We start from the raw sequence: 56890 nt of genomic DNA on the forward strand, positions 1-56890 counted from the left end.
GTCAGCGTCGTGGTGGGGTCGATCCGGTATTCGCCCACCACGGAGGACAGATCCCCGGGATCCACGCGCACGATGGGGAGCCGCAGCGCCAGATCGGGTTCGACGCCCAGATCGGACAGGCGCTCAAGAAGGCGGGGCATGCCGGGGTTGTACGTCAGCGCGTCCCGGATGTGGGCGGATGCCGCTTCCAGGGCCCCGACTTCCTCGTGAAGTTCGGACAGCGCGAAGCGGACGCGAGGGGTCTCGGGCGTTCCGGCCGCGTAGGCCTCGAGGATCGCAATGGCCGTATCAGGGTCGTCCTCCCGGAAATGGCCCGCGAGCCGCAGGATCTGACCGGAGGAGTAGTCGTATTCCTCCGGTCGCGTCCGCCGCCAGTTGTCGTACCTCGACATCGCCGCCTCGACCCCGCCCGCCTGGACGATCGGCAGCAGCCGCTCCGCGATCGACGGTTTCGGCCGCACGGCTTCGGCGCCCCACAGCACATTCGTCAGACCCTGCACGAGCGGTCCCAGGTCGGAGGACGTGTTGTCCAGCAGCACGATGAGGCGTCCGTGGTCCGGGAAGACGCGCAGGTAGGAGGAGAAGCCGAAGATCCCTCCCGAGTGTTCGATCGCGCGCACGCCGAGATCGCGCTCGATATCCCGCCTCCGCACGCCCACGCCGTACCCGTACGACCCGGATTCGAGGCCCGGGGTCGTCATCCGCGCCAGCGTCTCCGTATCCCGGAACAGACTCCCTTCAACGAAGAGGCCCGTGGCCCAGCGAGCGAGGTCGCCGACGGTGGAGTACAGCATGCCGGCGGCGTAGGGCACGGACGGGTCGATGAGACGCGCCGGCCGATAGCCGACGAGATCGCGGGTGTGTCCGCGGGCGTGGCCCTCCGGCGGCCAAAGCCCGTGATCGTATCCGGTATCGCGCAGTTCCAGCGGGTCGAGCACGTACGTGCGGAGCGCTTCGTCGTAGCTCAAGCCCGTGACCCGTTCCGCGATCCAGCCGAGGAGCACATAGCCCGAGTTCGAATACTCGAAGTCGGTCCCCGGTTCGAACGAAAGCGGATCTTCCCATGTGAGGGCGATGATCTCGTCCGGCGAGAACGGGGTCGCGGCCTCCCACTCCATGAACCCCGGCATGTTCGTGTAGCTCGGCAGCCCCGATGTGTGGGTGAGCAGGTGGTGGAGCGTGATCCGTTCCGCGTTTTCCGGCGGATATTCCTCGATGTACCGGCCCACGGGATCCTCGACCCGCAGCAGTTGCTCCTCCTCGAGTCTGAGGATCAGCGCGGCCGTGAACTGCTTCGTCAGCGAAGCGATGCGGAACCGCGTGCCCGGCGCGTTCGCCCCGCCGCCCGCGAAATCGGACCGGCCGAACGCCCCCTCGAACAGGACCTCGCCGTCGTCGACGATCAGGGCCGCGCCGTTGAAGAGTCTCAGATCATGGAAGGATCGGAGGTAGCCTTCCGCACGGCCGGCACGCGACTGCGCCTCGACGGCGGACGCGAGCCCCAGGGCGAGCACCGCGGCAACGCCGTACTTCCAGGCGGATTTTCTGTGCCGATACAAGCGGGATCCTCCCGTAGAGCGGCAAGGAGCCGGAAAGGAGCCGGAAAGCTCGCGTCCCCCGAACGAAAGAGATAGGATCGCATCATGCGCTCGAACTCAAGTCGGCAGCGGTCCCGGATCCTGGAACTGGAGGAGGCTGCGCGGCCGCTCGACCCCGACGCGGGCGAGCGCGATCGCCTCATGGCCGAAGTACACGCCTACGCGCAGGGGTTCCTGAGCGGGCTTCCCGAACGACCCGCCTACCAGCACGACAAGTCGGCCGTCGCGAAGATCCGGGAACTCGGCGTCGGGAGCGACGCGCGGTCCGTCGAGCGGTCCCTCGAGCGGCTCATCGACCGGATCGATGAATCCGTCGTGGGGGCGGGGCTCGTGCCCTCCCACGCCGGGCACCTCGGGTACATCCCCGGCGGCGGCATCTACGCCTCTTCGCTCGCCGACTACCTCGCGGCCGTCACGAACGAATACGCCGGCGTGCGCTTTACGGGCCCCGGCGCCGTCGAGATGGAGAATGTCGTGCTCGGCTGGATGGCGCGTTTCACGGGGTATCCGGCCACATGCGCGGGGAACCTTGCCTCGGGAGGCTCGATCGCGAGCCTGATCGCCGTCGTCACCGCCCGCGAGGCGGCCGGACTTCGCGCCCGCGACTACGAGCGGGCGGTCGTCTATTCCTCGTCCCACCTGCACCACTGCCTGCACAAGGCGCTCAGAATGGCCGGCGTGGGAGAGGCGGTGCGGCGCGATGTCCCGCTGGACGGGGACTTTCGGATGCGGGCGAACGCGCTCGCCGAACTCGTGGCGGAGGACCGCGCGCGCGGACTCCGCCCCTGGCTCGTATTCGCATCGGCCGGCACGGTGGACATCGGCGCCATCGACCCGCTCGCCGCGATCGCGGACGTTGCCGAGCGCGAGGATCTCTGGTTCCACGTGGACGGCGCCTACGGCGGCTTCTTCGGCCTGCTCGAGGAGATCAGGCCCGCGCTGGCGGGGCTGGAACGCTCGGATTCCCTCGTCCTCGATCCGCACAAGGGCATGTTCCTCCCCTACGGAACGGGCGCCGTGCTGGTGCGCGACGGAAAGGCCCTGGCCGAGGCGCACGCGTCGGGCGCCAGCTATCTGCAGGACACGGTCGAGGCCGAGCGCCGGGGACCCTCTCCCGCCGCCGTGTCGCCCGAGCTCACGAAGCACTTTCGCGGACTGCGGGTCTGGCTGCCCCTTCTTCTTCACGGGGAGGGGCCGTTCAGGGCCTGCCTCCGGGAGAAGCTCGAGCTCGCGCGGTACTTCCACGGCAGGATCGAGGCGCTCCGGTTCGAGGTGGGGCCGGAGCCGCAACTCTCCGTGGTGACCTATCGCTGGGTGCCGGAGTTCGGCGACGCGAACGCATTCAACCGGGCCCTCGTGGAAGAGACGCACCGCGATGGCCGGATCTTCCTCTCCTCGACGACGATCGATGGGACGGTCTGGCTGCGGATGGCGGCGCTCGCCTTCCGCACGCACCTCCATACCATCGACCTGGCGCTCGAAGTCCTTGCGGAGGCCGTGGAGCGGCTCGCGGCCCACCCCGAGCGCTGGCGCTCCGCGGCACGCGCCGAAGCTCTCGCCGGAGGAAGCGGCGGCTGATGGCGGACTCCAGCCCCGCGCTCGCCCGCCAGGACGTGCGCTTCGAGCCGGACGAGCGCCCCCCGCTGCCCATCGCCGCCGGACTCGGCCTCCAGTACGCCCTCATCTGCCTCGCCAGCATCGTGCTCACGCCGACGGTGATGATCACGGTTGCGGGCGGCAGCGACGCCTACCTGTCGTGGGCGGTGTTCGCGGCCCTCCTCATCAGCGGGCTCACGACGGCGATCCAGGCGCGCAGCGTGGGGCGGATCGGCGCGGGCTACATCCTCGTCATGGGGAGCACGAGCGCCTTTCTCGCGGTGAGCGTATCCGCCCTCGAGCAGGGAGGGCCGGGGATGCTCGCGCTCCTGATCATCGCGTCCTCGCTGATTCAGTTCGTTCTCGCCTCCAGGATGGCGTTGTTGCGGCGGATCTTCACGCCCACCGTGGCGGGCACCGTCCTCATGCTCATCCCGGTGACGCTCGCCCCGATGATCCTGCAGAAGCTGGGTGAGGTGCCGATGGGGGCATCGCCGGCCGCCGGGCCGGTCACGGCAATCGTGACGTTGGCGGTCATGGTGCTGGTCCCGCTCAGGTTTTCCGGCGCGCTCCGGCTCTGGGCGCCGGCCCTGGGGATCGTCGCCGGGTGTCTCGTCGCCGGCCTCGGGTTCGGGATCTACGACCTGTCCACCGTCTCCGCGGCCCGCTGGATCGGCCTGCCGGACCTGGCATATCCCGGGCTCGACCTGAGTTTCCGGCCCGAGTTCTGGGCCCTGCTGCCGTCCTTCGTGATGGTGACGCTCGTGGGCGCCATGGACACGCTCGGGGACGCGATCGCGATTCAGAGGGTCTCATGGCGTCGGCCGCGCGCGATCGACTTCCGCTCCATCCAGGGCGCGATCTCCGCCGACGGCGTGGGAAATCTCCTCTCGGGTCTCGCGGGAACCGTGCCGAATACGACCTACGGCATGAGCATCGCCGTCGCCGAACTCACCGGCGTCGCCTCCCGAGCCATCGGGATCTGCGTCGGCATCGTCTTCATGGCGTTCGCCTTTCTGCCGAAACTCCTCTCCCTCATCATCGCGATCCCGGGCCCGGTCGTGGCGGCCTACTTCGTCGTGATCGTGGCGCTGATCTTCGTCTTCGGGATGAAGATCCTGCTCCAGGAGGGGCTGGATTATCGCAACGGCCTCGTGGTCGGCGTCGCGTTCTGGATGGGGATCGCCTTCCAGTTCGACTGGATCTACCCCGAATACTTCCAGGGGGCATGGGCGGAACTCCTCGGCAACGGCATGACCGTCGGCGGTTTCACGGTGATCCTCCTCACGATCGTCGGGACCGGCGGCCGTCGGGCGCGATTGAAGACGGGGCTGTCGGACGATACCTGGTCGGAGGTCGACGCCTTCCTGGTGAAGTTCGCCGCGCGCAACGGCTGGGACGAGGACATGGAAACGCGTCTGCGCGCGGTGGGCGAAGAGACGGTGCATATCCTCGCCCGCGAGAAGGCGCAGGATGCGCGCGATGCGCCGGAAGTGACGCGCAATCTGTTGGTCATCGCGCGCGGCGATGGTCCCTCGGCGGATATCGAGTTCATTGCGACGTCGGACGAGAAGAACGTCGAGGATCAGTTGGCGATGCTCAGCGAGGCGGCCGTGGGCGTCCCCGTCGAGGCGGAGACGCCGCTGCGGCTGCTGAGGCACTACGCTTCCTCGATCCGCCACCAGCAGTACCACGACATCGATATCCTCACGGTCCGCGTCGAGTCCGCCCGCCAGGTGGCCAGGGATTTCTAGCCCGGAACGATAATCGCCTTCGTGACGGCGAGCCGCTCGACATCGGCGAGCGCCTGAGCGGTGTCCTCGAGGTCGTATTCTCCCCCGATCACGCGGGCGAAGGGGAGGCGGTGTCGGGCGAGCAGGTCCAGCGCGCGTGAGACATGCGGCAGTTCGGTTCCCCAGCGTCCCTTAACGGTCGCGTGCTTCCGGTTGATGTCGAGGTGCGGGTTGATGGAGACGGGTCCGACGTCCGTGTAGTGGCCCGCCACGACGTAGGTGCCTCCGTCGCGGAGGAGGGCGAAGCCCTCCGGGATCGCGGCCGGGTTGCCGCTCGCCTCGATGACGACGTCGGCACCCCGGCCCTCCGTGAGGTCGGCCACGCTTGCCGACCGGTCGGGGCCCGACGTTCGGCTCAGGGAGAGGGTGACGTCGGCGCCCATCGCGGTGGCGAGGTCGAGGCGATCGTCGGGGTCGCCGATGACCGCGAGGAGGCCGCAGCCCCGGACCCGGGCGAAGGCGGCTGCCGCGAGGCCGACGGGGCCGGAGCCCTGGACGACGACCGTGTCGCCCGGCCGCAGGTCCGATCGCTCGACAGCTCCGAAACCGGTGAAGAGCCCGCAGCCGCCTCCGATGACGTCCGCTGTCGCGAGTCCCTCGGGCAGCTTGAAGATGGACGTGTCGGCGGTGAGCCGCATGGAGGTCGCCCACCCTCCGAGCAGTCCGTCGCGGGCGCTGAACGTGATGCCGTAGACGCGGCGGTGCGGGCACAGGTTCGGCTGCCGCGCGGCGGAACAGTAGAAACAGCGGTGGCATGTGCCCACCACGTCGAAGAAGGTGACGGTGTCCCCTTCCGCCAGCGGCCGCCCGGCGGCGTCGACGCCCGGTCCGCGGGTCTCCCTCACGCGTCCGACGCTCACGTGCCCGGGGATGATGGGCCAGGGCACCCCCGCGAGACGCCCGTGGAAGAGGTGGACATCGGTTCCGCACACCTCGCTCGCCTCGATCTCCAGCCACGTCTCGCCCGGTCCGAGGTCGGGGTCATCGAAGTCCCGAATCTCGAGCGGCTGTCCCGGTCCCGTCATCACCGATGCGCGTTGTGGCACTTCGCCTCCTGTCCGCGGAGTTCTCAGGTCGGCTTCCGTCGCGTATCATACGGCCTCACGCGCGGGAGATGAGAATGTTCGGAGGCCACATGCGAAACCGTAAGCGAGCCCGTCCCGGCCGGCGGATCCGTTCCGTCGCCGTCGCCGCAGTCCTGTGCGGGTGCGCCGGCGAGGCGGAACGCCAGATGTCGCTGCAGTCGGGAGATGTCGAGTTCGAGCGGCCGTCTCCGAGCGGCGAGCCGTCCCTGGCCCTGGGGGCGGAGGGGCGTACGATCCTCACATGGATCGAGCCGGAGGACGGCGTGCCCGCGCTGCGTCTGGCGATTCGCGATGGAGGCGGCTGGTCTGCCCCGCGTACCGTGTGGGCGTCGGAGGCGATGTTCGTGAACTGGGCCGACTTCCCCTCGTCGGTCGAGATGCCCGACGGCACGCTCGCGGTACACTGGCTGGAGAAGGTCGCCGACGCGCCGTACGCGTACCACGTCATGCTGGCGCTTTCTTCGGATGACGGGATGACGTGGACGGAGCCGTTCCGCGCCCACGACGACGAGTCTCCGACCGAGCACGGCTTCGTGTCGATGGTCCCGTGGCGGGACGGCGCGGGGCTCACGTGGCTCGATGCCCGCGCGATGGCGGGCGAGTCCGGCGGGGGCGAGCACGTGGGGGGCGAGGGCGGAGTGGAGCGTGGAGCCATGTCCGTCCGCTTCCGGACGCTCGCGCCGGACGGCCGGTTGGGCCCCGAAGTGCTGCTCGACGACCGGACGTGCGAGTGCTGCCAGACCGCCCTGGCCCGGGTCGGGGACGGGTTGGTCGCCGCCTACCGAGACCGGAGCGAGTCCGAAGTCCGCGACATCGCCGTGGTGCGCGGGGCAGGGGAGCGCTGGACGGAGCCCGCTCCGCTGTCGACCGACGGCTGGGTCATCCCCGGCTGCCCCGTGAACGGGCCGCAGTTGAGCGGCGACGAAAGGGCGCTCGTCTCGGCCTGGTACACGGGCGTCGGCGGCACGCCGCAGGTGTACGTCACCTTCTCCGGAGACGGCGGTGCGACCTTCGGCGCCCGCATCCGAATCGACGAGGGGCTGCCGCTGGGCCGCGTGGACATCGAGAGCCTCCACGACGGTTCGGCGGTCGTCGTGTGGCTCGAAGCCTCGAGCGACACGCCGCGCGTCCTCGCCCGTCGCGTCCATCCCGATGGGTCGCTGGAGGCCCCGCTCCTGATTTCGGAGACCGCCGGCGAACGCTCGAGCGGGTTCCCGCGCATGGTGCGGACGCCGAACGAACTCCTGTTCGCGTGGACGATTCCCGGCGAGGGAGGCGGCGTCCGCGTCCGCGCCGTGGGACTCTCCGACTGAATCGCGCCGGGGTCGATGCAGGCCGCGGTCACCCGCGGCGGCGCTCGAGGATCGTGCGGAAGGAGCGGGTCTCGAGTTCCGCCCTCGTGAGACCGGAGCGCGCCGCTTCCTCCGCCGTCAGGGCGCCGCTCGCGAGCCCGCGCAGGAAGAAGTTCAGGAGGCCCTGGCCCGAGGCTTCGTCGTCGAACACGGATCCCGTGAGGACGGCCTGTCCGGCGGCGGACACGAAGCGGTTGAGGCGGCTCGCGGCCGCGTCCAGGCCCTCGAGGAAGAAGGAGAAGACGGCCGCGTAGCGGGAGACGAGTTGTGCGGGGTGCAGGTCCCAGCTCTGATAGAAGCCCTGGCTCAGAGACCGCCGAACATCGGAGTAGTGCAGGCGCCATGCGTCGTGGACGACCGCCGCGTTCTCCGCCCGCTCGGCCGGCGAGGTCGCGGCCGTTCCTCGATGCGGTTCGACGGGCAGCACATTCGTCGCCCCGTCCGAAAGCTCTATGCCGGTCCCGCCGAGAGAGAGCTGAAGGATCTGCCTCGCCATGTCGCACAACGGGTGCCCCAGCGTCTGCGCTTCCGCCGCCACCGCCACGGCGCCCGTGAGGTCGTACGCTCCGAGATGTACGGTGCGGCACCGCCCCCCCGCCGCCGCGACAAGCTCGGGCACGGCGATCCGTCCATCCGGCGCCACGAGCGACTGCGGCGTCTCGATCATGAGGTCGATGGCCACCCGCCTCTCCGGCAGGTCGAGCGCCGCCTCGAGCCGATCCAGAGTCTCGGAGAGGCGTTCCACCTGCCGTGCCGCGGCGATCTTGGGAAGAAGCACGGCGAAACCGTCCGGCAGGTCGCGCCGGGTCCGGGCGAACGCGGTGAGGAAGAGTTCCAGCGTGCGGAGCGCCCGCCCGCCCGTGACTTCGGACAGGGATTTGATGCGGATTCCGAGCGAGGGCGGGAGACTGTCGGCCGCGACCGCCGCCGCGACCTCCGCCGCCGCCGTCGCCGCCGCCTCGTCTTCTTCCGGCTCGGACCGAGCGCCGAAGCCGTCCTCGAAGTCGATGAGGAAGCTCTCGACGGGCTCGCGCTGGAGCTTGGCGCGCACGCGCGCGTGCACCGTCTCCGCGATCCCGGAAGGAAGGCGATTACCGAGCGCCTCCGCGAGAGCGGCGGGGTCCGTCGCGTACCGGTCGAGATAGCGCCCCGCGATCCGTCCGAGCTTCGCCGCCGTATCTCGCCGGAAGAGGTGAGCCCCGCCGGCCACCGTGTGCACGGGCTGTCTCATCATGGGCTCAACTTCCGCGGCGCCGGGCGCCGCAGCAACGATCCGCTCGCCATCGCCCGACGATCCGGCCGCAGCCACCCGAAAAACTGGCGACAAGCCGGTTCGTCCCCTACGATTGCGGGCGGTTGTTTCACCACGCGACTCACGGGCCGGGGAACGCAGTGCCTGTCGGGCGGGGTAAGCCCGAGGAGAAACGGTGGAGCCAACAAACGTCGGGAATCCCGACTACTACCATAAGGTCGTGGATTGTCAGTGGGCCTGCCCGGCCCACACGAACGTACCGGGTTACATCCGCCTCATCGCGCAGGAACGGTACGACGACGCCTACATGCTCAACTGGGAGTCGAACGTTTTCCCGGGCATCCTCGGCCGGACGTGCGACCGCCCCTGCGAACCCGCCTGCCGGCGCGTAAGGGTCGAGGAGAAGCCGGTCGCGATCTGCCGCCTCAAGCGCGTCGCCGCCGATCTCCGGGGCGACATCACCCCCCGCTTCCCGGATATCCCGAAGAAGAAGAACGGAAAAAGGATTGCATGCGTGGGCTCGGGTCCCGCGTCGCTGACCGTCGCCCGCGACCTCATGCCGCTCGGCTACGAGGTCACGATCTTCGAGAAGAACGACCGGCCGGGCGGCCTCATGTGGACGAACATCCCGCAGTTCCGCCTGCCCCCCGAAGTGCTGTGGGAGGAGATCGACTACATCCTCGACATGGGCGTGGACATCCGCTACAACGCGCCCGTCGAAAGCATGAAGTGGCTCCTGGAGCAGGATTTCGACGCCGTTTTCGTCGGCTCCGGCGCCCCGCGCGGCAAGGAGCTGCGCCTGCCGGGCCGGTACGATACGGACCACATCTATATCGGCATCGACTGGCTGGAATCCGTCGCCTTCGGGCACACGAACTCCATCGAGGAGAACGTGCTCGTCATCGGGGTCGGGAACACGGCCATGGACTGCTGCCGCACCTCGAAGCGGATCGGCGGCACGAACGTCAAGGTGATGGCCCGCAAGTCGAAGCCGTACTTCAAGGCTTCCCCCTGGGAACTGGAGGACGCCGAGGAAGAGCGGGTGGACATCGTCGAGAACCACTCGCCCACCGAGTTCGTCGTCGAGGACGGCGTCCTCAGGGGGATGAACTTCGACATCGTGGAGTGGCACGAGAACGACCAGGGCCGGCTCGTCTCCACGAAACTCGACGAGGCCTTCTTCCCCGCGGAAGCCGTGATTCTCGCCATCGGGCAGGAGACGGCCTTCCCCTGGATCGAGGACGACGCGGGAATCGAGTTCAACAAGTGGCGCGAGGCTGTCGTCGACCGCGCGACGTTCATGTCGACGCGCGACGGCGTCTTCTTCGGCGGCGACGCGGCGTGGGGCCCGGAGAACATCATCTGGGCGGCCGAGCACGGGCACCAGGCGGCGATCTCCATCCACGCCTACTGCAACGGCGAAGATCTCCGGAAGCGTCCACCGGAGCGCATGAACCTCGTGAGCGCCAAGATGGGCCTTCACGAGTGGAGCTACTCGAACGACTACGAGTACGCCGCACGGCGGAAGATGCGGCACGTCCGCCTGGAGGAGCGTCTCAAGAGCATCGAGACGGAAGTGGAGGAGGGGTTCGACCTCGAGCAGACGCTGACGGAGGTCGAGCGCTGCCTGAACTGCGACATCCAGACGCACTTCACGGGGAGTCTGTGCATCGAATGCGACGCCTGCATCGACATCTGTCCGCTCAGCTGTCTCACGATCACGCACAACGGGGAAGAAGCGGAACTCCGCACGCGGCTCACCGCGCCCGCCGCGAACGCGGACCAGGACATCTACGTTTCGGAGTCGCTGCCGCAGACGGCCCGCGTCATGGTGAAGGACGAGGACCTCTGCATTCACTGCGGGCTGTGCGCGGAGCGCTGTCCGACGGCGGCCTGGGACATGCGGACCTTCGATCTGCTCAAGCCGTACGCGGGGCAGGACGCGGAGCACCCCTACTCCGGGATGGGAATCGAGGAGATGTCGCCGGGCGGCTCCGTTTCAGTGACTCCCTGACGGAATGGCCGACATGAAGACGGTCCGCGTGAACGACTTCGCGCTCAAGATCGGCACCGTGAACGGCACGGGCTCCGCGAGCGCCAACGGCCTCATCATGCAGTCGATTTTCCGAATGGGGGTCCCCGTGTCGGGGAAGAACGTCTTCCCCTCGAACATCCAGGGCCTCCCCACCTGGTACGAGATCCGCGTGAACCGGTCGGGCCACGTGGCGCGCACGCCGGACTTCGACCTCATCGTGGCGATGAACCCGGAGACCTACGCCCGGGACATCGAGGAACTCGTTCCCGGCGGCTGGCTGCTGTACGACTCGAGTTGGCCCATGGCGGATACGCTGCGGCGTGAGGACGTGAACTTCCTCGGCATCCCGCTGGCAGAGATGTGCGTGAGGACTTTCGACGGCGGCCGCACGCGCATCCTGATGAAGAACATCGCCTATACCGGCGCCCTCGCCGCCCTCCTCGACATGGACATGGCGGTGATCCGCGGACTGCTCGAGGAGACCTTCGGCGAAAGGAAGCGGCACCTGCTCGACGCGAACTTCGAGGCGATCCGACTCGGCTACGACCACGCGGCCGAGAATTTCGAGTGCCCCCTGCCGATCCGGCTCGAGGAGATGGATGCCACGCGCGACTCGATTCTGATCGACGGCAACACGGCGGCGGCCCTGGGCTGCGTGTACGCGGGCGCGACGGTCGCGGCCTGGTATCCGATCACGCCCTCGACCTCGCTCGTCGACGCCTTCACGGCCTATTGCCGGCGTCTGCGCGTCGAGAAGGAAACCGGACGGAGCGCGGCGGCGATCCTGCAGGCGGAGGACGAACTCGCGGCGGCCGGCATCACGATCGGCGCTGGGTGGGCCGGAGCCCGGGCCTTCACGGCGACGAGCGGGGCCGGGATCTCGCTCATGACGGAGTTTATCGGACTCGCCTACTACGCCGAAGTCCCGTGCGTCTTCTTCGACATCGAGCGGGTCGGCCCATCGACCGGGATGCCGACGCGCACGCAGCAGGGCGACATCCTCCTCTGCGCCTACGCCTCGCACGGGGACACGAAGCACGTGTGCCTCTACCCGAGGGACCCGGCGGAGTGTTTCGAGTTCAGCGTGCAGGCGTTCGATCTTGCGGAGCGCTTCCAGACGCCCGTCTTCGTGCTCTCCGACCTCGACATCGGGATGAACGACTGGGTCGTGCCCCGCTTCCAGTGGGATGACGAGTACACGCCGGATCGCGGGAAGGTGCTCGACGCGGAGGCGCTCGCGGAGATCGAGACCTTCTATCGCTACCTGGACGTGGACGGCGACGGGATTCCGTATCGCACGATCCCGGGCGAGGATCCGAAGGGGGCCTACTTCACGCGCGGCTCCGGCCACACGAAGTACGGCAAGTACACGGAGGATCCGGACGAATACCAGGAGGTCATCGACCGCATCGCCGTGAAGATCGACAGCGCGGCGGAGGCGGTGCCTCCCCCGGAGATCCGCTCGCGGCCGGATGCGCGATACGGACTCATCACGGTGGGCGCCTGCGACGGCGCGGTGCGCGAGGCCATCGAGCGCATGGAGGCGGAGGACGGGCTCCGGCTCGACTACATGCGCATCCGCGGGTTTCCCTTCGCGCCCGAGGTCGCGCGCTTCATCGAGGCCCACGATCTCAACATCGTCATCGAACAGAACCGGGATGCGCAGTTGAAGTCGCTGCTCACGCTGGAGACGCCGGCCTCGAAGGAACGGCTGGCCTCGGTCCTCCGTTACGGAGGGCTTCCGCTGAGCGCGCGCCACGTCATCGCGGGCGTGAAGGATCGCCTCGGTCTCGCGGCGGAGACCGCGGAAGGAGTGGGAGCATGACGTACATCGCCAAGCCGCGGGTCTTCCACCCGAGTCTGGAGAAGAACGAACTGGGACTCACGCGCCGCGACTACGAGGGCGTGATGTCGACGCTCTGCGCGGGCTGCGGCCACGATTCCGTCACGGCGGCGCTGATCGAGGCGGCGTGGGAACTCGCGATCCCCACGCACCGGGCCGCCAAGATGAGCGGGATCGGCTGCTCGTCGAAGACGACCGCGTACTTCATGTCCGAATCGCACGGCTTCAACAGCGTGCACGGGCGGATGCCGTCGGTGGCGAGCGGAGCGAACGCGGCGAACCGCGACCTCGTGTACATCGGCGTCTCCGGGGACGGGGACTCGCTCTCGATCGGGCTCGGACAGTTGTGCCACGCGGTGCGGCGCAATCTCAACCTCCTCTACATCATCGAGAACAACGGGGTCTACGGCCTGACGAAGGGCCAGTTCTCGGCCTCGGCCGACATGGGCTCGAAGTCGAAGCGGGGCGTGCCGAACGAACAGCCCCCCATCGATCCCGCCCTGCTCGGGCTCTCGATCGGCGCCACCTTCGTGGCCCGGGGCTTTTCCGGCGACAAGGACCAGCTCGTCCCCATCATCAAGGCGGGGATCCGGCACCCGGGTCTGGCTCTGGTCGATGTCATCTCTCCGTGCGTGACCTTCAACGACCACGTGGGTTCGACCAAGAGCTACGCCTACACGCGCGAGCACTTCCGCGAGGCGGTCGAGGCCGCGTTCGTGGCCCCGAAGGACTTCGTCCCCCCGGCGGACGAGATCACGGCCGACATCGGATCCGCCGATGTGCGCGATGTCCGCATGCACGACGGCAGCGTGATCCGCTTCCGCCAGGTGGAGGGCGACTACGACGCGACCGACAGGGACACCGTGTACGGCTACCTGCGCGAGCGGCAGAACGCGGGCGAGGTGCCGACCGGGCTCCTCTACGTGGACCCCGAGTCAAGGGATCTGCACGACGTGCTGGGGACGGTCGATCGGCCGCTGTGGAACCTCCCCTTCGAGGAGTTGTGCCCGGGAGCGGACGCGCTGGACGCCCTGATGGAGAATTACCGATAGCGGCCGAGGAGCGGGCGGCCCGCCTCGAGGCGGTACAGCCCGTGCTTCCGTCGCGGGATGTCGCTGCCGCGATCGGCTTCTACGTCGGACGGCTCGGCTTCGAACTCGCCTTCGCCGATTCCACCCGCGATCCGGGGTACGCCGGCGTGAGGCGGGACGGGATCGAGTTGCACATCCAGTGGCACGACGCGGAGGAGTGGTCCCGCGTCGAGCGGCCCATGCTTCGCTTCGTCGTGCCCGCGGTCGAGGATCTGTTCGAGGAATACCGGAACCAGGGGGTCTTCCACGAGCGCACGGCTTTGCGGCGGACACCCTGGGGAACGCGCGAGTTCGCCTTCTACGACCTCGACATGAACGGACTCACCTTCTATCGCGACCTCGCGGCAGGGGAGGCGCCGGACGAAGACGCGCCGTCGTGATCGACGTCATCCTGCGGCGGTTCGAGGAGCCGGACGAGGTCCGCGAACTCGAACTCGGCCGCTTCGAGGTCGTCCGGATCGGAGGCCTCACGATCGGGCGCGCGACGTACCAGCCAGGCTGGAAATGGTCCGAGCACGTGCCGTCGGAGGAACCGCTCTGTCCGGTCGAGCATGTGGGTCTCGTGCTCCAGGGAACGGCCACCGCGGCGTTCCCGGACGGCCGCGTCGTCGAGCTCCGGGCCGGCCACCTGTTCCATATCCCGCCCGAACCGCACGACTCCTGGGTCGTCGGCGACGAGCCCTACGTCTCGCTGCACTTCATGGGTGCCGACCGCTACGCGACGGACGTCTAGTCAGCCCTGGTCGCCCGGGTCGCACACGTAGCGGGACAGGTGCGCGCCGATCAGGGCGCCGACGACCGGTCCCCAGACGTAGGCCAGCGAGAAGGATCCGATCCCGAGGGCGACCGCGGGGTTGAGCACGCCGTTCGATCCGTGCGCCGCCCATGAAATCGACACGACCAGGGCCACCCCGATGACGGCGCCGGTCAGCCGGGCGGGGACGCGCCCCATGAAGACGGCCGCGATCGTGAAGGCGAGGAGCGCGGCGCCCAGCATCTCGGCGATGCCGGTGCCGGCGGAAGCGTCTACAGGAAGCGGGACCGGATCGGGGAACAGGAGGCCTCCGATGGAGAGGGCCAGTCCGGCGCCGGCAAACTGCGCCACGATGAACGAGCCGGCGTCCCTGGCAGCGAGCTTGCCGACGGACCAGATGGCGATCGTCACCGCCGGGTTGAGCAGGCAGCCGGACACCGGCCCGAGCAGGTGGACCAGGACCCCCAGGGTGAGCGCCGCCATCGCCGGCGTCGGGATCGGAAAACCGACATGGTTGATGGAAATCAGCGTGGAGAACGCCAGCGCGAACGTGCCCACGAGTTCGGCGGCAAAAGCCCTCGGCCTCATGCTTTCTCCTCGAGCAGGGGATCGTCGCGGGGGCGAACGGCCGCCGGAGCGGATCTCGGCGACATGGCGTAGAATCACAGGCGCCAGCATACGACGATTTCGCTGCCGCCGGCCACCGTCCCACCGAGGAGTCACATGACCTGGACAGCTCCCGAGCACTGGCTTCGCATCGAGACGATCGATGCCCACACGGAGGGAGAGCCGCTACGCGTCATCGTGGCGGGCTTCCCGGAGTTGGAGGGGGATAGCGTCCTCGCGCGGCGTCGCGTCGCGCGAGCGGACCATGACGAACTCCGCCGCGCCCTCATGTGGGAACCGCGCGGGCACGCGGACATGTACGGCTGCCTCGTGATGCCCCCGGTGCGGCCCGGATCGGACTTCTCCGTCCTCTTCATGCACAACGAGGGCTACTCGACGATGTGCGGCCACGGGATCATCGGCGTCGCGAAGATCGCCGTCGAAGCCGGCTGGATCGACGGCTCAGGCGACGAGAGGCCGGTAACGATCGACACGCCCGCGGGCCTCGTACGGGCCACCGCAATCCTGGACGGCGAACGGGTCCGCGAGGTCCGGTTCCTCAACGTGCCTTCCTTCGCTGCCACTCTCGACCGGGTCGTGGAGGTCGAAGGCCTTGGAACGGTTCCCTACGATCTGGCGTTCGGAGGCGCCTTCTATGCATACGTCGACGCGGACGCGCTGGGGTTGCCGCTCACGCCCGCCGGCGCCACCGGCCTGATCGATGCGGGGCGTCGCATCACGCACGCGGTGTCCTCATCCGCGGGGGCCGACGTCTCGCATCCGGACGACGCCGATCTCGGATTCCTTTACGGCACCGTGTTCACTGGCAAGGCTGCGGATCCCGCGCACCACTCGCGGCACGTCTGCATCTTCGCGGAGGGGGAACTCGACCGGAGCCCCACGGGGACCGCCGTCAGCGGGCGCCTCGCCATCCTTCGCGCCCGCCGGGAGCTCTCCGGGGATGCGGAAATCATCGTCGAGAGCATCATCGGCGGCCGGTTCGGCGGGCGGATCGTCGACACGACGACCGTCGGCGGACATCCGGCGGTCGTGCCGGAGGTCGGGGGCCGAGCCTGGGTGACGGGCCGGCACGAGTTCCTCGTCGATCCGGAAGACCCGTGGCGGGACGGTTTCCTCGTACGCTGAGGAGCCGGTAGGGCCGATGAGTCCATGCACGCCCCCGATCCGTTGCCGACAGGAGGCGAAATGCCGCATATCGAGACGGTAGCTCCCGACGAAGCGAAGGGGCTCGTCGCCCGCGAGTACGAGAAGGCCGTCCGCCGCGCGGGGCGTGTCTTCAACGTGATCGGAATCCAGAGCCTGAACCCGCCCGTCATGCGGGCCTCGATTCAGCTCTACGAGGCGTTGATGCTGGCGCCCGGACCGCTGGGGCGCGACGTGCGGGAGATGCTCGCGACCGTGACCTCGCGCGAACTCGAGTGCTTCTACTGAACGGAGGCGCACGGAGAGGATCTCCGTCAGGCCACCGGAGACGACGATCTGGCCCGCGCGATCCGCACCGACTACCGAACGGCGGAGCTCGACGAGAAGACGCGCCGGCTGATGGACTATGCCGTGGCGATCACGCGCGAGCCGAGCTCCACCGCTCGGCGCGACATCGACGAGCTCCGCGAGGTCGGCTGGACCGACGCGCAGATCCTGACCGCAACCGAGGTCATCGGCTTCTTCAACTACTACGTGCGCATGGTCGAGGCGCTCGGCGTCGAACCGGAGCCCGAGATGGAGCGGGATGCGGAGGTGTGGCCGAACCCCTGACTCCGACGGTGGCTTAGCCTCGGGACCGGCCCCGTGCCCGCGCAACGCCTGTCGACCGCGTGCCACCGCCGCGGCGGACCGCGCCCCCGGACCTGGAGGTTCCGCCGGACCGTCTGACGCTGCCGCTCGACCTTGACGGTCCGGGAGGCCGCACGGCCGGGCGCGGCGACCGCGGGGCGGACTGCCGGGCCTCGGGTCGCCTCGAGGACGCTGGACGGCGAAGGACGGGCCGGGACGGCCACGCTGTCGTGGGCCGCACCGCCGGCCGCGACGGCGTGGACCGCGCCGTCGGCCTCGCCGGATTCGACCGTGCCGTAGCGCCCCCCGTCCGTCGAATGGCCGGCCACTCCCGCGCCGTGCGTGGACGGATGATCCGGCGACCGCTTTTGTCACTTGTCCGCGGAGACGCGCGCTGCACGCCGCCGGAGCCCGACCGTGTCGTGGGCCGCACGACCGGACGTCTCGCGGCTCCCGCAACGTCCCGCGCGGCAGGCCGCCGGATCGCCGGGCGAGCGCCGTTCCCGGACGCCGCCGGCGACGCTCGCTGCACACCTGGTCGCTCCAGCCGCGGCGTGCGGCCCTCCGTCGACCGCGTGGTGACGCGGACGGGTGGCGCGCCCGCCGTCCGCGAGGGGTCGCTCCGCGCTCCGACCCTCGCGTCGCGCGGGCGGGCCGACCGGCCATCGCGGCTCCGCAGCACGACGCGCTCGACTTCCCGCGGCAGGCTCGTGCCGCGATCGATGAACCCGTTCGCATCGATCGCCGTTCTTCCGTCACGCGAGACCGCGCGCCGCAGGCTCGCCAGCGTCTGCGCGGGTCGCCGCCGTGCCTCGCGCCCTAGCAGGCGGGAGTCCGTCAGCAGCACGCCGCGCTCGACCGCCTTCCGTCCGCGACCGAAGTCCGAACCGCTCACCGAGTAGAAGTGCTGCCGCCGGTGTCCCAGCCGTCCGTGCGGCAGGAACGTCCAGTGCCGATACCGCCCGAAGCTCCCCCCGATGTGTCCGTAGACCCCGAAATGGAAGTCCCAGCGGCTTCCGTAATAGTTCCTGTAGTGGCGCCAGTAGTATCCCGATGGAATCCAGCCCGCGTAGCTCGGGCCCCAGTACCAGTAGACGTGTGCCGCCGCGAAACGCTGGCCCGGGAACCAGATCCACCCCCAGTCGGGGTCGAGGTCCCAATACCCATAGTGGTAGGGCACCCAGCCCCACGGTTCGTACGAGACCCAGAACATCCCGCTGGGCGTGTGGCGCCAGCGCCCGTGGCGGTACGGGGCCCAGCCCGTGGACACCCGCGGACGCCACGCGGCCCCCGCTCCAACCTGCACCCACGAACCGTGCCCCCTGAGCGAAGACGCGGCGTAGCGGAGGTCCGGGTCCACATGAGCCGCGTACTCGCCGTCCGCGTAGTCGCCGATCCCCTGACCCCACGCCTCCAGACGGTCGAGGCTTGGGGCCGCCGCGAAGCGGAGCCGGTCACCCTGCGCCCCCTCGACGAAGAGACTCTCGCCCGGGCGAACCTCGGCGAGTTCCGACGGTGTCGTGACTTCCGCCACCCCTTCGCGCACGACGACCTCGCTGCGGCGCTCGTCGTCGACGACGACCAGAAAGGAACCCGCGCCCCGTGGCCGAATCGTCGCGTTCGGCGTGATGACGGAGGGCCACTCGGGGCCAGGCGGGTTCGCGGCCACCACGAGTTGCAGCGATCCGCGCACGAGTTCGAGGATGGAGGCGGGGTCGCTCGTGTCCGCCGAGTTGGCCAGCGCGCGGAAGAGAAGTTCCGCCCGATTCCCGATCCGAACGAGGGTTCCGTCGGCAAGCGAAATCTCGATACGCGATTCATCGGACGCGAAGATCCGATCCCCGACGAGGACGGGTTCGTTCACCGCGAGCTGGACGCGCTCCCGGGTGTCGCCCTGAATGAGCGTCGCGGACCCGTCCAGCGCGCGCAGGTACCCGTAGCTGCCCTCGATCCCGCTCTGCGCGATGGCGGCGTCATAGTCGATCGGAGGCCCCGCCTCCTGAGCGGAGACCGGGGGCGCGACGAACGAGACGCCCCACGCCATCCCAACCACCCACCCCCGCCGCCGGCCCCGCAACCGCCCGGGGGCTCCAGATTTTCCTGTCGCCTTTGCGAACCCCATCCCAAGCTCCCGTGTTCTCCGGTCCCCGCCCCGGGCGGCCGGCTCGCCGCCGGGGCTGTCTTCAGAGGCTAGACGGCCCGCGGGGGAAGTCGGTCACTCGCGCGGCCGTCCGTGGCAGGACCCCGCGTCAGCGCCGGGAGCTAGGAGCCTGCGCCGCAGGAGCGCGGCGGAAGCGATCGGATGCCGCCCGCGGGGTCCCGCGAGCCGAAGTATCGGTCGTTTTCCGGGCGGGAACGCGTTGTTGGCGGGGAGACGGCCCGGCGGGCGGCGTTCGGGCGGGGTCGCGGACCCCTTCTTGTGCCCCGGGGAACGCCCGACACGGGTTTCCGGCCCCTCACGCGGCCCGAAGGATGTGGAGGCGCCGCACGTTGAGCGCCAGACACACGAGATCCCACTCGCCGCGCACGTTCTCCAGGCCCCTCATGCTGAACCGCCGGAACCCCATCGCCTCCTTGATCCACCCGATGGGAGCCTCCGCGATCCACTTGCGCTTCGCGTACACCGCCCGGCCCTCCGGAGTCTTCAGCCTCTTCGCCATGCGCGCCCTCGCCGGGCACGTCTCCGGGTCGGGCTCCGCGGCCGCCCCGCCCTCCCGGCCCAGCGCCACGTAGCCGTCGATCCCCCGCGCATCCAGAGCCGCCAGGTCCTCCTCGTTCGAGTAGCCCGCGTCGGCCAGCACCTCGCCCGGCGTCTCCCCCAACCGCCCGGACACCTCGTCAACCCGTTCCACCAACTGCCCCTGGTCGCTCGCGTTGTCGGTCACCTCCGCCCCCAACACCAGCTGGCTCTCGCCGTCGACCACCGCCTGCGCGTTGTAGCACTGCTGGTAGCCCTCCGTGCTCGTCCGCATGATCCGGCTCTCCGGATCCGTGAAGTTCGTCTGCGAGTCCGCCTCCGGCTCCCCGTAGTCCAGCTTGTACGGACTCCCCCCCTTCGGGTTGCGATCCCACTCCGGCTCCCGGCCCCGCGCGTCGTCGCGCTCGCGGGCCTCCGCCTCCAGACGAGCCTGCGCCGCCCGGATCGCCGCCAGCCGGTCCTCCCGCCGCTTCAACTCCTTCGGCAGCTCGTCGCCCCGAACGTCCTCCCCGTGCCGCTCGTCCTCCTCCGCGTCGGCCGCCTCCGCACGCGCCAGCAACTCCGCGATCTCCGCCTCCAGGCGCGCCTCCTCCGGACCCATCCGCCCGTAGCTCATCGCCTTCCGCTTGCTCGCGTTCGCCCGAACCTTCGTCCCGTCCACCGCCACCCGGCCCAACCCCGCCAGACCCAGTTCCCGCGCCAGAAGCACCACCTCCGCGAACAACGCACCGAACGCCTTCAGGTTCCTCTTCCGGAACTCGCACAGCGTCCGGTGCGCCGGAAAGTTCCCCGCCGCCAGCATCCTGAGCGGCACGTCCTCCTCCAGCTTCCGCGCCAGCTTCCGAGACGAAAACACCCCCGTCGCGTACCCGTACACCAGCACCTTCACCATCATCCGCGGATCGTACGGACTCCGCCGCCGCCCGTCCCCCTCGTAACGCGCGTAGAAAGCCGACAGGTCCGCCGCGTCCACCAGATCGCTCACATGATGCGCCAAGTGCCCCGCCGGCACCCACTCACGAAGATCCTGAGGCAGCAGCAACTGCTGGTCCGGATCGTACGGACGGAACCTCGTCCTCATCCTCTCCGGATCGTACGGTAGAGACCTCGCACTCATCGCCAACTCCCCGCGCCGAACGTGAACCCGTCACAGCACGGCATCACCATAGCCAGCCGAACCGCGCCGCACCATCGGCTTCTACGGCGCAAGCTCCTAGGGCAGCTCGTCGATCCACTCGGCGATGAAGAGGTTCGTGTTGCCCTCGTGCGAGCCGTGCCGGTTCGATCCGAACACGAGATAACGGCCGTCCGCGGTGAACATGGGGAAGCTCTCGAACTCCTCGCTGAACGTCACCTGCTCGAGCCCCGTCCCGTCCAGGTTTATCAGGAAGAGATCGAAATTGCGGCTGCTCGGGTCGTTCAGGTTCGAGGCGAAGATCACCTTCTCGCCGCTCGGGTGGAAGAAGGGGGCGAAGTTCGCGGCCTCGTTGTTTGTGAGACGCACCCGGTTCGACCCGTCCGCGTCCATCACGTAGATGTCGAGCACGCCGGGCCGAACGAGACCCTCCGCCAGCAGCGCCTGGTAGTCCGCGAGTTCTTCCTCGCTCTCGGGGTATCTGGCCCGGTAGACGATCTTCGACCCGTCGGGAGAGAAGAAGGGACCGCCATCGTACCCCGGCTCATTCGTGAGTTGCCGGACGTCGGAGCCATCGGGATTCATCGAGTAGATGTCCAGATCTCCGTCGCGCGTGGAGGTGAACACGATCCGCGAGCCGTCGGGCGCGATGGTCGCCTCCGCGTCGTAGCCGGGGCTTGAGAAGATGGACTGGACGTCGGAGCCGTCGGGGTTGGCCGTGTAGATGTCGAAGTCGTAGAGCGCCCACACGTATCCGCGGCGCATGTCCGGCGGCGGTGGACACTCGGGGGCCGCGTGATGCGTGGAACTGTAGACGATCCGCGAGTCGTCCGGGAAGAAGTACGCGCATGTGGTCCGGCCGAGTCCCGTCGAAACGAGCTGCGGATCGCCGCCCTCGACGCCGATGGTGAAGATCTGATCGCACTCGTATTCGCCCTCGTGCCGGCGCTGGAAGATCAGCCGCTGCCCGTCCGACGAGTAGTAGGCCTCGGCGTTCTCTCCCTCGAAGGTGAGTTGGGCCAGCCTGGCGAAGCGCCGCTCTTCCGGCAGTGGAGCGCGGGTCACGGCGCCGCTCGCGGCATCGTTCTGGCCGGTCACGGCGCCGTTCTGTTCTCCGGTGTCGCCGGTGCAGGCTGCCGCAACGAAGGCGGCCGCGAGCGCCAACGCGACGCGAGTCGGCGCGGGTGCGGGATATGCTGAATTCAAGAGAGCCTCGGTTGTCCCGGTTGGATGTCCGGCGACGCGCTGGCCGCCGCTGTACGCTTCAAGCCTCCGGTGGGGGCTGCGGGCCCACACGGTACGGTTCACGCGCTCGCGAGGCCAGTTCCCGGCGTGGCCCGTTTCACGGATTCCGAAACGATACGTTCCAGGGGGTGAGAACGAAGGAGAATGTGAATGGAGGGGTGGAGCCGAGGCGGATGACCACAGCGGCGGAGCCGGAACGGCGGTTGACCGACTGGTCCGAACGTTACGGCCGGGAATTGCAGCGTCACGTGGCCGCGATGCTGGGAAACGCGGAAGAGGCGCGCGATATCGTGCAGGACCTGTGGGTGACGGCGCTCCGCAGGCGGCCGGAGGCGGGCGAGGCCGTGAACATCCGCGCATGGCTGTACCGGGTCGCGACCCGCCGGGCGCTCGACCGCCTCTCGATGCGCCGCCGACGCTCGGAGTTGCTCGCGGCCCACTCCGGGGAACTGGAATCCGCCTCTCTTCCGGCGGTCGACGCGGCGTTGAACCGGCTCTCCGAAGCCGCCGCGGCGCGCGTCCGGGAGGGCGTGGCCGGACTCCCGCCCGCACAGCGGAACGCCGTCTGGCTCCGCTGGATCGAAGAGTTGGACTATGCGGCGATCGCCCGCCGGCTGGGCTCCTCTCCCGACGCCGCGAGAGCCAATGTCTACCAGGGGATGAAAAAGCTGCGCCGCGATCTCGCCGACGTGTGGCGCGAGGAGGGACCGATATGACTCGAAGCTGCGCGATCTATCAGGAGGAAGACCTGCTCGCCTGGATCCTGGGCGACCCGGATCCCGTCGCCGGTCAGGCGCTGACCGAGCACATGGCGGTGTGCTCCGCCTGTCGGGAGCGGGCGGCGGAATACCGGATCCTGCATCGTTCCGCGAAGGGCCTCCGGGGCGGTCCGGTCGTCCGCTGGCGTCGCTTCGACTCGCCGTTCGGCGTCATGCGCGTCGCCGCGAGCGGCGCGGGCCTGGTCGCGCTTTCGTGGCAGGACGAGAGCGACGATGCGTTCGTGGCCGGCCTCGAGCGCCGGTACCCGTCGACACCCGTGGTTTGCGATACCGACCGGCTCGCTTCCGCGGAAGAGCAACTGACGGAGTACTTCGGCCGCCGCCGCCCGCGCTTCGACCTGTTCGTCGACCTCGCGGCACTGGGCGACTTCCAGCGCGCCGTGCTGGGCGCCGCCTCCGGACTCGATTTCGGCGAAACGGTGACGTACACGGAGATCGCCCGGCGAATCGGCCGCCCGAAGGCCTCGCGCGCGGTGGGCAACGCGCTCGGGCGGAACCCGGTGCCGATCATCGTGCCGTGCCACCGGGTGGTCCGGACCGACCGGACGCTGGGCGGATACACCGGCGGACTCCGTTACAAGCGTGCGCTCCTGGACATCGAGGGCCGGACCGATCTTCTCCGCTCTCCGGGCTAGCCGGACTCCTCGACGAGTTGGATCAGGCGGCGCAGGCCGAGACCTTCGGGACCGCCCACGCGGACCCGGAGCGTCCGGCGTTCGCATCGGCCGAGAGCCTCGACATCCCCCAGCCCCTGGGCCCGGATCAGTCGGCGGAAGGTGAAGTCCGTCTCGGGGACGTGTACGTGCTCGCCGGCGTCGTCGACGAGTTGCAGGAAGACGCCGTTGTCCGCCCCCCCCTTGTGCAGTTGTCCGGTCGAATGCAGGAAGCGCGGGCCATAGCCCAGCGTGGTCGTCGCCCCCGTGGCTCCGGCGAGGGCCGCGCGCAGCGTCCCGAGCAGCCCTTCCTCCTCCTCGCCACCCCCGAGGAACGCCTGTACGGCGATGTAGTCCGTCGGGGCCACCGCGGCCAGGAAACCCTCCAGCCGCTCGCGGATTCCGTCCACGTCCGGCGGCACGGGCGTACGGGGCGGGGCGTGTCCGAACCGCGGCAACTCCCAGACGAGGTCGATCTCATCTGCCTCCGGCGCGCCTTCGCCCGCCATCGCCCGGCGCGCGAGACGCTTTGCGAGCTGGACGTCCGGCTGGTTGAAGGGGTGGATGCCGAGGGCGGCTCCGGCCATCGCAACGCCCACCTCCCAGACGAAGAAGAGAGAGCCGAGTTCCTCGGGCTGTTCGAGCCGGATGCGCAGCGTAGGGTGACCGGCCGCCTCGAGCGCGTTGAGGAGGTCCGGCGTGTCGTCGGCGTCTCCCCACTGCTCCGCTTCGCGCGCCGCGTCCCCGCCGAGGAGGAGGCCGACGAAGACCCGGTCCTCGCCGTATTCGTCCGGCGCTCGCGGGGGCTCGCCGATGACCGGGACGATGCCTCGACCCTCCTTGCCGGTGCTCTCGGCCAGGAGTTGCTCCGCCCAGTCCGGGAAAGCGTCCCAGTCGGAGGCCGCGACGAAGGTAACCCTGTCGCGCCCCGCGAGCGCGAGTTCTGCCAGAGCCGCCCCGAGGAGGAAGCCCGGGTTGTGGTGGGCCTCGTCCTTGCAGGCGTCCGCGGCCTCGGCCGCCTCCGCGAGAAGGGCCGGGACATCGGCGCCCCCGAGCGCCGCCGGCACCAGACCGAAGGGGCTCAGCGCCGAGAAGCGGCCTCCCACCTCGGACGGCGCCTCGAACACGGCACGGAATCCCCGCTCGCGGCCGAGTTCGGCGAGGGGAGATCCGGGGTCCGTGATCGCGATGAAGTGCGCCCCGGGGTCCTCCACCACTTCCGCGGTCCGCGACCAGAAGTGCCGGAAGAGCGAGAGCGTCTCGACGGTCGAGCCGGACTTGCTGGAGACGACGAAGATCGCGTTCGCCGGACGCAGCCACTCGAGGTCGCGGAGCGCCCCGGGGTGCGTGGTGTCCACGAGCGTGAGCGGCAGTCCCTCGCCCGCCATCGTGCGCGCGATGACCTCGGGCGCGAGGCTGGAGCCTCCCATGCCGAGCAGCACGAGATCGGTGAACCAGAAGGGCACGTCCGCGCGCAACGCCTCGATCGGGCCGAGCGCGGCGGGAGACGTCTCCGGCAGGTCGAGCCACCCGAGCCGGTCGGCCAGTTCCGGCGTGTCCGGATCCGCGCTCCAGAGCGTCGGATCCCGCCGCCAGAGCCGCGCCACGGCGTCCTCGGCGGCCCATTCCCGTAGCCGGCGCTCCACGCCCTCCATGTGGGGGCCGGCGGAAAGATCGATCTCGATCATCGTCTCAAACGTCTCATGCGGTTCAGAAGAGCCCGACCACGCTTCCGTCCTCGACGATCCGGATCCCCTCCGCGGCGGGCACGCGCGGGAGTCCCGGCATCGTCATGACGGTGCCGGCCCGGGCCACGACAAAGCCCGCCCCCGCCGAGGGACGCACGTCCTGGACCGTGATGCGGAAGCCGGTCGGCCGTCCCAGACGCGCAGGATCGTCGCTCAGGCTGTTCGGCGTCTTCGCGATGCACACCGGCGTATTGCCGAGCCCCGCCGCCTCGAGTTGTCCGATGTCCTTCGTGGCGCGCGCCGTGTAGTCGACCCCGTCCGCGCCGTACACCTTGCGCGCGATGGCCTCGATCTTGTCCCGGATCGAAGCCTCCGCATCGTATTTGGGCTTGAAGGCGGCCCCTCCTTCGTCGAGCGCCGCCAGGACCGCGCGGGCCAGGTCCTCGCAACCGGCGCCGCCCTGCGCGTGGCCGTCGGAGCGGGCCCAGGGCACACCCAGTTCCTCGCACGCCTCCGCCACGGCCTCGATCTCTTCGTCCGAGTCCGTGCCGAACACGTTGATCGCCACCACCGGCTCGATGCCGAAGCCCCGGATGTTTTCGACGTGCGCGCCGAGGTTCGCGAGTCCTCCTCGGACGGCGTCGGGATCCGGCGTCGAGAGCGCCGTGCGGTCGCCCCCGCCGTGCAGCTTGAGGGCGCGGATCGTGGCCACGAGCACGGTGGCCTCCGGGTTCAGGCCTCCGATGCGGCATTTGATGTCGAAGAACTTCTCGGCCCCGAGGTCCGAGCCGAACCCGGCCTCCGTGATCACGACGTCGCCGAAGGCCAACCCGGCCCGCGTCGCCATGAGCGAATTGCAGCCGTGGGCGATGTTCGCGAAGGGGCCCCCGTGCACGAAAGCCGGCGTCCCCTCGAGCGTCTGAACGAGGTTCGGCCCGATCGCCTCACGCAGGAGGAGTGTCATGGCGCCCGCCACCTTCAGTTCGCGCGCCCGCACCGGCTCCCCGCCGTAGTCGTAGCCCAAGATGATGCTGCTCAGCCGCTCCTCGAGGTCCTCGAGGCTGGCGGCGAGGCAAAAGATGGCCATCACCTCGGAAGCGGCCGTGATCATGAAGCCGTCCTCGCGCGGCACCCCGTTGATCCGGCCCCCGAGCCCGACGACGATGTTCCGCAGTGCCCGGTCGTTCATGTCCACGGCGCGCCGCCAGGTGATCTGGCGCGGGTCGATCCCGAGCCCGTTCCCCTGTTGCAGGTGGTTGTCCAGCGCCGCTGAGAGGAGCGCGTGCGCCGAGGTGATCGCGTGCAGGTCTCCCGTGAAGTGCAGGTTGATGTCCGCCATCGGGATCACCTGCGAGTATCCTCCGCCGGCGGCGCCGCCCTTGACCCCGAACACCGGGCCGAGACTCGGCTCGCGAATGCAGAGCACCGAGTTCGCTCCCACGCGGCGCAGGCCGTCGGCGAGGCCCACGGAGACGGTCGTCTTGCCCTCGCCCGCGGCCGTCGGAGTGATGCCCGTGACGAGGACGAGGCGGCCCGATCCGGGCTCGCGCCCGAAGATGGACTCCGGGCTGACCTTGGCCTTGTAGTGGCCGTAGGGCACGAGTTCCTCGATGCCCAGCCCGATCTTCTCGCCGATCTCCTTTATTGGCCGGGGCGTCGCGGCCTCGGCGATCTGTACGTCCGTGAGCATACGTATCATCCCGATGAGGTTGCTGGGAGCCGCCCCCCTTGAGGGACCAGGGGATTGCGCGCGGCGTTTTTCCGAGCGGAGACTCTACCGCCCGCGCCGGCGGAGTGCGAGGCCGACCAGGAGAACGGCGACGGTCCCGACGACGTTGTACCACAGCCACGCGATCTCCGTGAACCGCGACACGGCGAGCACCGCGAGCATCGAAAAGATGAGCCCGTAGAAGGCGCCCGCGGCCGTCGCCCGCTTCACGAGAAAGGCGAGGAGGAAGACGCCCAGCAGCGCGCCGTAGAAGATCGAACCCACTTCATTGACCGCTTCCACGAGCGACCCCAGTTGGCCCGCGTAGAGGGCGAAGAGAACGGCGAAGCCGCCCCAGCCCAGCGTGGCGAGCCGGGAGACGAGCAGATAGTGGGCGTCCGTCCCCTCCGGTTTCACGTGCCTCCGGTAGAAGTCGATCACGGTGGCGCTTGACAGGGCCGTGAGTTCGGAGTCCAGCGAGGACATCGCGGCTGCGAAGATGACGGCGATCAGCAGTCCGAGGATACCCGCGGGCACATAGGAAACGAGATAGGACGGGAAGACATAGTTCACATCGTTCGACGATGACCCTCGCACCTCGGCAACGAGCGACTTCGACGCCTCCCTCAACCGCTCAAGTTCGTCATCGTACTCGGCGATCCGGCCCTGCAGCACCGCGGGAGATCCACCGGACCGGCGAGCCTCCAGCAGCGCAAGGGTGCTCTCGCGGCGCAATTCGTGCGCTCGTTCCTGCTCGGCCTCCAGCGCCGCGAAGTCGCCTGCGCGGGGACTCTCCCGGACCATGGCCGCCTCGGCCGAATTGAAGACGAGGGGCGGGCGCTCGAAGTGATAGAAAACGTAGAGGAGAACACCGATGGCGAGGATGAAGATCTGCATCGGGACTTTGACGAAGGCGTTGAAGATGAGGGAGAGGCGGCTCTGGCGGAGCGAACTCGCCGTGAGATAACGCTGGACCTGGCTCTGGTCGGTCCCGAAGTAGCCCAGAGCGAGAAAGAGACCTCCAATGAGTCCGGACCAGAGGGTATAACGATTCGTCGGGTCCCAGGAGAGGTCGATGCTGCGCCACATCTCATGGATTCCGCCGATATACGCCACGTCGCCGACGCCCACTCCCTCCGGCAGCGTCGCGAACAGTACCGCGATGGCGATCCCGATGCCGGCGAACATGACGATCATCTGCAGTACGTCCGTCCAGATAACCGCCGTGATGCCCCCCATGATCGTGTAGGCCACGGTGATCAGTCCCATGACGAGAATCGTCACGCGCTCGTCCCAGCCCATGATGACGGAGAGCACGATGGCCGGGGCGTAGAGGACGATCCCCGCCGAGAGGCCGCGGGACACGAGAAAGAGGAAACTCGTCAGCGACCGGGTTCTGGAGTCGAAGCGGCGTTCCAGATACTCGTAGGCGGTGAAAACCTTCGAGCGATAGAAGAAGGGGATGAACACGACGCAGAGGATGACCATGGCGATCGGCTGGCCCAGGTAGAACTGGACGAACTCCATGCCGTCGTCGAAGGCCTGTCCGGTGGTGCCGATATAGGTGATCGCGCTCGCCTGCGTCGCCATGACGGAAAGGCCGATGGCGCCCCAGCCCAGCTGGCGGTTGGCGAGAAAGAAGCCCTCGACGCCTCGGTTCCCGCGACTCTGGCGCCAGGCGAAGGCGACGACGGCGCCGAAATAGACGGCGAAGACGAGCCAGTCGAGGCCGCTCACGGCACTCCGAAGTCGAGCAGGCGCGTGGCGAGATAGAGGAGGAAGATGAGTCCCACCGTATACACGATCACCGACACATAGAGCGCGCGCCAGCTACGGAAGGGCCCGATCCGGTCCTCGGTCTCGTCCCGGTGTTGCGTCACGGGGCGGTGATCTCGCGCCAGCGGCCGCCGTCGAGAGAGAGCAGGTTCGCCCACAGACGAAAGGCGCCGGGCACGCCCGCGCGCAGTTGCCGGAAGAAGGAGAGCGAGGTGTGGATGTAGAGTCCGCGACCCACCGGGGCTGCGAGCAGGCTGCCGCGGCGCGGCGGCTCTCCCGTGTCGGCCATCTCCAGCGGCGCCCGGTATCGCTCGTCCCACTCATCGGGGAAGTAGAGGCCGCGCTCCTGAACCCAGCCCTCGAAGTCGGTCGGGCCGAGACGGTTGGGCTCCGCGAGAACGGGCGCCTGCGGGTCGACGAGCGTGACGGGGGCGTCCTCCTCCGTGACGCGGGGCGCGGGGCGGCCGATGGCGATCGGGTACGGTGCGTAGACCCCCTCGTTGAACTCGTAGCGGTTGTACTGGACGACGACCGTACCTCCGCGCTCCGCCCACGCGAGCAGTTCCCCGTTTGCCGCGATGATGTCCTCGCGCACCTCGTAGGCCCGGATCCCGAGCACGATCGTGTCGAACCGGTCGAGCCTCTCCGCGTCCCAGTCTGCCGGTTCGATGAGTTCGACATCGAGTCCGAGCTGCCGAATGGCTTCGGGTCCGTCGTCACCGGAACCCATCACGTAGCCGATGTGCTTGTCCGCGACTCGCACGGGGAAACGGACGATCCGTACCGCCGCATCGTCCGCCATGAGGTGCGGCTCGATGTGCGGATAGTCGATGATCGTCGCGCGCGTGGCGGGGACTGCGGCCCCGGCGATCCGGATCCACGGCCGTACGTAGAACTCCCCCTCCGCTTCTCCCGCCGGGGGCTCGACCGTGAAGCCGACCGTCCGAACCGCTCCCTCTCCCGCAAGTTCGAACGCCGTCGCCTCGGGCGTCGCGCGCCATCCGGGCGGCAGGTCGAGCCCGATCTCTCCGTCCGTCGCGTCCCGGGCGAAACTCGAGATGCGGAAGGTGATGACACGCGAATCCGGGCGGCCGGCCGGCCAGATCATCGCAGGCGCCGCCGCCGCGACGGATATGCGCGGCGCCACGTGCAGGGGTCGCCAGCTCTCTCCCGTCGCGCCATCGACGGCCCGATAACGCACCGGATCCCCGACCTCGATGTCGAGCCGCTCGCCTGCCGCCGACACCACCGCGGCCACGCGTCCGTGAAGGGTGGGAGGACGGAACGGGAGCGCCCGAAGCTCGGGCGCATCGGGCCATTGGTACACATCGCCGTCGCGAGGGAGTTCCAGGAACCAGGGGGAGGTAGGCGGCGCGTCCACGGGCACTGTGACGGCATAACGCCACAGCGCGAGTTCGCCCGGCGCGATGCGCGCCCGGGCCGACGGGTGGAAGACCGTGTCCTCCTGACGGAAAAAGCGGGCGAACGACCCGAGATCGTCGGGCTCCATCTCGACGTCCGGCCCGATGCCCGCCACCGCCCACCCCGGAGGGGTCTCGATGGTCGGCGGGTCGAGTTCGAGCGTGGCGTCGCCGCCGCTCCAGACGCGCGCCTCGACGAGTACGGTCTGTCCGGGCACCAGGACATCGTCCCGCGCCCGCAGTTCGACGCGCACTCCGGCCACCGCGAGGATGGCCCGCGTGAGCAGGCGCGCGCGACGGTCGAGTTCGCGTCGCAGTTCGCTCTCCGGTCCGGTGAGTGCGGCGGCGCGGAGCCGCTCCAATGACCGCGACGCCTTGCCGAGGAAGGGCAGGGCGGTCTCCGGCCTCGTCGCGTTCAGCGCGCCGCCGGCGCGCGCGATGGCTTCGCGGTAGGCGCGAACGTCCGCCTGTGCGGTCTCTCCGAGGTCGATAGCCAGACTTGCCAGGGTCGTGTCGACCCCCGCAAACAGCGGTTCCGTCGAAGATCCGCCGACTCGCGAGGACACGAGCGAAAGGCGCGTGACGCGCGGGCCGGGCGGCCGCGCGGTGCCGAAGTCCTGCGAGCGGTGCTGGCTGCGGCTGTCCATCGCGACCTGGTGGTGGGTGAGGCCGAGCAGAGGGTCGAGGGCGCCCGTCTCGATGTCGATTGCGGTGGCTCCCAGCTCGAAGAGGGGGCGGCGGTACAGCTTCGGCGGCGCCCATGGCTCCGCTCCCGCCGCCACCTGCTCCGGGAAGCGAGTCGGGTCTCCCGCGGCGTCGAAAGCCTCTTGCGTGAGAAGGCCGGATACCTGGTGGTGCCCGTGACCGTCCCGCTCCGTTCCGCTCCACATCGTGATGAGCACATGGGGACGGAAGCGCCGGATCGTCCACACCAGGTCGGACAGGACGCGCTCGCGCGGCCACTTCGCGAAGGTTTCCTCCGCCGTCTTCGAGTAGCCGAAGTCGAAGGCGCGGCCGAAGAACTGCTGCGCGCCGTCGATCGTCCGAGCGGCCAGCAGTTCGCCCGAGCGGATGATGCCGAGTCCCTCGCCGAGTTCCGTGCCGATGAGGTTCTGGCCTCCCTCGCCTCGCGTGAACGAGAAGTAGGCCGCTTCCACACCCCATCCGCGCGCGAGCGTGGTCAGCAGAGCGGTATCTTCGTCGTCCGGGTGCGCCGCCACGACGAGTACCCTCTTCACTCCATCGAGCTGCCGGAGGATGAGTCCCGCTTCGATCGCGCCGGGAAGGCGCGACCCCTGTGCGTGTACGAGCGCCGGGAGCAGGCTCCACGCCGCGATGGCGATCAGGGTGGACGTCATTCGAGGTTGCATGGGCGGGAAGCTACGTCCGCGCGGTGGCCCCAGAAAGCGAGACGTGCGCAACGCATGCCTCGGTCGCGGACGCATGCCCCCCGCCTCCTTTCGGGACAGGGTCGTACATCTATTACATGCCCTACAGTTGACTCGCGGTGCATCGGGTTGGATCATGGTGCATTCCACACCGCAAGCACGCGCCATCGGCATCTATCGTCGAGCGCACAGGTCCGCACGAGGAGGCACAATGAACGAACACGTGATGAGATTCATAGAGAAGGAATTGGCAAGGGATCCCGGGGTCTCGAACGCGACGCTCTTTGAGGGGGCGAAACTCATAGACAAGGCCATCGCGGATCTGAACCCGAGGCAGTTCCACGCCAAGTATCCGCTGCAGGTCAAGCGACGTCTGGGCGGCGCGGGCTCCGGGAGGGCGGCTCCGGCGCGTGCGAGGGCCAAGCCGGCGCGGCGGCCGCGCGTCTCGACGGGTGATGCGGGCGCGGCAGTTCTGGCCTATGTGACGCGCGTCCTCAAGAGGAATCCCGAGGTCAAGAACGCGGAGTTGTTCAAGGGCGCCTGTGAGATCGACGCATCGGTTGCCGATCTGTCGGCCCGACAATTCCACGCGAAGTACCCGCTTCAGGTGAAGCGGCGCCTGGCCGCCACGGAGGCTCCGAAGCCCGCCGCACCGGCTCCGAAGCCCGCCGCACCGGCCGTGGCGGAGCCCCCGCCGCCCCCGGCCCCCGAGGTGCCATCGATCGGGGATGGGGACGCGGCCGCCGTCCGCGGGCTGCTTTTCAGTCTGGCGAGAGAGCTGGCCAACGCCGGGACGCAGGCCGAGACGATCGAGGTCATGGTGCGGCTGGATGGCTACGTGGACGACATCATGCAGGCGGCTCGAAACTGAGTCGCGCCGGCCGGCCGGCTCCCGGCCGGCGGTCCGCTTCGCCGCAGTTTCCGAGAGCCCGGCGTACATGCGCCGGGCTCTCGTTGTTTCTTGCCGCGGCGCTCGGCGTCGCCCTCGCCGGGCCGGCGGCGGCGCAACTGAAGCGGGACGCGCTCGTGCAGCCCGTGGGTGTGGGAGACGGCGAAGCCATCATGGGTGTCGGTTTCACCCGCACGACGAACGGCGCCTTCCCGCTGGCCGGACTCAGAGGAGATCTGAACGCCTTCCCGGTGCTCCACGCCGCCTGGGCGATCGGGCCGCACGCTGTGCTCGAACTGAAGGGGGCGGCGCGGAAGATCCTCGAGATCGAAGCGAGAGATCCGGCTGCCGCCATCGAGCTTGATCCCTCCGTTCGAGACGGAACGACGCGCGACGTGGGCGATTTCGAACTCGCCATCTCCCTCGCGCCTCTCGGAGGACCCAGGGGCTTCTCGGCCGGGGGACACGTGGGAGTCAAGCTGCCGAACTCCGACGAAACGAGGGGAATCGGCACGAACACGACGGATGTCACGATCGCGGCCCTGTTTTCCTGGGCCTCCGCCCGCTGGCGCGTGACCGGCTGGTTCGGTGTCGGCATCCTGGAAGTGCCGGCGGAGCCCTTCGAGCAGAACGATGCGTTCGCCTACGCGTTCGAAGCTCTGTGGGACGTGGCCGCGACCTGGCGGCTATCCGTCGGGACCCGAGGGCGGTCCAGTACAAGAAGGGTGTCGCCGCCCGGGACCGGCGACACCGGCGAACTCCGGGCCACGGTGGAGTGGAGACGGGGACCGGTGGCCATCGACGGGGCGGTCGGGCACGGAACCACCGAAATGAGCGGAGATTGGAATATGCGCGCGGGCGTCGCCTGGACGCTTGCCGGGAATCGGTAGGCGGCTCATCGTCCGCCGACCGGATCCGGAATACACGAATCAGGGAGGAACGTCATGAGCGAAGCGAAGCCCCGGCATTTCCGCTGGGAGGAGTTGCCGTGGGAGCGCGTAACCGAGCAGTTGGGCCGGCGCATGGTGACGGGAGACCGGGCCATGATCGCCCAGGTCCTGCTCGAGGAGGGCGCGGTCGTTCCCACACACTCGCACGAGAATGAGCAGTTCACATACATCCTCGAGGGCGCGCTGCACTTCTGGCTCGGCGCAGACGGGAGCGAGGAGGTCGTCGTGCGGGCAGGCGAGATCCTTCACATTCCTTCTCACGTCCCCCACAAGGCCATAGCGCTCGAGAAGACGCTGGACCTCGACATCTTCTGTCCTCCCCGCACGGACTGGCTCGATGGGACGGACTCCTACTTTCACGACACGGACGCCTGATGGATATGGGGATTGCGGGCCGTGTCGCCCTGGTCGCCGCCTCCTCGAAGGGCCTCGGCCGGGCGGTGGCGGAGGAACTGGCGGCGGAAGGGGCTCACCTGGTGATGTGCGCGCGCGGGCAGGCGGCGCTCGCGGAAGCCGTGGCCTCCGCGGATGCACGCGGGCCGGGCGATGTCGTCGGTATCGCGGCCGATCTGTCGGATCCCGCGGACGTGACCGGCCTCGTCGAAGCGGCGATGAGCCGTTTCGGACGCGTGGATATCCTCGTGAACAACGCGGGCGGGCCGCCGGCCGGGAAGTTCGAGGACCACGACCGGGGGGCGTGGAAGGCGGTCGTGCGCCTCAACCTCGAGAGCGCCCTCGACCTGACGCGCGCGGTGCTGCCCGGCATGAAGGAGCGCGGATGGGGACGGATCCTGAACATCACGTCGGTCGCGGTGAAGGAACCGGTGGATGGCCTGATCCTCTCCAACAGCGTGCGCGCCGCCGTGACCGGCTTCGCGAAGACCCTCTCGAACGAGGTCGCGTCGTTCGGCATCACCGTGAACAACGTGCTTCCGGGCTTCACGCGCACCGCGAGGCTGGAGGAACTGGCCGCCGTGCACGCCGAAGCCGGTGGGATCTCGATGGAAGAGGTGGAGGCGGGATGGAACGCCGCGATTCCCGCGAGCCGGCTCGGTGAGCCGCGCGAGTTCGCCGCGGTCGTGGCATTCCTCGCCTCCGAGCGCGCCAGCTACGTGACGGGCGTGTCCATCGCCGTCGACGGGGGCCGCACCAGGGCCCTGCAATGACCCTCGCGGCCCGGCGCTCGGCCGGGAGGCGGGGCGCCAGCCCGGCCGCCGCCGCGCTGGGCGCCGTCGGGGTGCTGGGCGGGGGACTCTGGCTGTGGATGGGCGCGGCGCCCCCGGGGATGCCGCCCGGGCAGGAAGCGCCTCCATGCACGCCGGGCGCGGCGCAGGGGGCCGCGGCGAGCCCCGACCTGTACTGCATGGCCCTGTTTCCGACGCCCCGCGTGCCCGGCGCGGCCGGCACGGTCGAACTGCGCCGCCCGCCGGGACCGTTCTCCATGGGAGTGACGCCGGACGGGCGGCTCCTGTACGACGCGGTGATCTCGACGGACCTTCCGCCGCCCTCCACGCTCGGGCCGTACGACCGTTATGTCGCCTGGGCCTCGACACAGGTGCTGTCGCCCATCGAACGGCTCGGGGAGGTCCCGGCCCGCGGACGCGTCGACGTGGGGCAGGTCGGGTTCAACAAGTTCCTCATCCTGATTACGGCGGAATCCGGCACCGCGCCCGGAGCCGAAGCTGGAGCGGAACCCGGAGCCGAGCCTGGGGCGGCCGAGGGGGCGGGCGCGGAGCCGGCGGGTCCGTACGTGCTGCGGGCCCAGTCGCCTTCCAGTCGCATGCAGCCCGCCGACTTCCTCGAGTTTGCGCTCGGCGCTTCCCGGATGGATCCCGGCGAGATGGCGATGGACGACGCGTGGAGCGGGGTGCCGATGCCTGACGGGGTCATGATGCTTCCGGCGCTCATGGAGCTTCGGCCGGACGTACAGCCTTGGCTGCCGGGCGACGGCTGGGAGGGCGAAATCGTCGACGCCCGCCCCCGCGAATTGATCGAACTGGCCGATGGCGACTCGCTCGCGCTCGACGCGGTCTACGTGCGCCGTCGCATCGGGAGCCGCGAACTCCTCGGCTACGGCTTCAACGGACAGATCCCGGGGCCCCTCCTCTGGGTCCCCGAGGACGCGACCGTCACGATCGATTTCACGAACCGCATCGACTGGCCGACCGCGATCCACTGGCACGGCCTCCGTCTCGACAACCGCTTCGACGGCGTCCCCGGCGTGACGCAGGATCCTGTCGCCCCCGGCGAGAGCTTCCGTTACACGGTGCATTTCCCCGACCCCGGCCTCTACTGGTACCACCCCCACCACCGCGAGGACATCCAGCAGGATCTGGGACTGGCGGGCAACCTCATGGTCCGCTCCGGGGACCCCGACTACTACGGTCCGGTCCACCGCGAGGAGGTCGTCATGCTCGACGACCTGCTCGTGGGCGAGCACGGGATCGTCCCCTTCGGACTGGAGCGCGCCACGCATGCGCTGATGGGCCGGTTCGGCAACACCATGCTCGTGAACGGGGAGCCCGACTACGCGCTGGACGTGGAGCGCGGGTCCGTCGTCCGTTTCTACTTCACGAACGCGTCGAACACGCGGACGTTCAACCTCTCCTTCGGCGGAGCGCCGATGAAGCTCGTGGGCGCCGATGTGGGCAACTTCGAGCGGGAGGCGTGGGTCGAGAGCGTGATCATCGCGCCGGCGGAGCGCTACATCGTGCATGTCGCCTTCCCCGAGAGCGGGAGCTACGCCCTCCTGAACCGGGTCCAGGGGATCGACCACATCGGCGGCAGTTTCTTCCCCGAACAGGACACGCTGGGCGTCGTCCGGGTCGGCGCCGGGGCGGCGATGCCGGATCTGCACGCGGCCTTCGAGACGCTGCGGGAGAACGGACGCGCAAGCGAGGAGATCGCACCCTACCGCCCGCTGTTCGACCGCCCGGTCGACCTCACGCTGGAACTCGACATGACGACCCGCGGCCTCCCGCTCGTCGTCGAGCGTCTCATGCAGGTGGATTCGTCGTACTTCCACCCGATCGAGTGGTCGGGAACGATGCCAATGATGAACTTGATGTCGACGCCGGAGAACGTGTCGTGGACGCTGCGCGAACCCTCGACGGGGCTCGAGAACGAGGCGATCCAATGGACGTTTCGCGTGGGCGACGTCGTCAGACTGAGGCTCCGGAGCCGCCGCGAGACGCTGCACCAGATGCAGCACCCGATCCACATCCACGGCCAGCGCTTTCTCGTCCTCGCCACGAACGGCGTCGCGCACGACAACCTCGCCTGGAAGGACACCGCCGTCGTTCCCGTGGGCGGTGCGCTCGACATTCTGCTCGAACTCTCGAACCCGGGCCGCTGGATGCTCCACTGCCACATCGCCGAACACCTGGAGGCGGGCATGAAGATGGTGTTCACGGTGGAGCCGTGACGCGGTAGGTTTTCGGGCCCCTGAACGGCTCAAGTCACAGGAGTTTCCCATGAGGAAGTTCATCGCGGCCCCCGTCGCGCTCGCGGCCCTGCTCGCCCCGGCCCACCTGCCCGCGCAGTCGGCGGCGGAACTGAGCGCCGAGACCTCCGAGTTCGTGTCCGTCGCCGGCCCGACCGTCGCTCTCACCGGCGTCAAGGTCATCGACGGGACCGGCGCCGGCGCCCGGACGAACCAGACCGTCGTGATCGAAGGGAACCGGATCGCCGCTGTCGGCCCGGCGGGCACGGTCGAGATCCCGTCCGGCGCCGAGGTCCGTGAACTGCCGGGACACACCGTGATCCCGGGAATGATCGGGCTCCACAACCACATGTTCTTCATGGGGGCCGGGGGCCGGATGGCCCAGGGCAACATCTCCTCCCCGCGCCTCTATCTCGCGGCGGGGGTCACGACGATCCGCACGACGGGCAGCGTCTCGCCCTACGCCGATCTCAACGTCAAGTCGAACATCGAGCGCGGACTGGCGCCGGGACCCCGCATGCACGTGACGGCGCCGTACGTGACCGGACCCAACCCGGCCCTCGGGGACATGGCTCAGGTGAACTCGCCCGAGGAAGCGCGCCGCTTCGTTCGCTACTGGGCCGGGGAGGGCGCGTCCTGGATCAAGGCGTACACGACGATCCGCCGCGCGGAACTCGCCGCCGTCGTCGAAGAGGCGCACGCGCACGGCCTCCGGGTCACGGGGCATATCTGCTCGATCACCTTCCAGGAAGCCGTCGACCTGGGGATGGACAACATCGAGCACGGCTTCGGGACCGCGACGGACTTCGATCCGCGCAAGCGGCCCGACGAGTGTCCGCCCAATTCCATGATCCGGGTCGGAGAACAGGGCGATCCGACGGGGGAGACGGCCCGGGCGCTGATCCTCTCCATGGTCGAGAACGACGTGGGGATGACGTCGACGATGGCCGTGATCGAGCCCATGACGAAGGGGCGGGCCGTGCTGGACGAGCGGACGCTCGAGGCGATGGCTCCCGAGGTGCGGGAGGACTACCTCGAGATGGTGGACAGGATCGAGGCGGATCCCGACTGGTCCATGACGGAGACGCACCTCCAGAAGCACATGGCGTTCGAGCGCGGCTTCGTCGAGGCCGGGGGCGTGCTGGCGGCCGGCGTGGACCCGACCGGGATCGGGGGGGCGATCGCCGGCTTCGGGGACCAGCGCAACTACGAGCTTCTCATCGAGGCGGGGTTCGACGCCTCGACGGTGGTCCGGATCGTGAGCGCGAACGGCGCCCGCATCATGGGCGTGGACGACGAGGTCGGGACGATCGAGCCCGGGAAGCTCGCGGATCTGGTCGTGCTCGAGGGCGATCTCGAGTCGGACTCCGCGATCATCAGGAATGTGACGGTCGTGTTCAAGGACGGCGTCGGTTACGACTCGGAGAAGCTCATCGACTCCGTAAAGGGGATGGTCGGGATTCGGTAACGGAGGGCCCCGCCGAGAATGGACCGGGCAGGGACCCGTCGAGAGAGGTCGAGAGAGGTCGAGAGAGGAATGAAGATGGTCAGCCAGTATCATCGCGCCGGAAGCAGGATCTCCGCGGCTCGCGCCGCGCCCGCAGTGCTCGCCACCCTCGCGGTCACGGCGGCCGCGTTCGCCGATGCGCTGGCCGCGCAGAGCTATGATCGGCTGTCCGAGGAAACCCGCGCCTACGTTGCCGTGCGGGGGCCGACCGTGGCGCTCGAACACGTCCGCGTGATCGACGGCACCGGCGGCCCGGCGCTCGAGGATCAGACGGTGCTGCTCCGCGACGGGCGGATCGCCGCCGTGGGCCCCGCCTCGTCCGTCTCGGTACCGGAGGACGCGGATCGTCACGACCTGGGCGGCCACACGGTGATCCCCGGGATGGTCGGCATGCACGACCATCTGTTCTACACCTCCGTCGGGGGACGGCGCGTGCAGCTCGGCTACAGCGCGCCGCGGCTCTACCTGGGTTCCGGCGTCACGACGATCCGCACGACCGGGAGCTTCACGCCCTATGCGGATGTCCACCTGAAGGACGCGGTCGACCGCGGCGACTCGCCGGGCCCCCGCATCCACATCACGGCGCCGTACATCACCGGCTCGACGGGCTCGCCCCACCAGGCCCGCATGGGCTCCCCCGAACAGGCGCGGCGCTTCGTCGAATACTGGGCGGAGGAGGGGGCCACGTGGGTGAAGGCGTACACGTCGATCGGGAGCGCCGAACTCGGGGCGGCGATCGAGGAGGCGCACCGTCTGGGCCTCCGCGTCACCGGACACCTGTGTTCGGTGAGCTTCCAGGAGGCCGTTGCGCTCGGAATCGACAACCTCGAGCACGGCATGCTCACGGCGTCCGATTTTGTGCCGGAGAAGGAGCCCGACCGCTGTCCCGGCAACATCATGCAGCGGGCCGGGGGCTCGGATCCCACGGGACCCATCGCGCGGGAGACGATCGAGGCGATGGTGGAGGCCGGCGTCGGGCTCACCGCCACGCTCGCGGTCTACGAGGCTTTCTTCCCCGACCGCGACGTCGTGGATGAGCGAACACTCGAGCTGATGGCTCCGGACCTTCGGGAAGCGTACCTCGACGAGCGCGGGCGCATCCAGGAAATCGGGCCGGATCCTGAGAATTTCCGGAACGAGCTGCGCTTCGAGAAAGCGTTCGTGGACGCGGGCGGGCTGCTCGCCGCGGGCGTCGATCCCACGGGCAACGGCGGCGCGCTCCCGGGCTTCGGCAATCAGCGGAACTTCGAGCTTCTGCTGGAGGCCGGACTCTCGGCGGTGCAGGCGGTACAGGTGGTGAGCGCCAACGGCGCGAAGATCCTCGGCATGGACAACGAACTCGGCACCGTGGAGGCCGGGAAGGTGGCCGATCTCGTCGTCCTGAACGGCGATCCCGGGAGCGACCCGAGTGCGATTCGCGCGGTCCGCTGGGTGTTCAAGGGCGGCGTCGGATACGATTCCCGCGCGCTGATTCAGGCGACACGGGGCCTCGTCGGGATCCGATGACGGAGGGCGGTGCGTATCGTCCGGTGCCGCTGGCGACGTTCACGCGGCTCGAGGATGAGGAGATGGTGTGTCGCGCGCGGGCCTTCCGCGATGAGATGCGACGTCGCCGGACGGTCCGCGAGTATTCCGGCGAACCCGTCGCCGCGGAGGTCATCGACGCCTGCATCGAAGCGGCGGGAACGGCCCCCAACGGCGCGAACCGACAACCGTGGCACTTCGTCGTCGTGCGCGACCCCGAGGTGAAGCGCCGGATCCGGGTGGAAGCGGAGAAGGAAGAGCGGGATTTCTACGAACATCGTGCGCCGGCGGCGTGGCTGGAGGCGCTCTCCCACCTCGGCACGGACGAACGGAAGCCGTTCCTGGAGACGGCGCCCGTCCTCATCGCGATTTTCGCGGAGAGTTACGAAGTGCGCGGCGAGGAGAAACTCAAGAACTACTACGTGACGGAATCCGTCGGCATCGCCACGGGAATTCTCATCACGGCGCTACACCACGCGGGGCTTGCCACGCTCACCCACACGCCGAGCCCGATGGGCTTCCTGAACAAGGTCCTCGACCGCCCCGCCAACGAGCGGCCCTTCTTGCTGCTCGTCGTGGGCTATCCGGCGGACGACGCGCTCGTCCCCGACATCACGAAGAAGCCGCTGGACCGCATCGCCTCCCGCCGTTAGTTGCCACGGCCCGCTAACCGGCGCCGTGGGATGGTCCGCCGGGAGCGCCGCCATGGGGGCCGCCATGGGCGCCGCCATGGGCGCCGAGGAACCGTCGAGCTCTCCGGCGGGCTGCGTGAAGCGGCGATTCTCCGGCGGTGGCCGCCTCCTCGAACATCTCTCGCAGTGACGACCCGATCGCGTCGACGCGGGCTTGGAGCCGCTTCTCGTCCCGCTCGCCCTGATGGATGGCGGTGAAGGCGACCGCCCCGCCCGCGTTGATCACGTAGTCGGGGGCGTAGAGGACGCCGCGCTCGTGCAGCCTCTCCGCGTCGGCCTCCGAGAGGAGCTGGTTGTTCGCGGAACCGGCGACGATCCGACAGCGCAGACGCGGGATCGTGTCGGGGTTCAGGGTCGCCCCCACCGCACACGGCGCGTACACGTCGACGTTCAGGTCCCACATGTCATCGAGGGGGACGACCTTCCCCCCGAATCGTGCCCGGGCGTGCCGCGCGGCGGCCTCGCGGAGATCCGTCAGGTAGAGCGTCGCCCCGGCCTCGGCCAGCAGCCCGGCGAGCGGGAGACCGACGCCGCCAAGCCCCTCGATGAGCACGGAACGCTCGTTGAAGTTTGCGTCGCCGAGCCGGTGTTCGAGCGCAGCTCGCATTCCGGCGAACACGCCGCGCGCGGTATGCGGCCCCGGATCGCCGGGTTCTCCGTCGATGAGGCCGACGGCGTACCCCGAGATGGCTCCGACTCGGGCCATGTCGTCGGGTGTCGTGCCGAGATCCACGCCGGTCTGGAAGGCGCCGCGTAGCGAGACGAGATGCGCCGCGTAGCGGTCGACCAGGCCTGCGCGGGCTTCGTCGCCCAGGTCGTCCGGGACGGCGATGACCGCCTTGCCGCCGCCGAAGCGGATGCCGACGCTCGCCCACTTCCATGTCATGCCCTCGGCAAGGCGCATGGCGTCGACCAGGCCGTCGACCGGCTCCGGATAGGCGGCCATTCGGGTGCCTCCGGCAGCCGGGCCCAGCCGCGTATCGTGCAGGGCGACGAATATCCAGGCCCCCGTGGCGGAGTCGAACGCGGTGACGACGGACTCGCCGTCCCACGCCTCCGTGACGTCGAGAAAGCTGCGGGTCATGCATTCTCCGGTTTCGATTCGTACGCCAGCGGGTGCACCGGCGGGTGCGCGAGCGCGGTCAGACTATCGCGCGCCGCCCGCCCGGGCGACATTGGAACATGTGGGGCGCGATCGCGTATCGGTGCTCGGGAGGAAAGACGGCGACGACCGACCGGGAGATGATGGGATGACGACACTGTTCTTCGGAGATATGCTGCCCCCGTCGCCTGCAGCCGAGAGTCGCCGCGAACACGTCCTCGTCGGTACCGCCACTCCCCTCAAACTCGATGTCCGGCCGATCAAGCACCACCTGACGCCCCGAGGCAGTATCTGCATCGGGACCTTTCACGAGGAGAAGCCGATCGGGCGCTGCGCCATCCCCGGCGACAGCGTGAAGGACTTCCTCGAGATGGATCTCTTCGACAGGCCGGTCGCGCTTGCGCTGAACGTCCGCAAGGGCGGGCCGGGCGTGGAAGGCAGCATCCTCGCGCTTGTGCCGATGGACCGGGCGTCGCCGGGGGGGTCGGAGCGGGATGAGCCGTGGAGGGCCAGCGTCCCCGGGGCAGCGTACGACGACGTGATCAAGGCGGGCGGCGGCGACTCCGGGTCCACTCAGCTGGTCGGGATCTTCCTCGGCGAGGTCGTGCGGTTCGAGGGCGACCGGCGCGAGCCGGCGTCGATGCTCCGCGAAGCCGCCGACATGCTGGCGTGCGTCATCCGCGGGCAGGTGGACAGCGTCGGCGGCCGTGTGATCGAAGACCTGACGGCGCGCCCCGAGGGTTGAACGAATGACCGGCGGCCGGCCGCGCTGCGGCTGGGCGGGGTCCGAAGCGGGGATGGTCGCGTATCACGACACGGAGTGGGGCGTGCCGGTCTTCGATGACCGGCGCCACTTCGAATTCCTCGTCCTCGATGGGTTCCAGGCCGGTCTCTCATGGGCGGTGATCCTGCGCAAGCGGGAAGCGTTTCGCGCCGCGTTCAGCGATTTCGATCCAGTTGCCGTGTCGTCATTTGCGGAAGATGACATAAGGCGGCTTCAAGCCGATGCCTCGATCGTCCGAAACCGCCTCAAGATCGAGGCCACGATCGCGAATGCGGCTCGCCTGCTCGACGTCCAGAAGGCATTCGGCACCTTCGACGCCTTCATCTGGTCGTTCACCGGGGGGCGTACGATCCGGAACCGCTGGTCGTCGATGGCTGAAGTTCCCGCGCGCACCCGAGAGTCGGAGCGCATGTCGAAAGAGTTGCGCAGGCGGGGTTTTCGCTTCGTGGGACCGACGATCTGCTACGCGTACATGCAGGCGGCCGGGATGGTCAACGACCACACGACGTCGTGCTTCCGGCACGCGGAAGTCAGGACAATGGCTCGCCGCTGAAGCAGACCGCCGTCCCGGGGCGACACCGGCACGAGGTCCGCCGAGGCAGGGCCGGGAAGTCGATACCGAGCGCCGCCAACGCCAGGTCGGCCAGCACCTCGGCGAACGCTTCATCGTCGTGCGGCACGGCGACGCGGCGAAACTCGAGGCCGAGTGCGGCGGCGCGCCCGGCGAGATCCACGTCCAGTTCCATCAACGTCTCGGACTGTTCGTGCATGAAGCTGACCGGGTCGACGAGGACCCTTGCGACGCCCGGGAGGTCCTCCAGCGCCGTCTCGATGTCCGGCGGGGTCCATTCGATCCCTCGGTTCGTGTGGTTCTGGTAGCCGAGGGTCCACGTGTCCACGCCCAGGGCGTGGGCCTGCGTCGCGCACCACTCCTCGACGTATTCGACGTAGCGGCTGCCTTCCGCGATGTACCGCAGCGGGGTGCCATGCGCGCTGAACACGACGCGGAGGCCCGGGTCGGTCAGGCTCCAGCCCGCTTCCGCGGCGGCGCGGCGGATCGCGTCGGCTCGAAGGCGGGTGTAGCCGGGATGGCGATGCCACCCGGTCACGCCGCGCACCTCGGGCCGCCATCCGATTCGCTCAAGGGCATCCTCCACCTCGGCCAGCGCCGCTACGGTGGTCGAAGGACCGCAGAGCGGGTACACGGGCAGGGGGACGAGCGCGGGGGCGCCAGTCGCGCGCAGGCGGCGCAGCGCCTCCTCGATCGACGGTTCGGTGAACTGCATCCCCACGACCACGCGCATCGGGCGGCCTCGGGCCTGCAGCGCCCGGTCGAGCGCCTTCGCCTGCGCCTTCGCCTGCGCGTCGAGCGGTGAGCCGCCAATCCGTTCGTAGACCTCGAGCAGGCCGGGCGTCCGCCGCCGCGCGAGTTCGCGGCTTCGCGCACGGGCCGCCGCCCGGTCCGCGTGCGGCTCCAGTCGCGCGTTGGCGAGGAAGATCCGCTCCAGGAAGCGGGTGACGGCGCTCGGATCCGCTCCTCCCGGCTCACCGAAGTTCAGGAGGAGGACGGCGGGTGGGGGGGTGGAGTTCGGCATCGCTCGAACCTATCGCGGCGGTCCCCGGCTTGCCCGTGCCGGAAGGGTTCGGAACGTTGCCGCCTCGTGGCGGGAGCCCGGAAGGGGGGAGGCATGCGGGTCGGAATCATCGGCGGAGGGATCACCGGGCTGGCGCTCACGCACGCGCTGGCGCGGCGCGGCGTCGACTCGATCCTGTTCGAGGCGTCCGATGACGTCGGAGGGGTGATCCGCACCGCGGTTCACGACGGCCGGATCGTCGAACTCGGCCCGCAGCGGACGCGACTTGCGCCCACAGTGCGCCGGCTCGTCGACGAACTGGAGCTTCACGAGGAGGTCCTGGAGGCGCGGCCCGGGGCGCGGCTGTTCATCTGGGCCCGCGGCCGCCTGCGGACCGTGCCGCACCGACCGCGCGGCCTCCTGACGGGCGATCTGCTCTCGCCGGCGGGGCGCGCCCGGGCCGCGCTCGAGCCCTTCACCCGCCGGCTTCGGCCTCGGGAGTCCGTGGCCCGCTACTTCCGCCGCAAGGCCGGCCGCGAGGCGTACGAGCGGCTCTTCGGCCCCCTCGTTTCCGCGACCTTCGGGTCGGATCCGGAGACGATGCCGGCTGGACGGGTCCTTCCGATGCTCCTCGAACCGCTGGGCGTGAAACGCAGCCTGCTCGCGGCGGCTCGGCGCCGGGAGCCTGCCGCCGCGCCGCCCGCGTTCACCTTTCGGGGGGGCATGGCCACGCTCCCGCGCGCCATCGCGAGGCGACACGCGAGCCGGATTCGGATCGCGGCGCCGGTCACGGAGCTTCGACGCTCCGGCGGTCGGTTCGAGATCGCCCACGGGGGTCGGCGCCCGGATTCCCACACCGTGGACCAAGTGGCGATCACGACGCCGGCGCCGGCCGCGGCGGTCCTCTTGAGGGGCATCGCGCCCGAGGCTGCCGACCGTCTCGCGGGGCTGCGGTATCACCGCGTGGCCGTCGTGCCGCTGGAAGTGGAGAGCGCGCCGGAGGGGTTCGGGTTCCAGGTCGCGCTGGGAGAACGGTGGCGTACGCGCGGTGTGACGTGGAACGCCTCGCTGTTCGGGCGCGACGGTCTCTGCACGGCCTATCTGGGCGGCGGTCTCGATCCCGATGTCGCCGCTTGGGACGCAGTCCGACTCGAGCGGACCGCAGCCGAGGAGTACAGCGCGATCCATGGAGTGGCGGCGACCCCGATCTGTACGGCGCGGCCGCGGCTTCCGGCGTATGACGGCTCGTGGACGGCGCTGGACGGACTCGATCTTCCCTCCGGCGTCACGCTCGCCGCTGGCTACACCGGACGGCTGGGCATCTCGAGTCGAATCGCCGAAGCCGAATCCGTGGCGGAACGTCTCGCCGCGCCCGCATAGCGCCGTCCCGGCTGCCGACGTTCCCGCGGGAACGTCCTCAGCGGTCTTCGCCGGTCGGATCCCAGCGCCGCACCTCGTCGACGACGGCGGCGATGACCTGCGGGTCGGAGTGGGGCTGGAGCCCGTGCCCGAGGTTGAAGACATGGCCGGGTCTGCCGCCCGCCCGGCGCAGCACGTCAAGCGCCCCGGCGCGCGCCGCCTCCTCGCCCGCGAGGATGCACGCGGGGTCGAGATTCCCCTGTATCGCGCGCTCCCGGCCGATGATGTCCCATGCCTCGTCGAGGGGTGTGCGCCAGTCGACGCTGATCGCATCGCCCCCCGCCTCCGCCACCGCGGCGTGCGTGGCCCCGTAGTGCACGGTGGGGATGCCCCTCTCGCGGAGTCGCGCCAGCAGGCGGCGTGAGTACGGGAGCACACGCGCCCTGTAGGTGTGAGGATCGAGGATGCCGCACCAGGAATCGAACACCTGGATCGCGCCGGCGCCGGCCTCGTACTGAGCGACCGCGAACTCCGCCAGGTGCTCGGCCCAGAACCCCGCGAGCCGGTCCCAGAGTTCGGGGGACCGCAGCATGAAGGCCCGAATCTGAGCGAGCCGGCTGTCGCGCGTGCCGCGCGCGAGGTACGAGCAGAGGGTGAAAGGGGCGCCCACGAAGCCGACGATCGGGCGTTCCTCGTTCGCGGCGAGGACGCGGATCGCCTCGAGCACGAAATCGAGGCGCTCCCGCGGCTCGAAGGGGCGCAGGCGTTCCACGTCCTCGAGGCCGCCCCAGGGGGGCAGGGGAACGGGTCCGACGCCGGCCCGCAGTTCGATCTCGATCCCGGCGGCCTCGAACGGCGTCGACAGATCCATGAAGAGGACGAGCGCGTCCACGTCGAAGTACTCGAGCGGGAGTCGTGTGACCTGCGCGGCCGCCTCCGGGTCGCGCACGATCTCGAGGAACCCGCGCTCCCGGCGAAGTTCACGATAGGCGGGGAGGGAGCGTCCCGCCTGCCGCATGAACCACACGGGCGTTCGCTCCACAGGTTCGCGCGCGAGTGCGCGCAGAAGGAGATCGTTCATGGCCCGCCGATGTTACCCCGTCGCCCGCCGCTCGCCAAACCGCCCGGTTGGACCGGTGTGCGACCTGTCGTAGCTTTCGGCCCACGACTTCGGATCTCTCACAGGGGAAGCGATCATGAACCGCCGTGACCTTCGCACGCTCCTTGTCGCCGCCGTCCTCGGGTTTGTGCACGTCGCGACCGTGGCCGCCCAGGAACCCGCATTCGATATCCTGCTGCGCGGCGGACGCGTCCTGGACGGCACCGGGAATCCGTGGTTCCGCGCCGATGTCGGGATCCGCGGCGGGCGCATCGTCCGGGTCGGAGACCTGGCCGGCGCCGGCGCCGACCGCGTCATCGAACTCGATGGCCGGTACGTCGTCCCCGGCTTCATCGACATTCATTCCCACGCGGACCAGGGACTCGACGCGGCGGGAGACGCCGGCAGCGAGGGCGCGCGCCGGCGAGCCGCGCCCAACCTCGTGAGCCAGGGCGTGACGACGGTCGTCGTGAACCAGGACGGCCGGTCTCCCTGGCCCATCGCCGATCAGCGCGCCAGGCTCGAGGCGCGCGGCCACGGGCCCAACGCGGCGCTCATGGTCGGGCACAACACGATCCGTGCGATGGCGCTCGGCGACGATGTCATGCGCCCCTCGACACCCGCCGAGATCGAGCGCATGACGGAGCTGGTGGAGCAGGGGATGGCCGAGGGAGCCTACGGCCTCAGCGCCGGTCTCGAGTACTTCCCGGGGATCTGGAGTGAAACCTCCGAACTCTTCCCTCTGGTCGAGGCGGCGGGTCGCGGGGGCGGCCTCTACATCGTCCACGAACGCAGTTCCGGGATGACGCCGATGTGGTTCTGGCCGAGCCAGGACGACCCCGGTCCGCCGACCATGATCGAGACCATCATCGAGGACATCGAAGTCGCGGAGCGGACGGGCGTGACGACGGTGGCGACGCACATCAAGGCCCGCGGCTCCGATTTCTGGGGGGCGGGAAGGGCGCTCGTCGACCTGATCGAGCGGGCCCGGGCGCGCGGCGTCCCGATCTGGGCGGACCAGTACCCGTACAACACGACGGGCAGCGACGGGAACACCGTCCTGCTGCCGCGCTGGATCTTCCCCGGCGGCGGGCCCGGCGGCGGCGGACCCGGCGGACCGCGCGCGGACGTCGATTATGCGGCGGCGCTTGGGGCGGCGCTCGCCGACCCCGAACGCGGCGAGCAGGTGCGCCTCGACATCGAGCACGAGATCGGGCGTCGCGGGGGACCGGAGAACCTCGTCGTCATGGACCACCCGGATGAGAGTCTGGTCGGCAAGACGGTGGCCGATCTGGCGGCGGAGTGGAACGCGTTCCCCGTCGACGTGGCGATCCGCCTGCAACTCGAAGGGGACCGCATGAGAGCGGGTGGCGCCCGCGTGCGCGGCTTCTCCCTCTCCGAGATCGATGTCGAGGAGTTCTCGGCTCATCCGTGGCTGGTGACGGCCTCCGACGCCGGGATCGCGCTCCCGGACGACGGACCCGTGCATGCCCGCTTCTACGGCACGTTCCCGCGAAAGATCAAACGCTATGCGATGGACCTGGGCGTGCTGTCGGTCGAGAGCGCGGTCCGCTCGATGACGACGCTCCCGGCCCAGCTCATGGGCCTCCGCGACCGCGGTCTCATACGGGAGGGGCTCATCGCGGATATCGCGGTGCTGGACCTGGACGAGTTGCAGGACAACGCGACCTTCTTCGAGCCGCACCAGTATCCGTCGGGCGTCGATTACGTACTCGTGAACGGCGCCTTCGCGGTCGACGATGGCGAGCTGACATGGGCGCTCCCCGGCGTGGTCCTCACGCCGCCCGGCGGTGGGGGCTCGAACGCCGACGGGACGTCGGGATGCTGACCGGGCGGGGCGCCGTCGCCCTCGTCGCGCTGATCGGACTCGGTTGCGGGGGGGCGGATGAGGCGGCGGATCGCGGCACCACAGTGAGCTACACGGACGCGGTGCCCTCGGGTGCGAAACCGGCGCCCGAAGACGTCTTCCGCACCCTGGACGGCGGCGAGGCAAGCCTCCGCGACCTGCGGGGCAGCGTGGTCGTCGCGAACCTGTGGGGCACCTGGTGCCTCCCGTGCCGCGACGAATTGCCGGAACTCGTGGAGTTGGCCCATATCTACGCCGACCGCCCCGTCGTCATCCTCGGACTCGCCGTCGATTCCGGCGACATCGATGAGATCCGTGCCTTCCTCGAGGACTTCGGCGTCGAGTATCCGAACTGGATGATGGGGATGGATGACGCGGTCGCCACCTTCGGAGCCGTGGGATTCCCGACCACGGTGATGGTGGACCCGGAGGGCTGGATCCGGAAGGAACTCCTCGGCCCCCAGACCGCCGCATCGCTGACGGAGGAAATCGAAGCCCTCCTCCGTTAGCCGTCCGTGCTAGGCGAGTTGCTGACCCTCGTAGAGGCGGGCGTAGAGTTCGCAGCGACCGATCAGCGTGTCGTGAGGGCCGCTGTCGACGAGGCGTCCCCGGTCGAGGACGAAGAGCCGGTCGGCGCGCCGCACCGTGCGCAGGCGGTGGGCGATGATCACGGTCGTCCGCCCCTCGGCGGCGAGTTGCAGCGCCTCCTCGACCAGCGCCTCGCTCTCGGCGTCCAGACCACTCGTCGCCTCGTCGAGGATGAGGATCTCGGGTTCCTTGAGGAGGACACGGGCGATCGCGATCCGCTGGCGCTGCCCCCCGGAGAGCCGGACGCCCCGCTCGCCGACCCGCGTCTCATAGCCGTCCGGAAGCCGCTCGATGAACTCGCGCGCGTGCGCGGCCTCCGCCGCCGCTTCGACCGCCGCGCGGTCCGCGTCCGGCCGCCCGTACGCGATGTTCTCCCCGATCGTGCCCGCGAAGAGCGGGTGGTCCTGCGGCACGATGCCGACCCGCGATCTCAGGTCCGCGACGCCGCAGGCCCGGACATCGATCCCGCGCACGCGCAGGCTCCCCTCGGTCACATCCCAGAAGCGGGGGATGAGTGACGCGAACGTTGTCTTCCCGGCGCCGCTCGGACCCACGAGCGCGACGACCTCCCCGGACTCGATCGTCGCCTCGATGCCCTCCAGGGCCCACGGTTCGTCCTCGCCGTAGCGGAACGAGACGCCCTCGAAGGCGATCTCCGGCGGCTCCGCCCCCTCCAGCGATTCCGGGGCTTCCGGATCCACGATCTCGTCCTCGCGGTCGAGCAGGTCGAACACGCGGCGCGCGGCGCCCTGCGCCTCCTGGTACGAACCCCACAGCGACGCGAGCGCCATGATCGCCGCCGCGACGGAGAAGGCATAGAGGAGGAACGACACCAGTTGCCCGGCCGTGATCTGGGCCGCGAGCACGAGCCGCCCGCCCTGCCACAGGACGGCGACGATCCCGCCGAAGGCGACGACGGTGAGCACGCCGAAGAGGAGCGCCCGCACGACCGCCCGCGAGAGCGCCGCCTCAAGCGCCGTTGCGATTCCGGCCCGGTAGCGCCCGGCCTCCCACTCCTCGCGCACGAACCCCTGCACGACCTCGATCTGGCCGAAGGCCTCGTCCGCGACCGCGTGCGCGGCGGCGAGGCGGTCCTGCACCTCGGTGCTCCGCCGACGGAGCAGACGGCCGAGGGCGAAGCCCGCCAGCACGACGACGGGGGCTACCGTCAGCGTCGTGAGCATCAACTGCCAGTGCAGGAGCGTGAGCAGGACCGCCGCACCCACCAGAAAGAGCACCTGCCGCACGAGTTCGGCGATCTGGTGCCCCATGATCTGCTGGAGCGTCGAGCAGTCGGAGGCCAGCCTCGAGGTGAGTTCGCCGCTGGTTCGGCCCGCGTGGAAGCCGGGAGAGAGCCCGACCAGTTTGGAGAAGAGTTCGTCGCGCAACTGCGTCACGACCCGCTCGCCCGTCGCCCCCAGCCAGTAGGTCTCGCCGAAGTTGAACACGCCCTGAAGCGCGAAGAGGCCCAGCAGTCCGAGCGCGATCGCGCCCAGCAGGGCGGGGTCGCCCTCGCCGAAGGCCGCGTCCATCAGGTAGCGGACGATGAGGGGGAAGGCGAGCCCGATCGCGGTGCTCAGAAGCAGGCAGACGCCGGCCCCGGCGAGCGCCGGGCGGTGGGCCCGCAATCTCGGAGCAAGCCGCTGGAGAGCGAACATGGAAATGCGTGCTCCGGAGTCCGACATCGCGCCTGGCCTCTCCACCCGCCTATCTTCCGCTATCTTCCGCGCCCCGGTGACTCCGGGAGGGACCGAAGTTCGCACGGGTCACGAAACCGGCGCAAACGCGCACCGGAACCCCCCATGCCATCACCTCCTCTTCAGATCGGATCGCGGCGCCACGCGCGAATCATCGCGGCCTGGCTCCTGGTCGGCTGCGCGCTCGTCGCGGCGACGCTCGTCGTCGGAGGCGTGACCCGCCTGACCGGATCCGGCCTCTCGATGGTCGACTGGGAGCCGGTGAGCGGCGTGGTCCCTCCGATGAGCGCCGAGGGGTGGGAGCGCGAGTTCGCCGCCTATCGCGACTCTCCGGAGTACCGGCTCGTGAATCGGGGTATGTCGCTGGCCGAGTTCAAGCGCATCTTCTGGTTCGAGTACGCGCACCGGCTCCTGGGGCGCGTGATCGGCCTCGTCTTCATCATCCCCTTCGCCGTCTTCCTCCTGCGGCGCATGATTCCGCGCTCCCTCATCCCCCGTCTGCTGCTCCTGCTCGCGCTGGGCGGCGCCCAGGGGCTGCTGGGTTGGTGGATGGTCCGGAGCGGACTCGTCGACATCCCTCGCGTGAGCCCCTACCGCCTGACCGCGCATCTCGCCCTCGCCGTCCTCGTCTACGCCCTCACGCTCTGGACCGCGCTCTCGCTGCTGCGCCCCCCGGCGGAAGACGGGGACCCGGAGCCCGCGCGGGGTGCCGGCCTCGCCCGCGGATCCGCCATCGTACTCGGCCTTGCCGCGCTCACGCTGCTCTCGGGTGGCTTCGTGGCGGGCCTGGACGCCGGACTCGTCTACAACACGTTTCCCCGGATGGGGGTCGGCTGGATCCCGCCCGACCTCCTCGGGGCGAACCCGTGGTGGCTCAGCCCCTTCGAGGACCGCACGACCGTGCAGTTCAACCACCGCATGCTCGCGATGCTCCTGCTCGGGAGCGTGACGGCTCTCTGGTGGGTGTGCGCGCGACGGGCCTCGGGAGCGGCGAGAACGTGGGCCCACGCGGGCTTCGCGGCCGTCTGGGTGCAGGCGGCGCTGGGGGTCGCGACGCTGTTGCTCTTCGTCCCCATCCCCCTGGCGGCGCTCCACCAGGCGAACGCGCTCGTGCTCGTCACCGCGCTCCTGGGTCTGACCTTCGAACTCCACCGCCTGGAAGGCTGCGGCGGCCGACGGGGCTGAGGCCCGCTACACCGCCTCGAGGAGCGCCACGTGGCCGAGACCTCCCGCGGCGCAGACGCTGACGATCGCGCGCGTGCCGACGGGGCGATCCGCGAGTTCAAGCACCGTCTGGGAGAGGATGCGGGCTCCGGTGGCGCCGAAGGGGTGCCCGAGGGCGACGCTCCCTCCGTTGGGGTTGACGCGGTCCCGTGGGAAAGCGCCGAGACCGTCCTTGACCGGCGAGCGCGCCGCGAGCCAATCCGCATCCTCCAGCGCCGCGATCGTGCACAGGACCTGGGCCGCGAACGCCTCGTGAAACTCCCACAGCCCGATGTCGTCGAGCGAAAGTCCGTGGCCGTGGAGCAGTTCGGCGATCGCGATGGCCGGCGCGATGAGGAGCCCCTGGCGGTCCGGGTCGATGGCGGCCTGCCGCCAGTCGAGGAGGCGCGCTCGGGGCAGGGAATCGGGGAGCGAGGAGAGCCCTGCCTCGGACGCGATCCAGCACGCCGCCGCCCCGTCCGTGAGCGGAGTGGAGTTGCCCGCGGTGAGCGTTCCCTCGGAGCGGGAGAAGGCGGGGCGGAGGCCGGCGAGCTTCTCCAGCGAAGTACCGGCCCGGGGAAGTGTGTCGCGGTCGACGGGGAAGGTGCCGGGGGTCACGAGGAGCGGCCGGAAAAAGGCGCCCGCGTCGCGCGTCGCGCCCTCGTGGCTCGCGAGCGCGAGACGGTCCTGCGCCTCGCGCGGGATGTCCCACTTCCGGGCCATTTCCTCGGCGTGCTGCCCCATCGTCTTCCCGGTCGTACGCTCCTTGATGGCCGGCGCCGATATCCTGAGATCGCGGGGGCGGATCCCGGCCAGCGTTCGTACCATGCGGGGGACGCTGCCCGCGCTCCCGACGCGCCGGAGACTCCGGCTGAGTCCGGGGGAGAGTCCGATCTGCGTGTGGCTCATCGCCTCTACGCCGCCGCAAAGGGCGAGGTCCGCCCGCCCCGCGGCGACCTGACCCGCCGCGTGAGTGGCGGCGGCGATCGAAGTGGCGCACGCCTGGACGATGCCCTGGGCCGGGACGCTCGCCTCGAGCCCCGCGTCGAACCAGGCCTCCCGGCCCCAGTTGCTCACCGTGAGCGAAGGGATGACCGCGCCCCACAGGAAGAGGTCGATCCGGCCCGCGTCGTTCCGGCCCGGGCCCCCGTCTCCCGCCACCGTCTGCTGGATGACCGGGGCGGACAGCGCGAGAGCGTCGAAACGCGAAAGCTCGCGGTCGATCTTCGCGAAGGGGCTGCGCAGGCCCGGGAGAACGAACGCCGATCCGGGATTCATGCGTGGCATCCTATCGGCCGCCCATACAAGATGGAACAATCCACGTCCCGGTCCCGACTGTAGTCCCCGGCGCAAGAGAAGTCTCGAACGAAAGAGGAGCGTTCATGGCGGTACGGGTGAGGTTCGCCCCCAGCCCCACCGGTTTCCTGCATGTGGGCGGCGCGCGCACGGCGCTGTTCAACTGGCTGTTCGCGCGGCGCGCGGGCGGGACATTTCTCCTGCGCGTGGAGGACACGGACCGGGCGCGTTCCAGGCCCGAGCACACGCAGGCCATCCTGGACGGGCTCGCGTGGCTGGGTCTGGAGCTTGACGAAGGTCCCGCGTTCCAGGCGGACGGGGTCGAGCGCCACCGGCGGGACGCCCTGAGCCTGCTCCGCCAGGGTGCCGCCTACAGGTGTTTCTGCACTGCCGAGGAACTCGCGGCCCGACGCGAGGAGGCGAAACGGGTGGGGTCGGGATACGGGTACGACGGCCGCTGCGGGCGGCTGGACGCTGCCATCTCGAGCGCGCGGGCCGCTGCGGAGGAGGCATTCGCCCTCCGGGTTCGGGTGCCGAGGGAGGCGATCGAGTGGGAGGACATGGTCCACGGGCCGATGTCGTTCCCCGCCGGATCGATCGATGACTTCATCGTCCTCCGTTCCGATGGGACGCCCGTGTACAATCTCGCCGTGGTCTCCGACGACGCCGAGGCAGCGATCACCCATGTGATCCGCGGCGATGACCATCTCTCGAACACGCCGAAGCAGATCCTCCTCTATCGCGCCCTCGGCCGGCCGCTCCCGGCCTTCGGGCACGTGCCCCTCATCCTCGGACCGGACGGCAAACGGCTCTCCAAGCGCCATGGCGCGATGTCCGTTCTCGCGTATCGCGAGGAGGGCTACCTGCCCCGGGGCATGCTGAACTTCCTCGCCCTCCTGGGCTGGTCTCCGGGAGACGACCGCGAGGTGTTCGATGTCGGCGGGCTGACCGAGGCGTTCTCCGTCGACCGCGTACTGAAGAAGAGCGCGGTGTTCGACCTGGAGAAGCTCGGCTGGTTGAACGGGCGCCACATCGCCGACGCTCCGGCGGACGATCTGGCCGGCGCCGTCGTCGAGATCCTCGGCCGGGAGGCGCGGGAGGAGGGCCGGGACCTGGCCGGAACCCACCCCGGACTCGAGACCTCCCCCGAGCGCCTGGCGCGAATCATCGATCTCGTGAAGGGGCGTCCCCGGACGCTCCCCGCGCTGGCGCGGCAGGTTTCTCCCTTCTTCGCCGCGACCGTCCGCTACGACGACGGTGCGGTGAAGCGTTTCTGGAAGCGGCCGGAGGAGACGGCATTCCACCTGCGGCGGCTGGCGGAGCGTCTCGGCGGGGAGGCCGCGTTCAGCGACGTGGAGAGGCTGGAGTCCGAGGTGCGGGGTCTCGCGGCGGAACTCGAGGTCGGAGCGGGGCGGATCATCAACCCCCTGCGCGTCGCCCTCATGGGTCAGGGCGTGAGTCCCGGCATCTTCGAGGTGCTCGAGGCGATGGGACGGGAGCGGGCGCTGGCCCGGATCCGCGCGGCGGCCGGTTTCCTCGACGCCCGGGTGGCGACGGCGTGAACGGGACGTGGCCGGCCGAGCACGAGGCGCCGATGCGGCGGGCGCTCGAACTCGCGGCCCTCGGCGGCGAGAGCGGGGAGGTGCCCGTCGCCGCCCTCGTCACGGATCCGGACGGCGAAGTCGTTGCGGAAGCGCACAACCGTACGCGCGCGGACTCCGACCCGACCGCCCACGCGGAGGTTCTGGCGTTGCGCGCCGCCGCCGCCCGCCTCGGGGACTGGCGCCTCGAAGGGCACACCCTGTACGCGACCCTCGAACCGTGCGCCATGTGCGCGGGCGCTGCGGTCCTGTCCCGCGTTCGCACCGTCGTGTTCGCGGCCGCGGATCCCAAGGCGGGGATGTGCGGATCGATCGAGAACCTGGTCTGCGACCCGCGGCTCAATCATCGCGCCGAACTTGTGCCCGGGGTGCTCGCCGAGGAGTCCGCTCGCCTCCTGCGCGACTTCTTCCGCCAGCGCCGCTGACCCACAGCCGCCGGTCGCGCGCCATCTGCGGCGGCGCGGTCAGGTTCCTGCGGGCACGGGCCTTCCGACGAAGCGCAGCACGACGACGACGACACCGATTCCGAGGACGTGGGCGATCCACGGCGAGAGCCCGTAGGACGTGCCCACATGGCCGAACAGCATCGCGGCCACGGCCACGACGAGCGCGTAGGGGAGCTGCGTCCGCACGTGGTCCATGTGATCGCACGCCGAAGCCATGGAACTCAGGACGGTCGTGTCGGAGATCGGCGAGCAGTGGTCGCCGAAGATGGATCCGGCGAGGACCGAACTGATCGAACTCACCAGAAGCGCGCCGCCGTCCCCCGTCTCGAAGCCGGTCGCTCCGCCCAGGGCGACGATGAGCGGGACCACGAGCGGGAGCAGGATGGTCATCGTGGCCCATGAAGTCCCGGTGCAGAAGCTGACGATCGCGGCCGTCACGAAGGTGAGGACCGGCACGAGTTCCGGTGCGAGGTTGCCTTCGAGGATCTGGGTCAGATACTGCGCCGTCGCGAGCTGGCTCGTCACCTCGCCCAGCGACCAGGCCAGGGTCAGGATCACGAACCCCATCGTCATGGCGCGGATCCCGGCAAGCCAGCCTTCGAGCGCCTCGCTCAGGGAGAGGATGCGCTGGGTCGTCGCCAGCCCGATCGCGACGAGGCAGCCGGCGAGCGAGCCCCACAGGATCGCCTTGAATGGATCCGCCGCGCCGAACGTGTCCCAGAGGGAGGCGCCGCGGCCCACCTCGCTGGCGCCGTTGAAGTACAACCCGAGAAGGACCACGATCACGACCGTCAGCACGGGGATCGCCGCATTGTACCAGCGCAGGGGCGCCCCTTCCGGCGCGTCCAGTCCGGTCTCGTCCGAATTCACCATCAACTGCGACCCCGGCCGGAAGACGCCGCCGCCGGTGCGCGCCCTCATCTCCGCGCCGTGCATGGGGCCGAAATCCCGCTGTGTCACGATGACCGCCGCGACCATGAACAGGGCGAGGATGGGATAGAAGAGGTACGGGATGCTGCTCAGGAACACGGTGAAAGGACTCGCGGAGGCGAGGGCCCCGGCCAGCGCGGGGTCGGCGGTCTGCTCGGCGGCGATCCGGAGTCCGTCGCGGATCAGGGAGATCTCGAACCCGACCCAGGTCGAGACGAACGCGATCGTGACGACGGGAGCGGCGGTGGAATCGACCAGGTAGGCCAGCTTCTCCCGCGACACCTTCAGTTTGTCCGTGATCGGGCGGAAGGTGTTTCCGACGATGAGCGTGTTCGCGTAGTCGTCGAAGAAGATGCCGACGCCGGCGAAGAAAGTCGCCAGTTGAGCGCGGCGCGGTGTCGTTGCGAGCGGACGGACGGCTTCGACGATGCCGCGGGTGCCCCCGGAGCGCGAGATCACGCCCACCATGGCGCTCAGCAGGGCGGAGAACATGAGAATCGATGCGTTGTCCGGGTCCGCCAGCGAGGGAACGATGAAGGTGTCCACGGTCCGCCAGAGCCCCGCCACGGGGTTGAGTCCCGCGATGAAGAAGCCGCCCAGCCAGATGCCGAAGAAGAGCGAGACCACGACATGCCGGAAGATCAGCGCGAGGGCGATGGCGATGATCGGCGGCAACAGACTGATCCAGCCGGGGAACCGCGGAGGATCCACCGTCTCGCTCGCCGTGCCCTGATCCGATGCCACTTCCACGGTAAGCGGGAGGTCGCCCCGCTCGGCCCGCAGGCCGTTGACCGTTGTCTCCGATCGAAGCGGCAGGGGGCCCGCGGCGAGTTCCCGGCCCGAGGCGGATGTTACGCGATAGCGGGCGTTCTCCCCATCCTCCGTGTGGAGCGTGAGCGTAAAGGGAACGCCGGTCAGGACGACGGCGGGCCCATCCACGGTGAGCGCGGGGGTGTCCTGCGCGGCGGCGGGGCCGGGCGAAAACGCGAGCGCGGCACAGGCAAGGACCGGCAGCGATACCCCGGCGCGCCGCGGTAGAGTGGATCGGGA

General features: G+C 69.6%; 47 protein-coding genes (2 of these 47 only partly in view). 29 read left to right on the plus strand and 18 right to left on the minus strand.

Annotated elements, in window-relative coordinates; translation table 11 throughout:
- Positions 1-1559, minus strand: partial view of a serine hydrolase gene (locus ACOGXI_RS02225; RefSeq protein ID WP_419937277.1) — the 5' portion only. It extends 199 nt beyond the left edge of the window; only the first 1559 of its 1758 coding nucleotides appear in the window; the start codon lies at positions 1557-1559; the stop codon falls past the left edge of the window.
- A gap of 84 nt (positions 1560-1643) precedes the next feature.
- On the opposite strand from ACOGXI_RS02225, the gene ACOGXI_RS02230 reads away from it, so the two are divergent.
- Together ACOGXI_RS02230 and ACOGXI_RS02235 are read left to right on the plus strand one after the other, a co-directional pair.
- Complete coding sequence (locus tag ACOGXI_RS02230; RefSeq protein ID WP_419937278.1) at positions 1644-3176, plus strand: pyridoxal phosphate-dependent decarboxylase family protein; 1533 nt, start codon at positions 1644-1646, stop codon at positions 3174-3176.
- Positions 3176-4948 carry a uracil-xanthine permease family protein gene (locus ACOGXI_RS02235; protein ID WP_419937279.1) on the plus strand — a complete coding sequence of 591 codons (1773 nt, stop codon included), beginning with the start codon at positions 3176-3178 and terminating at the stop codon, positions 4946-4948. Before ACOGXI_RS02230 ends, ACOGXI_RS02235 begins: the two co-directional genes overlap by 1 nt.
- Here the strand turns inward: ACOGXI_RS02235 and ACOGXI_RS02240 are convergent.
- Complete coding sequence (locus ACOGXI_RS02240) at positions 4945-6033, minus strand: zinc-binding dehydrogenase (RefSeq protein ID WP_419937280.1); 1089 nt, start codon at positions 6031-6033, stop codon at positions 4945-4947. The genes ACOGXI_RS02235 and ACOGXI_RS02240 overlap by 4 nt on opposite strands.
- Positions 6034-6122: 89 nt before the next feature.
- Between ACOGXI_RS02240 and ACOGXI_RS02245 the strand changes: the two genes are divergently transcribed.
- Positions 6123-7385 (plus strand): sialidase family protein, encoded by a 1263-nt coding sequence (locus ACOGXI_RS02245; RefSeq protein WP_419937281.1) that lies wholly within the window; start codon positions 6123-6125, stop codon positions 7383-7385.
- Positions 7386-7413: 28 nt separating this feature from the next.
- Here ACOGXI_RS02245 and ACOGXI_RS02250 read toward each other — a convergent pair whose 3' ends face one another.
- Positions 7414-8658, minus strand: coding sequence for a DUF6986 family protein (locus tag ACOGXI_RS02250; RefSeq protein ID WP_419937282.1), 1245 nt, complete (start codon positions 8656-8658; stop codon positions 7414-7416).
- 193 nt (positions 8659-8851) lie between these two features.
- On the opposite strand from ACOGXI_RS02250, the gene ACOGXI_RS02255 reads away from it, so the two are divergent.
- From ACOGXI_RS02255 to ACOGXI_RS02275, 5 genes are read left to right on the plus strand one after another with little or no spacing between them, the layout of a single operon-like run.
- On the plus strand, positions 8852-10690 hold the full coding sequence (locus ACOGXI_RS02255) for an FAD-dependent oxidoreductase (protein WP_419937283.1): 1839 nt from the start codon (positions 8852-8854) through the stop codon (positions 10688-10690).
- A gap of 13 nt (positions 10691-10703) precedes the next feature.
- Positions 10704-12536 (plus strand): 2-oxoacid:acceptor oxidoreductase subunit alpha, encoded by a 1833-nt coding sequence (locus tag ACOGXI_RS02260; protein WP_419937284.1) that lies wholly within the window; start codon positions 10704-10706, stop codon positions 12534-12536.
- The gene (locus ACOGXI_RS02265) at positions 12533-13606 is read left to right on the plus strand and encodes a 2-oxoacid:ferredoxin oxidoreductase subunit beta (protein ID WP_419937285.1); all 1074 of its coding nucleotides are present in this window, start codon (positions 12533-12535) and stop codon (positions 13604-13606) included. The genes ACOGXI_RS02260 and ACOGXI_RS02265 overlap by 4 nt, the downstream gene beginning before the upstream one ends.
- Positions 13607-13647: 41 nt before the next feature.
- Complete coding sequence (locus tag ACOGXI_RS02270) at positions 13648-14025, plus strand: VOC family protein (protein ID WP_419937286.1); 378 nt, start codon at positions 13648-13650, stop codon at positions 14023-14025.
- Positions 14022-14378, plus strand: coding sequence for a cupin (locus ACOGXI_RS02275; RefSeq protein WP_419937287.1), 357 nt, complete (start codon positions 14022-14024; stop codon positions 14376-14378). The genes ACOGXI_RS02270 and ACOGXI_RS02275 overlap by 4 nt, the downstream gene beginning before the upstream one ends.
- On the opposite strand, the gene ACOGXI_RS02280 is transcribed toward ACOGXI_RS02275, so the two are convergent.
- Positions 14379-14987 carry an aquaporin gene (locus ACOGXI_RS02280; RefSeq protein ID WP_419937288.1) on the minus strand — a complete coding sequence of 203 codons (609 nt, stop codon included), beginning with the start codon at positions 14985-14987 and terminating at the stop codon, positions 14379-14381.
- 135 nt (positions 14988-15122) lie between these two features.
- On the opposite strand from ACOGXI_RS02280, the gene ACOGXI_RS02285 reads away from it, so the two are divergent.
- The 3 genes from ACOGXI_RS02285 (at position 15123) to ACOGXI_RS02295 (ending at position 16781) form a co-directional block, all read left to right on the plus strand.
- Complete coding sequence (locus tag ACOGXI_RS02285; protein ID WP_419937289.1) at positions 15123-16151, plus strand: proline racemase family protein; 1029 nt, start codon at positions 15123-15125, stop codon at positions 16149-16151.
- A gap of 60 nt (positions 16152-16211) precedes the next feature.
- Positions 16212-16457: a hypothetical protein gene (locus tag ACOGXI_RS02290; protein WP_419937290.1), complete on the plus strand. Its 246-nt coding sequence runs from the start codon at positions 16212-16214 to the stop codon at positions 16455-16457.
- 111 nt (positions 16458-16568) lie between these two features.
- Positions 16569-16781: a hypothetical protein gene (locus tag ACOGXI_RS02295; RefSeq protein WP_419937291.1), complete on the plus strand. Its 213-nt coding sequence runs from the start codon at positions 16569-16571 to the stop codon at positions 16779-16781.
- A 13-nt stretch (positions 16782-16794) separates the two neighbouring features.
- Here ACOGXI_RS02295 and ACOGXI_RS02300 read toward each other — a convergent pair whose 3' ends face one another.
- From ACOGXI_RS02300 to ACOGXI_RS02310, 3 genes are all read right to left on the minus strand, one after another.
- Positions 16795-18843 (minus strand): DUF6600 domain-containing protein, encoded by a 2049-nt coding sequence (locus ACOGXI_RS02300; protein WP_419940138.1) that lies wholly within the window; start codon positions 18841-18843, stop codon positions 16795-16797.
- 412 nt (positions 18844-19255) lie between these two features.
- Positions 19256-20578 (minus strand): IS1182 family transposase, encoded by a 1323-nt coding sequence (locus tag ACOGXI_RS02305; protein ID WP_419937292.1) that lies wholly within the window; start codon positions 20576-20578, stop codon positions 19256-19258.
- Positions 20579-20710: 132 nt separating this feature from the next.
- Positions 20711-21838 (minus strand): TolB family protein, encoded by a 1128-nt coding sequence (locus tag ACOGXI_RS02310; RefSeq protein ID WP_419937293.1) that lies wholly within the window; start codon positions 21836-21838, stop codon positions 20711-20713.
- A gap of 212 nt (positions 21839-22050) precedes the next feature.
- Here ACOGXI_RS02310 and ACOGXI_RS02315 point away from each other — a divergent pair, with 212 nt between their 5' ends.
- Together ACOGXI_RS02315 and ACOGXI_RS02320 are read left to right on the plus strand one after the other, a co-directional pair.
- Positions 22051-22593: an RNA polymerase sigma factor gene (locus tag ACOGXI_RS02315; protein WP_419937294.1), complete on the plus strand. Its 543-nt coding sequence runs from the start codon at positions 22051-22053 to the stop codon at positions 22591-22593.
- Complete coding sequence (locus ACOGXI_RS02320) at positions 22590-23291, plus strand: methylated-DNA--[protein]-cysteine S-methyltransferase (RefSeq protein WP_419937295.1); 702 nt, start codon at positions 22590-22592, stop codon at positions 23289-23291. Before ACOGXI_RS02315 ends, ACOGXI_RS02320 begins: the two co-directional genes overlap by 4 nt.
- Here ACOGXI_RS02320 and ACOGXI_RS02325 read toward each other — a convergent pair.
- From ACOGXI_RS02325 to ACOGXI_RS02345, 5 genes are all read right to left on the minus strand, one after another.
- Positions 23288-24997 carry a hypothetical protein gene (locus ACOGXI_RS02325; protein WP_419937296.1) on the minus strand — a complete coding sequence of 570 codons (1710 nt, stop codon included), beginning with the start codon at positions 24995-24997 and terminating at the stop codon, positions 23288-23290. The genes ACOGXI_RS02320 and ACOGXI_RS02325 overlap by 4 nt on opposite strands.
- A gap of 22 nt (positions 24998-25019) precedes the next feature.
- Positions 25020-26687: a formate--tetrahydrofolate ligase gene (locus ACOGXI_RS02330; RefSeq protein ID WP_419937297.1), complete on the minus strand. Its 1668-nt coding sequence runs from the start codon at positions 26685-26687 to the stop codon at positions 25020-25022.
- Between the two features lie 84 nt (positions 26688-26771).
- Positions 26772-28442, minus strand: a complete 1671-nt coding sequence (locus ACOGXI_RS02335; RefSeq protein WP_419937298.1) for a sodium:solute symporter — start codon at positions 28440-28442, stop codon at positions 26772-26774.
- Positions 28439-28585 carry a hypothetical protein gene (locus ACOGXI_RS02340; protein ID WP_419937299.1) on the minus strand — a complete coding sequence of 49 codons (147 nt, stop codon included), beginning with the start codon at positions 28583-28585 and terminating at the stop codon, positions 28439-28441. The genes ACOGXI_RS02335 and ACOGXI_RS02340 overlap by 4 nt, the downstream gene beginning before the upstream one ends.
- Positions 28582-31260, minus strand: coding sequence for a PIG-L family deacetylase (locus tag ACOGXI_RS02345; protein WP_419937300.1), 2679 nt, complete (start codon positions 31258-31260; stop codon positions 28582-28584). The genes ACOGXI_RS02340 and ACOGXI_RS02345 overlap by 4 nt, the downstream gene beginning before the upstream one ends.
- Before the next feature lie 241 nt (positions 31261-31501).
- Between ACOGXI_RS02345 and ACOGXI_RS02350 the strand changes: the two genes are divergently transcribed.
- The 8 genes from ACOGXI_RS02350 (at position 31502) to ACOGXI_RS02385 (ending at position 40255) form a co-directional block, all read left to right on the plus strand.
- Positions 31502-32161, plus strand: coding sequence for a hypothetical protein (locus ACOGXI_RS02350; RefSeq protein ID WP_419937301.1), 660 nt, complete (start codon positions 31502-31504; stop codon positions 32159-32161).
- Positions 32162-32244: 83 nt separating this feature from the next.
- Positions 32245-33069, plus strand: a complete 825-nt coding sequence (locus tag ACOGXI_RS02355) for a hypothetical protein (protein ID WP_419937302.1) — start codon at positions 32245-32247, stop codon at positions 33067-33069.
- Positions 33070-33123: 54 nt separating this feature from the next.
- A complete protein-coding gene (locus tag ACOGXI_RS02360) occupies positions 33124-33504 on the plus strand; it encodes a cupin domain-containing protein (protein WP_419937303.1) in 381 nt (126 codons plus the stop codon).
- Positions 33504-34295 (plus strand): SDR family oxidoreductase, encoded by a 792-nt coding sequence (locus ACOGXI_RS02365; RefSeq protein ID WP_419937304.1) that lies wholly within the window; start codon positions 33504-33506, stop codon positions 34293-34295. Before ACOGXI_RS02360 ends, ACOGXI_RS02365 begins: the two co-directional genes overlap by 1 nt.
- On the plus strand, positions 34292-36553 hold the full coding sequence (locus ACOGXI_RS02370; RefSeq protein ID WP_419937305.1) for a multicopper oxidase family protein: 2262 nt from the start codon (positions 34292-34294) through the stop codon (positions 36551-36553). The genes ACOGXI_RS02365 and ACOGXI_RS02370 overlap by 4 nt, the downstream gene beginning before the upstream one ends.
- A 49-nt stretch (positions 36554-36602) precedes the next feature.
- The gene (locus ACOGXI_RS02375) at positions 36603-38039 is read left to right on the plus strand and encodes an amidohydrolase family protein (protein WP_419937306.1); all 1437 of its coding nucleotides are present in this window, start codon (positions 36603-36605) and stop codon (positions 38037-38039) included.
- Between the two features lie 69 nt (positions 38040-38108).
- Entirely contained in the window at positions 38109-39584 is a 1476-nt protein-coding gene (locus ACOGXI_RS02380) for an amidohydrolase family protein (RefSeq protein ID WP_419937307.1), read from the plus strand.
- Positions 39581-40255 (plus strand): nitroreductase family protein, encoded by a 675-nt coding sequence (locus ACOGXI_RS02385; RefSeq protein WP_419937308.1) that lies wholly within the window; start codon positions 39581-39583, stop codon positions 40253-40255. The genes ACOGXI_RS02380 and ACOGXI_RS02385 overlap by 4 nt, the downstream gene beginning before the upstream one ends.
- Before the next feature lie 13 nt (positions 40256-40268).
- On the opposite strand, the gene ACOGXI_RS02390 is transcribed toward ACOGXI_RS02385, so the two are convergent.
- Positions 40269-41378, minus strand: coding sequence for a Glu/Leu/Phe/Val dehydrogenase dimerization domain-containing protein (locus ACOGXI_RS02390; protein ID WP_419937309.1), 1110 nt, complete (start codon positions 41376-41378; stop codon positions 40269-40271).
- A 166-nt stretch (positions 41379-41544) separates the two neighbouring features.
- Here ACOGXI_RS02390 and ACOGXI_RS02395 point away from each other — a divergent pair, with 166 nt between their 5' ends.
- Both ACOGXI_RS02395 and ACOGXI_RS02400 read left to right on the plus strand, forming a co-directional pair.
- Positions 41545-42141, plus strand: a complete 597-nt coding sequence (locus ACOGXI_RS02395) for a hypothetical protein (protein WP_419937310.1) — start codon at positions 41545-41547, stop codon at positions 42139-42141.
- Positions 42142-42145: 4 nt separating this feature from the next.
- A complete protein-coding gene (locus ACOGXI_RS02400; protein ID WP_419937311.1) occupies positions 42146-42733 on the plus strand; it encodes a DNA-3-methyladenine glycosylase I in 588 nt (195 codons plus the stop codon).
- Here the strand turns inward: ACOGXI_RS02400 and hemH are convergent.
- Positions 42711-43775: a ferrochelatase gene (gene hemH, locus ACOGXI_RS02405; RefSeq protein ID WP_419937312.1), complete on the minus strand. Its 1065-nt coding sequence runs from the start codon at positions 43773-43775 to the stop codon at positions 42711-42713. The two genes, ACOGXI_RS02400 and hemH, sit on opposite strands and share 23 nt — an antisense overlap.
- Before the next feature lie 93 nt (positions 43776-43868).
- On the opposite strand from hemH, the gene hemG reads away from it, so the two are divergent.
- Positions 43869-45134, plus strand: coding sequence for a protoporphyrinogen oxidase (hemG, locus tag ACOGXI_RS02410; RefSeq protein ID WP_419937313.1), 1266 nt, complete (start codon positions 43869-43871; stop codon positions 45132-45134).
- A gap of 37 nt (positions 45135-45171) precedes the next feature.
- On the opposite strand, the gene hemE is transcribed toward hemG, so the two are convergent.
- Entirely contained in the window at positions 45172-46194 is a 1023-nt protein-coding gene (gene hemE, locus ACOGXI_RS02415; protein WP_419937314.1) for a uroporphyrinogen decarboxylase, read from the minus strand.
- Positions 46195-46309: 115 nt separating this feature from the next.
- On the opposite strand from hemE, the gene ACOGXI_RS02420 reads away from it, so the two are divergent.
- Both ACOGXI_RS02420 and ACOGXI_RS02425 read left to right on the plus strand, forming a co-directional pair.
- Positions 46310-48061: an N-acyl-D-amino-acid deacylase family protein gene (locus ACOGXI_RS02420; RefSeq protein ID WP_419937315.1), complete on the plus strand. Its 1752-nt coding sequence runs from the start codon at positions 46310-46312 to the stop codon at positions 48059-48061.
- Positions 48055-48588 (plus strand): TlpA family protein disulfide reductase, encoded by a 534-nt coding sequence (locus ACOGXI_RS02425; RefSeq protein WP_419937316.1) that lies wholly within the window; start codon positions 48055-48057, stop codon positions 48586-48588. The genes ACOGXI_RS02420 and ACOGXI_RS02425 overlap by 7 nt, the downstream gene beginning before the upstream one ends.
- A 9-nt stretch (positions 48589-48597) precedes the next feature.
- On the opposite strand, the gene ACOGXI_RS02430 is transcribed toward ACOGXI_RS02425, so the two are convergent.
- A complete protein-coding gene (locus ACOGXI_RS02430; RefSeq protein WP_419937317.1) occupies positions 48598-50325 on the minus strand; it encodes an ABC transporter ATP-binding protein in 1728 nt (575 codons plus the stop codon).
- A gap of 144 nt (positions 50326-50469) precedes the next feature.
- On the opposite strand from ACOGXI_RS02430, the gene ACOGXI_RS02435 reads away from it, so the two are divergent.
- Positions 50470-51549: a COX15/CtaA family protein gene (locus ACOGXI_RS02435; RefSeq protein ID WP_419937318.1), complete on the plus strand. Its 1080-nt coding sequence runs from the start codon at positions 50470-50472 to the stop codon at positions 51547-51549.
- A gap of 6 nt (positions 51550-51555) precedes the next feature.
- On the opposite strand, the gene ACOGXI_RS02440 is transcribed toward ACOGXI_RS02435, so the two are convergent.
- Complete coding sequence (locus ACOGXI_RS02440; RefSeq protein WP_419937319.1) at positions 51556-52845, minus strand: thiolase family protein; 1290 nt, start codon at positions 52843-52845, stop codon at positions 51556-51558.
- Between the two features lie 104 nt (positions 52846-52949).
- Here ACOGXI_RS02440 and gltX point away from each other — a divergent pair, with 104 nt between their 5' ends.
- Both gltX and tadA read left to right on the plus strand, forming a co-directional pair.
- Positions 52950-54425 carry a glutamate--tRNA ligase gene (gene gltX, locus ACOGXI_RS02445; protein WP_419937320.1) on the plus strand — a complete coding sequence of 492 codons (1476 nt, stop codon included), beginning with the start codon at positions 52950-52952 and terminating at the stop codon, positions 54423-54425.
- Positions 54422-54889: a tRNA adenosine(34) deaminase TadA gene (gene tadA / locus ACOGXI_RS02450; RefSeq protein ID WP_419937321.1), complete on the plus strand. Its 468-nt coding sequence runs from the start codon at positions 54422-54424 to the stop codon at positions 54887-54889. Before gltX ends, tadA begins: the two co-directional genes overlap by 4 nt.
- 39 nt (positions 54890-54928) lie before the next feature.
- Here the strand turns inward: tadA and ACOGXI_RS02455 are convergent, their stop codons facing one another.
- Positions 54929-56890, minus strand: partial view of a Na+/H+ antiporter NhaC family protein gene (locus ACOGXI_RS02455; RefSeq protein WP_419937322.1) — the 3' portion only. Its footprint extends 24 nt past the window's final position; only the last 1962 of its 1986 coding nucleotides appear in the window; the start codon falls outside the window, past its right edge; its stop codon occupies positions 54929-54931.

The organism is Candidatus Palauibacter sp., assembly GCF_965208055.1.
Taxonomy (GTDB): domain Bacteria; phylum Gemmatimonadota; class Gemmatimonadetes; order Palauibacterales; family Palauibacteraceae; genus Palauibacter.

What these genes read in the sequence shown, in the direction of transcription:
- ACOGXI_RS02360 (WP_419937303.1), top strand. Translation starts at nt 33,124, where the DNA reads ATGAGCGAAGCGAAGCCCCGGCATTTCCGCTGGGAGGAGTTGCCGTGG.
- ACOGXI_RS02430 (WP_419937317.1), bottom strand. Translation starts at nt 50,325, where the DNA reads ATGTTCGCTCTCCAGCGGCTTGCTCCGAGATTGCGGGCCCACCGCCCG.
- ACOGXI_RS02235 (WP_419937279.1), top strand. Translation starts at nt 3,176, where the DNA reads ATGGCGGACTCCAGCCCCGCGCTCGCCCGCCAGGACGTGCGCTTCGAG.
- ACOGXI_RS02380 (WP_419937307.1), top strand. Translation starts at nt 38,109, where the DNA reads ATGAAGATGGTCAGCCAGTATCATCGCGCCGGAAGCAGGATCTCCGCG.
- ACOGXI_RS02320 (WP_419937295.1), top strand. Translation starts at nt 22,590, where the DNA reads ATGACTCGAAGCTGCGCGATCTATCAGGAGGAAGACCTGCTCGCCTGG.
- ACOGXI_RS02400 (WP_419937311.1), top strand. Translation starts at nt 42,146, where the DNA reads ATGACCGGCGGCCGGCCGCGCTGCGGCTGGGCGGGGTCCGAAGCGGGG.
- ACOGXI_RS02365 (WP_419937304.1), top strand. Translation starts at nt 33,504, where the DNA reads ATGGATATGGGGATTGCGGGCCGTGTCGCCCTGGTCGCCGCCTCCTCG.
- ACOGXI_RS02265 (WP_419937285.1), top strand. Translation starts at nt 12,533, where the DNA reads ATGACGTACATCGCCAAGCCGCGGGTCTTCCACCCGAGTCTGGAGAAG.
- ACOGXI_RS02245 (WP_419937281.1), top strand. Translation starts at nt 6,123, where the DNA reads ATGCGAAACCGTAAGCGAGCCCGTCCCGGCCGGCGGATCCGTTCCGTC.
- ACOGXI_RS02370 (WP_419937305.1), top strand. Translation starts at nt 34,292, where the DNA reads ATGACCCTCGCGGCCCGGCGCTCGGCCGGGAGGCGGGGCGCCAGCCCG.
- ACOGXI_RS02285 (WP_419937289.1), top strand. Translation starts at nt 15,123, where the DNA reads ATGACCTGGACAGCTCCCGAGCACTGGCTTCGCATCGAGACGATCGAT.
- ACOGXI_RS02260 (WP_419937284.1), top strand. Translation starts at nt 10,704, where the DNA reads ATGAAGACGGTCCGCGTGAACGACTTCGCGCTCAAGATCGGCACCGTG.
- ACOGXI_RS02390 (WP_419937309.1), bottom strand. Translation starts at nt 41,378, where the DNA reads ATGACCCGCAGCTTTCTCGACGTCACGGAGGCGTGGGACGGCGAGTCC.
- ACOGXI_RS02435 (WP_419937318.1), top strand. Translation starts at nt 50,470, where the DNA reads ATGCCATCACCTCCTCTTCAGATCGGATCGCGGCGCCACGCGCGAATC.
- ACOGXI_RS02325 (WP_419937296.1), bottom strand. Translation starts at nt 24,997, where the DNA reads ATGATCGAGATCGATCTTTCCGCCGGCCCCCACATGGAGGGCGTGGAG.
- hemH (WP_419937312.1), bottom strand. Translation starts at nt 43,775, where the DNA reads ATGCCGAACTCCACCCCCCCACCCGCCGTCCTCCTCCTGAACTTCGGT.
- ACOGXI_RS02305 (WP_419937292.1), bottom strand. Translation starts at nt 20,578, where the DNA reads ATGAGGACGAGGTTCCGTCCGTACGATCCGGACCAGCAGTTGCTGCTG.
- ACOGXI_RS02330 (WP_419937297.1), bottom strand. Translation starts at nt 26,687, where the DNA reads ATGCTCACGGACGTACAGATCGCCGAGGCCGCGACGCCCCGGCCAATA.
- ACOGXI_RS02375 (WP_419937306.1), top strand. Translation starts at nt 36,603, where the DNA reads ATGAGGAAGTTCATCGCGGCCCCCGTCGCGCTCGCGGCCCTGCTCGCC.
- ACOGXI_RS02315 (WP_419937294.1), top strand. Translation starts at nt 22,051, where the DNA reads ATGACCACAGCGGCGGAGCCGGAACGGCGGTTGACCGACTGGTCCGAA.
- ACOGXI_RS02385 (WP_419937308.1), top strand. Translation starts at nt 39,581, where the DNA reads ATGACGGAGGGCGGTGCGTATCGTCCGGTGCCGCTGGCGACGTTCACG.
- gltX (WP_419937320.1), top strand. Translation starts at nt 52,950, where the DNA reads ATGGCGGTACGGGTGAGGTTCGCCCCCAGCCCCACCGGTTTCCTGCAT.
- ACOGXI_RS02280 (WP_419937288.1), bottom strand. Translation starts at nt 14,987, where the DNA reads ATGAGGCCGAGGGCTTTTGCCGCCGAACTCGTGGGCACGTTCGCGCTG.
- hemE (WP_419937314.1), bottom strand. Translation starts at nt 46,194, where the DNA reads ATGAACGATCTCCTTCTGCGCGCACTCGCGCGCGAACCTGTGGAGCGA.
- ACOGXI_RS02420 (WP_419937315.1), top strand. Translation starts at nt 46,310, where the DNA reads ATGAACCGCCGTGACCTTCGCACGCTCCTTGTCGCCGCCGTCCTCGGG.
- ACOGXI_RS02250 (WP_419937282.1), bottom strand. Translation starts at nt 8,658, where the DNA reads ATGATGAGACAGCCCGTGCACACGGTGGCCGGCGGGGCTCACCTCTTC.
- ACOGXI_RS02230 (WP_419937278.1), top strand. Translation starts at nt 1,644, where the DNA reads ATGCGCTCGAACTCAAGTCGGCAGCGGTCCCGGATCCTGGAACTGGAG.
- ACOGXI_RS02290 (WP_419937290.1), top strand. Translation starts at nt 16,212, where the DNA reads ATGCCGCATATCGAGACGGTAGCTCCCGACGAAGCGAAGGGGCTCGTC.
- ACOGXI_RS02300 (WP_419940138.1), bottom strand. Translation starts at nt 18,843, where the DNA reads ATGGCGTGGGGCGTCTCGTTCGTCGCGCCCCCGGTCTCCGCTCAGGAG.
- ACOGXI_RS02440 (WP_419937319.1), bottom strand. Translation starts at nt 52,845, where the DNA reads ATGAATCCCGGATCGGCGTTCGTTCTCCCGGGCCTGCGCAGCCCCTTC.
- hemG (WP_419937313.1), top strand. Translation starts at nt 43,869, where the DNA reads ATGCGGGTCGGAATCATCGGCGGAGGGATCACCGGGCTGGCGCTCACG.
- ACOGXI_RS02345 (WP_419937300.1), bottom strand. Translation starts at nt 31,260, where the DNA reads ATGACGTCCACCCTGATCGCCATCGCGGCGTGGAGCCTGCTCCCGGCG.
- ACOGXI_RS02425 (WP_419937316.1), top strand. Translation starts at nt 48,055, where the DNA reads ATGCTGACCGGGCGGGGCGCCGTCGCCCTCGTCGCGCTGATCGGACTC.
- ACOGXI_RS02295 (WP_419937291.1), top strand. Translation starts at nt 16,569, where the DNA reads ATGGACTATGCCGTGGCGATCACGCGCGAGCCGAGCTCCACCGCTCGG.
- ACOGXI_RS02395 (WP_419937310.1), top strand. Translation starts at nt 41,545, where the DNA reads ATGACGACACTGTTCTTCGGAGATATGCTGCCCCCGTCGCCTGCAGCC.
- ACOGXI_RS02350 (WP_419937301.1), top strand. Translation starts at nt 31,502, where the DNA reads ATGAACGAACACGTGATGAGATTCATAGAGAAGGAATTGGCAAGGGAT.